Below are 56,251 nucleotides of genomic sequence, written 5' to 3'. Positions count from 1 at the left end.
CCTGGTCCTGGCGCTGAGCGCGCCGCCCGGCGCCGCTGTCGCCCAGGACGGCGACGTCAAGACCCTGATGGACCGAGTGACCCGGCTGCAGACCGAGCTGACCACGCTGCAGCGCTACATCTATCAAGGCAAGGAACCACCGGCTGAGCTGGCGCCCGGCGGCGGATCCGAGACCCAAGCGGCCCGGCTCGAGGTACGCCTTGCGCAGCTCGAGACCGAGCTGCGCAGCCTGACGGGCCAGATCGAGGAGCAGAACTTCAAGATCCTGCAGTTCGGCAAGAGGCTCGACAAACTGGTGGCCGATATCGACGTACGCTTGCAGCGTCTCGAAGGCGGCGCTGTCGCGCCCGCAGAGCAGGGCGCCAGCGCAGCCGGCGAGGCGCCTGCTCCGGCCTCGGCCGCACAGGGCGCCGCCGCCCAGGGCGAGACACGCCAGGTCGCCAAGCTCGACTCGGGGGCGACTCCGGAAGAGCAGTACGAGTACGCGTTCGGCCTGCTCAGCCGCAACGACTACGACGGCGCAGAGCGGGTATTGAGCGCCTTTCTGGAGCAGTACCCGGCCGACAAGCTGGCGGGCAACGCGAAGTACTGGCTCGGTGAGACGTACTACGTACGGGGCCGCTACACCGAGGCCGCGATTACCTTCGCGGAAGGCTACGAATCCTACCCGGACAGCGTGAAGGCGCCGGACAACCTGCTGAAGCTGGGAAAGTCCCTGGCCGCACTCGGCCAGACCGAGGACGCCTGCGGCACCTTTGCCGAGCTCCACGCGCGCTACGGCTCGGCCTCCTCGACCATCCTCCAGCAAGCCAAGAACGAGCAGAAGAAGCTGTCCTGCCCGTGACCGCGGGCGCGTGTTGCGGCGCCGTGGCGGCGCAGCCGGCCCCCGTCTCGTGACCGGGACGGCGACAGGCGCGCTCTCGGCGGCCGAGGTGGAGCGGCTGATGGCGGCCTTCGCGCCCTTCGAGCCGCGGCCTCTGATCGCCGCCGCGGTCTCCGGCGGCGCCGACAGCATGGCGCTGGCGGTCCTCTTGCAGGCCTGGGCCCTGGAGCGGGATGGCCGCATCCTGGGGCTGGTGGTTGACCACGGGCTGCGCCCCGGCTCCGCTGAAGAGGCCGCGGAGGTCCAGACCCGGCTGGAAGGACTCGGCCTCGAGGCCCGGGTTCTGACCGCGACCGGGCCGGCCGCCGAGTCGAACCGCCAGGCCTCGGCCCGCGAGGCGCGCTACCGGCTCCTGCTCGGCGAATGCAGACAGCGGGGAATCCTGCACCTCGCGCTTGCCCACCACCGCGAGGATCAATCCGAGACGATGCTGCTCCGGCTCGCGCGGGGCAGCGGACTCGACGGCCTCGCGGCCATGCCGGCGCTGCGCGAGACACCCGAAGCCCGCCTGATCCGTCCCTTTCTGGCCGTGCCGCGGGCCCGCCTGCGCGCCACCCTCGAGCTGCACGGCGTCACCTGGATCGAGGATCCCTCGAACCGGGACGAGAGCTTCGACCGCGTCCGCCTGCGCCGGCTCGGGCCGGACCTCGCCGCCGCCGGCCTCGACGCCGGGCGCCTGGCCGGCGCGGCCTGCAACCTCGGGCGGGCGCGCGGCGCGCTGGAGCGCACGACACACCGGCTGCTGGCGGAAGCCGTGACCCTGGACCCGGCGGGCTTCGCGTGGCTCCGGCCCGAGATCTTCGGCGCGGCCTCGGAAGAAGCGGCTCGGCGCGCCCTGGGACGCATCCTCGCCGTGCTGGGGGGATCGGTCTATCCGCCGCGGGGCGCGTCTCTGGACCGCCTGCTGGCCGCCCTGCGGGGCGGCACGGCGAAGGGCGCGACCCTGGCCGGCTGCCGGGTTGCTCAGCGCCGTGGCAAGCTGCTGGTCGCGCGGGAGACCCGAACGCTGCCCAGCCGGCCGATCCGTCCCGGCGAGCGCCTGCGTTGGGACGGCCGCTTCGAGATCGGGCTGCGCGGCGGGGCGGCGCCAGGCCTCCCGGGTCTGCACGTCGGTCCCCTGGGCCGCGACGGCTGGCAGGAGATCTCCCGGAGCGTGGGCCGGACGGAAGCTGCGCGCATCCCGCCGCTGGCCAGACCAGGGTTGCCGGCGCTGCGAGACGGGCGTGGCGTCCTGGCCGTTCCCCATGTTAGATTTGAGAGGTCGGGCGCGGCGGCCGGCGGCGCTTCTCTGGATTGCCGCTTCGCGCCTGATTTGGCCTTGACTCAGGTCCATTTTACAGTTGCTTAGGTGGCGCGGCCGCTTATCTCTAAGAGGAGCCCTGGGGTAGGGTTAAGATACAGGACGGCAGACAGCGGCGCGGCGCGGACAAGGTGGAAGGGACGATATCGTGAATTTCAGTCGCAATGCAGTGCTCTGGATCTTCATCGTTCTGCTTTTGTTTCTGCTGTTCAATCTGTTCCAAGGCACCTCGACGCGGGGGCCGGCGACGCCCCTCAAGTTCTCTGATTTCGTCCAGGATACCCGCAACGGCCAGATCCGCGATGTAACCATACAGGGCCAGCACATCACCGGTCATTTCTCCGACGGCCGCCAGTTCCAGACCGAAGCGCCCCTGGACCACGATCTCGTGCCGACGCTCCTCGAGAATGGCGTGGCGATCACCGTGTCGCCGGAAGACGACGTCAACCCGCTGCTCTCGATCCTGATCTCCTGGTTCCCGATGCTGCTCTTGATCGGCGTCTGGATCTTCTTCATGCGCCAGATGCAGTCGGGCGGTGGCAAGGCCATGGGTTTCGGCAAGAGCCGCGCGCGGCTGCTGACCGAGAAGCTGGGACGCGTCACCTTCGACGACGTGGCCGGCATCGACGAGGCCAAGACTGAGCTGGAGGAGATCGTCGAGTACCTGCGCGATCCCCAGAAGTTCCAGCGCCTGGGCGGCAAGATCCCCAAGGGCTGTCTCCTGGTCGGCCCGCCGGGCACCGGCAAGACGCTGCTCGCGAGGGCGATCGCCGGCGAGGCGAACGTGCCGTTCTTCACCATTTCCGGCTCGGACTTCGTCGAGATGTTCGTCGGCGTCGGCGCCAGCCGCGTGCGTGACATGTTCGAGCAGGGCAAGAAGAACGCGCCCTGCATCATCTTCATCGACGAAATCGACGCGGTCGGCCGCCACCGCGGCGCCGGCCTGGGCGGCGGCAACGACGAGCGCGAGCAGACGCTGAACCAGCTGCTGGTCGAGATGGACGGCTTCGAGGCCAACGAGGGCGTGATCCTGATCGCCGCGACCAACCGGCCCGACGTGCTCGACCCGGCCCTGCTGCGCCCCGGCCGCTTCGACCGCCAGGTCGTCGTGCCGAACCCGGACATCCTCGGCCGCGAGCGCATTCTGAAGGTTCACATGCGCAAGGTGCCGCTGGCGCCCGACGTCGAAGCGCGGACCATCGCCCGCGGCACGCCGGGCTTCTCCGGCGCCGACCTGGCCAACCTGGTCAACGAGGCCGCCCTGCTCGCGGCCCGCGCGGGCAAGCGGGTGGTCACCATGGCCGACTTCGAGGCGGCCAAGGACAAGGTGCTGATGGGCTCCGAGCGGCGCTCCATGGTGATGTCCGAGGAGGAGAAGGCGCTGACCGCCTATCACGAGGCCGGGCACGCCCTGGTCGGTCTCCACGTCCCGGGCAACGATCCCCTGCACAAGGTGACGATCATCCCGCGCGGCAGGGCGCTCGGCGTCACCATGAACCTGCCGGAGAAGGACCGCTACGGCTGGAAGCACGCCGAACTGACCGCCAAGCTGGCGATGATGTACGGCGGCCGAATCGCCGAGGAGCTGATCTACGGCAAAGAGAACGTCACCACCGGCGCCAGCAACGACATCCAGCAGGCGACCAACATGGCGCGCGCCATGGTCACCGAGTGGGGCATGAGCGACAAGCTCGGCCGCCTGCGCTACGTCGACAACCAGGAAGAGATCTTCCTCGGCCACTCGGTGGCGCGCAGCCAGACGATCTCCAGCGAGACCCTGGAGATGATCGACCAGGAGATCCGGCGCATCATCGAAGAGGCCGAGACCACGGCGCGCAAGGTCCTGACCGACAACATCGACGACCTGCACAAGCTGGCCAAGGGCCTGTTAGAGTACGAGACCCTGAGCGGCCCCGAGGTCGACGCGATCCTCAACGACGAGCCGATCGACCGCTCGGACCAGACCGGCACGACGGGCGAGAGTGGCCGCCGCTCCTCGGTCCCCTCGAGCGGCAAGCCCGCCCGCGGAGAGGGCAAGGAAGGCCCGGGCGGCCTGGAACCGGAGCCGCAGCCCGAGAGCTAGCGCGGCAACCGGATTGGCGGACGACAAGGAGGCCCCGCCCTCGAGCGGGGCCTCGTACTTTCCTGCAACGCAGGCTTTTCAGCCCCCGGACGGGGGCGGATTGTCAATCCGAGGCCAGCAGGGCATGAACGAACCGCGCCCTCCGCGTCAGGCGTCCCTCTACATCAGACCCATGAGCCCGGACTGCGCATTGGTTGGACAACCCGGCGCGGCCATGCTGGCCGGCGGTCCGCTAGGCTTCGCTCTTTGCGAGCTGGTCCAGCGGGACGGCGCTGCGGCAACAGCGAAAGAGGTTCTAGCGCTCGACGGGATCGCCGCGCGGCTGGCCGACCTCGACGCTGAAAAAGCCGCGGCAGGTCGGGCCTGGCTCAAGAACCTGAGCGGGCCCCGTCCCGACTTCGCCGGCCTGGCCATGACCGAGCCGCAGATCATGGGGGTGATCAACGTCACCCCGGACAGCTTCTCCGACGGCGGCGACCGCTTCGATGGCGGGCGCGCGGTCGAGGATGGCCTCGCCATGATGGCGGCCGGCGCCACGATCCTCGACGTCGGCGGCGAGTCGACCCGACCCGGCGCCGAGCCTGTGACCGAGGCCGAGGAGCTGCGCCGCGTGGTGCCGGTCGTCCGGGCTCTTGCCGACCAGGGCGCGCGGGTCTCGATCGACACCCGCCATCCCGCCGTCATGGCCGAGGCGCTCGGCGCAGGAGCGGCCATCGTCAACGACGTCACCGCGCTGACCGGACACCCCGACAGCCTGGACCTGGTGGCCGAGGCCGGTGTCCCGGTGGTCCTGATGCACATGCAGGGCGAGCCGCAGACCATGCAGGCGAGCCCACGCTATGACCATGCGGCGCTCGACGTCTTCGACTACCTGGCAGCCCGCGTGGCGGCCTGCGAGGAAGCCGGCGTCGCGCGGGCGCGGATCGCGGTCGATCCTGGTATCGGGTTCGGCAAGACCCTGGCGCACAACCTGGAGATCCTCTCCCACCTTTCCATGTTCCACGGACTCGGCTGCCCGATGCTGCTCGGCGTCAGCCGCAAGAGCTTCATCGCCAAGATCGCCGGCGATCTGGCGCCGAAGGAGCGGCTACCCGGCTCCCTCGCGGCGGCACTTGCCGGCGTGAAACAGGGCGTCCAACTGCTGCGGGTCCACGACGTGGCCGAGACAGTCCAGGCTCTCGCGGTGTGGCGGGCGGTCGAGAAAGCGGCACCGTGATCCGCCGAGGGGGATCCCGTGTGAGCGCCTTAGCCTTATTGTAAGTCCTGTGAGAGACGATCGATGGATTGGCTGAATGCTTTCGAGGGGATCGCCCCTCGATGCCCGCCCCCCGACAGAGCGCCTTCTTTCGGGCAAACTCGGGCGCTATGCAACGATAAGCCTTGGAACCGCGCGGCGGATCGACTAAGCGTCAGGTGCCGCCCGGGCGTTCGCCACGGCGCGCACTTCAGGAAAGCGGATTGAGCGGCCCATGACACGACGGCTTTTCGGGACGGACGGGATTCGGGGACAGGCCAACAGCGAGCCGATCACCCCGGAGACGGTCCTCAAGGTCGCCATGGCTGCCGGTACGGAGTTCCTCCGCGGACAGCACCGGCACCTGGTGGTGATCGGCAAGGACACGCGGCTCTCGGGCTACATGCTGGAGCCTGCGCTGGCCGCCGGCTTCACCGCGGTCGGCATGGACGTGGTCTTGCTCGGCCCACTGCCCGCGCCTGCGGTCGGCATGCTGACGCGGTCGCTGAGAGCCGATCTGGGTGTCATGATCTCGGCCTCGCACAACCCCTACTATGACAACGGGATCAAGCTGTTCGGCCCGGACGGCTACAAGCTCTCCGACGAGGTGGAGCAGCGGATAGAGGCCCGCATGGCGGACGGCGTGTCGCAGCACCTCGCCGCCGCCGACCGCCTGGGCCGGGCCCAGCGGATGGAAGACGGCGTGGGCCGCTACATCGAGTTCGTCAAGAGCGCCTTTCCCCGCCACCTGCGCCTGGAAGGCCTGAAGATCGTCGTCGACTGCGCCAACGGCGCCGCCTACCGCGTGGCCCCGACCGTGCTCTACGAACTGGGCGCCGAGGTGGTACCCCTGGCGGTCGACCCGGACGGCTTCAACATCAACCACGACTGCGGCGCCACCGCGCCGCAGCGCATGCAGGAAGCCGTGGTTGAGAACGGCGCCCACCTCGGCCTGGCCCTCGACGGCGACGCCGACCGCCTGATCGTGGCGGACGAGCGCGGCCAACTGATCGACGGCGACCAGTTGCTGGCCCTGATCGCCGGCTCCTGGCAGGACCAGGAGCGGCTGACGGGCGGCGGGATCGTCGGCACCGTAATGTCCAACCTCGGGCTGGAACGGTTCCTCACGAGCCGGGGGCTCGCCCTCGTGCGGACGCCGGTCGGCGACCGCTACGTCGTCGAGACGATGCGGCGCGACGGCTACAACCTGGGCGGCGAGCAGTCCGGCCACATCATCATGTCCGACTATTCGACCACCGGGGACGGCATGATCGCGGCGCTCCAGATGCTGGCGGTCCTGGTCGGCGCCGAACGCAGCGCCGGCGAGGTGATGCAGGTCTTCGAACCGCTGCCCCAGCTTCTGCGCAACGTGCGCGTCGCCGACGCCGCTGCCCTGCTTCAGGACCCCGGCGTCAAGGCCGCGATCGCCAAAGGCGAATCCGGACTCGGCGGCAACGGCCGGCTGCTCATCCGCAAGTCAGGCACCGAGCCGGTGATCCGCATCATGGCGGAAGGCGAGGACCAGGATCTGATCGGCCGGGTCGTCGAGGAGATTGCCCGGACAATCTCTCAAGCGAGCGCCCAATCTGGCGACGACCGCCAGGCCGCGGTCGCCCAGGGCGCCAGTCGGCGATGATGGCGCGCGTCCTGATCGTAGCCGGCTCGGATTCGGGCGGCGGCGCCGGCATTCAGGCCGACATCAAGACCGTTACCGCGCTGGGCGGCTACGCGGCGACCGCCGTGACCGCCCTGACCGCACAGAACACCCGGGGGGTGACCGGCGTTCTGCCGGTCGAGCCCGCCTTCATCCGCGAACAGATGGAGCGGGTCATCGAGGATATCGGGGTCGACGCGGTCAAGACCGGCATGCTGCACGACTCGCCGGTCATCGAGGCGGTCGCCGACGTGCTGGCGCCTCTGGCCGACCAGGTGCCCATCGTCGTCGATCCCGTCATGGTGGCGCAGAGCGGAGACAGCCTGATCACCCCGGAGGCGGTGGCGACCCTGAAGCGCTGCCTGCCCGTGATCGCGACCCTGCTGACACCCAACATCCCCGAGGCCGAGCGCCTTACCGGCCTGGAGATCAAGACCGTCGACGATATGCGAAAAGCGGCCGAGATGCTGCTCACCACGGGCTGCCGCAACGTCCTTCTCAAGGGCGGCCACCTCGAAGGCGATACCGTGGTCGATGTCCTGGCAACGGAAGACGGCCTCAAGCTGTTCGAAGACGCGCGGATCGAGACCACCAGCCTCCACGGCACGGGTTGCACGCTGGCATCCGCAACCGCCACCGGGCTGGCCCAGCAGCTCCCACTGCGCCGCGCCGTGATGCGCGCCCGGGCCTACCTGCGCGAGGCGATCAGGACCGCGCCGGGTCTGGGCGGCGGGAGCGGCCCGCTCAACCACGGGCACACCGTGCAGCCCTTTACGGTCTAGCCCTCGACAGGCCGTGCCTCAGTGCCAGGAGCGCCGGCAGCACGATCAGAACAGACAGCATGGTCAGGCCGATCGAAATGGTCAGCAGCTCGCCCATGCTGGCCATGCCCTTGTGGCTCGAGGTCGCCAGGGCGCAGAAGGAGCCGATCGTCGTAAGCGCGCTGAACAGGACTGCGCGCGGCGTCGAGGTGTACATCAGCGCCCGCCCACTCGCGGCCCCACGCGCCTCGTCGCGGCTCCGGGCGACCATGTGAATTCCACCCGCCACGCCGAGGCCGAACAGCAGCGGCAGGACGATCACGTTGGCGAAGTTGAACGGCCGCCCGAGGACGACCGTCGCGGCGATGGTCAGGAGTGCGGCCAGGGTAAGCGGCGCCAGCACCAACAGGCTGTCGCGCAGGTTCCTCAGTCGCCAGAGCAGGAGCAGCGTGATCAGCAGCAGTGCGGTCCCGGCGGCCTGCAGGAAGGCGTCGACGACCGCCCTGCCGGCCGCCGTGATGATCATGGGCGCACCGGTCGCCTGCGGGGCGACGGCGCTCACCACGTCGACGAAACGCGTCCGCTCGTCCCGCTCGCGCAGGTTCTCGGCCGGGAACACCTCGAGCAGGCTGCGCCCGTCGGCCGTCAGCTTTCGGGCCTTGAGGGCCTCCGGCAGCGCGTCCACGTCGACGGGTTCAGCGGTGATGGCCTCGGCGAGCGCCGTCAAGCGCCCGGGCAGGTAACCGAGCAGCAGGGTCTCGAGCCGCGCCAGGTTCGCCGGGGTCGGGTCCAATCGGCTCAGGGCGTCGGCGAGCCGCGTCGCCGCCGGCAGGTCGGGCAGGCCGGCGAGCCCCGTCACGGCGGCCTTGAGCGCCTCGAAATCCGCGCGCCGCGCGCTCGGCTCCTTGTCGCCGACCGGAGCGCCCGCGCCGGCCAGCGCGCCGCCCAGGAAGAAGGCCATCTCGTCGATCACGGCGAGCTTGTCGTCCTGCTGCTCCGGGACGAAGTTGAGCAGGGTCTCCGTGCGCCCGACCTCGGGTAGCGTCGCCAGCTCTCCGGCGAGCGCGACCGAGGACTCCAGGTTCTCGGTCAGGATCTTCACGGCATAGGGCTCGATGCGGGGGTCGTCCAGCGTCTCCAGGAGCGTCCGCACCGAGGGACTGTCGGGATCGCGCAGGTTGAGCGGATCGTCGTCGAAGCGGGCGAAAGGGACCGCCAGCAACGCCACAATGCCCAGAAGAAGCGCAACGCCGACGATGACCTTGGCGCGGCGCTCGAGCACGACCTGCAGATGGATGCCGACGCGGCTCGGCTTGTGCGCCGCCGCGAGGCGGGGCGGAAAAAGCGCGAAGAGCGCCGGCAGCACGGTGAGGTTGGCGAACAGCGCAATGAACATTCCCGCCCCTGAGATCAGGCCCAGCTCCGACAGGCCCCGATAGGTCGTCGGCAGGAAGGACAGGAAGCTGATCGCCGCCGCCAGCGCGGTCAGGGCGAGAGGCCCGCCGACTGTGCCCGCGGCCGCCTTCAGCGCCGCCGGCACGTCGGCGCCGTGCAGCATCTCCTCTTCGACCCGGAGCGCGAAGTGAATGCCGAAATCGACACTGAGCCCGATGAACAGCACGGCGAAGGCCACGGAGATCAGGTTCAGCTCCCCGACCGCCACCGCGGCGAAGAGCGCGGTCCAGCAGAGACCGATCAGCAGCGTCGTCAGCGTGACCCCGACGAGCCGCAGGGAGCGCAGGCCGATGCCGAGAAGAATCGTCACCAGGACCAGGGAGAGCAGGCCGACCAGGCCGATGCCTTCCTGCACGGTCTTCAGCTCGTCCTGCAGCATGACCGGGTCTCCGGTGATCCGCACCCGCAGATCCGGCTGGGAAACGAGGTCGAGCTCGGCGACCAGCGCGCGAATGCCCCCGATGGCCGCGCGGGCCGGCTCCAGCGTGGAAAAATCGAGCACCGGAGAAACCACGATCAGGCGCCGGTTGGCGGGGACCGCCGGGCTCTCCTCGGACAGCAGCGCCTGCCAGGAGAGCGGCCGCAGGCGGCCCTTTGCGAGGCCTTCGGCGCTGTCGGCCATGGCGGCCAGCGCGGGCCCCAGTTCGGCGCCGATCTCGTCGGCCGCCTCCCCGCCCGCCCCCTCCTCCAACGCCAGGCCGAGCACGGCCGCGAGCCCGCCCAGCGACAGGTCCTCGCTCAGCGCGGCCAACAGCGGTTGCGCCTCGGCCAGGCGGTCCGCCAGAGCGTGCAGCGCGTCCAGTTCGAGGTAGAGCAGGCCGTTGCGACGGAAGAACTCCTCGGCCTCGGGATAGAACACCGCCTGAAACAGGTCGGGGCGGGCGGCGAGGCCCTCGGCGAGCGCAGCGGCGGCCTCCTCGGCGCGCTCGGCGATCTCGCCCTCGACGACGATCAGGATCTCCTCGTCGAGCCGCGGAAAGGCCGCCTCCATGGCGTCGAGGTTGCGCCGGAACGGCAGCTCTTCCCAGAGCATGTCCTTGGTCGAGGTGTTGATCGCCAAGGTGTCCGCCGCGAAGAAGAGACCTCCGCCCGCGCTGAGGCAAGCTAGCAGGACGACCGCGAGAGCGGCGCGGTGGGCCAGCCCGACCCAAGCCGTCAAGAACCTGCGAGCCAATGGTTCCCCTTCCTGCGCCACGCTCCGGCTTCCTTCGTCCTCTCGCACCCTCGCAGGCCGCCAGAACCCGCGGTCTCCGCTTAAATCACTTGGCACCCTAGAGCAAGGTCGGGTCAGTTTGTCTTAACCTGAGCCGACTTGGCTCTAAACATCTGATCTAGCGCGGATTCACTCCGATTGGACGGACCTTCGACCGGCTCCCTTCGAACAGAGTCCGTACTTTGGCGGCCGACCGGCGAACACGACCTCGTCAATCCGGGATCCGGGCAGCGCGAACGCCTCTCATGCGCGCGCTATGCGACTCTCATGACGCAGGCTGTAGTAGTTGCCGACGAAGATCAACGCGGCGCCGAGCAGCACCACAGGATCGAAGACTTCATCATAGAGCACGAAACCGGCGGTGGCGACGATCGGCAAGCGAAGAAACTCGAACGGCATGATGAAGCTCGCGTCGGCCGCGGCCAGGGCGCGCGTCAGGCAGTAGTGGGCCGAGAGGCCGGTCACCGCCAGCAGGCAGAGCCACGGCCAGTGGTCCGCGTCGACCGGCGCCCAGACCAGGATCGAGGCCAGCGCGCCGAAGCCGGTCTGCATCAGCACCATGTAGAACACGATCGGCAGGGCCTGCTCGCTGCGGGTCAGCCATTTGGTCGCCGCGTTGGTCGCGCCGAAGCAGAAGGTGCAGGCCAGCATGATCAGGGCCCCGGCGCTGACCACGGAGAGCCCGGGGCGCAGGATCGCCAGGATCCCGGCGACGCCGAGGGCGAAGGCGATCCACCGTCCCCGGTTCATCCGCTCGCCGAGCAGCAGGACCGCGAGCAGGGCGCCCCAGATCGGCGTGGTGAACTCGATGGCCGAAACGGTCGCCAGCGGGAGCAGGGAGATGCCGATGATCCAGAACACCTGGCCGGCGAAGTGGATCACGTTGCGCAGGGTATGGCCCCAGATCCTGGTCGTCTTCAGTTGCGCCCAGTTCGGGCCGCCACCGGAGAACTGCACGATCGCCGCCAGGATCAGGACGCCCAGGGCGCTGCGGATGAACAGCATCTGGAAAGCGTGAAGATCGGCAGAGAGCTCGCGCACCGAGACGGCCATGATCGCGAAGGAGGTGAGAGCGCCCATCATCCAGGCGATCGCTGTGGCCGGATTGCCGCCGTGCTGCATTCTGCTTCCGGGAACGGGGGTCGAATTGGGAGCCGCAAGGTGGCACGCCGGAGGGACCGAAACCAGGGGGTTTCAGGCGGCGCGGGCGGAACTACCGGTCAGGCGCTCTCGCGCAGTTCTTCCGCAGCTTCAAGGTCGACCGACACGAGCTGGCTGACCCCGCGCTCGGCCATGGTCACCCCGTAGAGCCGGTGCATCCGGGCCATGGTGATGCGGTGGTGGGTGATGATCAGGAACCGGGTCTCGGCGCTGCGCGACAGCTCGTTCACCAGATCGCAGAAACGGTCCACGTTGGCGTCGTCGAGCGGCGCGTCGACTTCGTCGAGCACGCAGATCGGCGCGGGGTTGGTCAGGAAGACGGCGAACATCAGCGCCAGCGCGGTCAGCGCCTGCTCGCCGCCGGACAGCAGCGACAGGACCTGTAGCCGCTTACCGGGCGGGCTGGCCATGACTTCCAGCCCCGCGTCCAGGGGGTCTTCCGATTCGGTCAGCTTGAGGTGCGCCTTGCCGCCGCCGAACAGGCGGTGGAACAGTTCCTCGAAATGCCTGTTGACCTGGTCGAAGGCGGCCAGCAGGCGCTGGCGGCCTTCCTTGTTCAGGCTCGCGATGCCTTGGCGCAGTCGGGCGATGGCCGAGATCAGGTCGGCGCGTTCGCGCTGCATGTCGCCGATCTGGGTGTCGAGCTCGGCGGCTTCCTGCTCCGCGCGCAGGTTGACCGGGCCCATGTTCTCCCGTTCCCGCACCAGCCGTTCCAGCTTGGCCTGAACCTCGGCCTGGGCCGGCAGCTCCTGGCCCGGATCGATCCCGGCCTCCTCGAGCAGGCGGTCCAGGCCGCAGTTGAGCCGTTCGGCGGCCTTCTCCTTGACCGCGGTCAGTGCCTGGGTGCACTGCTCGAGACCGGCCTCGGCGCGGATCCGGTCTTCGCGGACGGCGGCGAGATCCTGCTCGACGCTCTTCAATCCGCGGTCGGCCTCCGCCAGGCGGGTCTCGCCCGCCACCAGGGCGTCGTCGGCGGCCTTGCGGCACTGGTCCGCGGCGCCGATCTGCTCGGCCAGCGCCTCGCGCTGCTGGACGATCTCGTCGGGCTTGCCCGACAGTTTCCGCAATTCTTCCTCGGCCTCGGCACGGCGCCCCGCCAGCGCTTCGAGGTGGGCGACCGAGTCGGTCGCGTGGCGCTTCCACGAGGAGGCTTCCGCGTCGATCGCCAGCAGCCGCTCGCCGCGGCTCCGCGCCGCGCGCTTCAGATGCTCGACCTCGGCCTGAGCCTCGGCCAGCTTGGCCCGGAGGCCGGCGAACTCGGCCCGGTCGGTCTCCAGCGCCGCTCTGGCCGCCGCGAGGTCCGGCTGGCCGTCGCGCTCGGTTTCGCAGGCCGCCAGCGCCCGGCGGCCTTCCGCCTGCTCGGCCGTCAGCCGCTCCGCCGTCTCCGCCAGACTCGCCAGGCGCTGGTCCGAGGAGGCCAGCCGACGCGACAGTCCCGCCTCCTCCTCGCGAAGCTTCTCCACCTCGGCGAAAGCCTGGTTGAAGCTCTGCCGCGCGGCACGCTCGGCGACCAGGGCCTGCTCGGCGCCTTCGCGCGCGCCCGCGGCGATCGTCTTCAGCGTCTCGATCTCGCGGTCCTGGGTTGGCAGGGCGGCGCGCAGCTCGGCGAGGCGGTTCAATTGGGCCAGGCGCGTCGCGGTCGTGCTCGGCGCCTCGGCCCGGGCGGCGAAGCCGTCCCAGCGCCACAGGTCACCCGCCTTGGTGACCAGGCGCTGGCCCGGCCGCAGCGCGGCCTGGAGCCGCGCCCCCGTCGCGAGGTCCGGCACCAGGCCGGTCTGCTCGAGGCGACGGGTGAGGACGGCGGAGCCAGAGACCCTGCGCGACAGCGGCTCGGCGCCTTCCGGGAGCGCCGACGGCGCCCCGTAGGGCGGCAGGGAACGCCAGGCGAGCGGCGCCGTCTCGTCGACCGGCGCGTGGAGGTCGTCGCCCAGAACCGCGCCCAGGGCGGTCTCGAAGCCGGCCTCGACCGAGATCGAGTCGAGCAGCGGCGCCCCCGACTCCGTGCGCTCCGGCACCAGCATCGAGGCAAGGGCCGCGCTCTCGGCGTCGAGCTTGGCGCGTTCCGACTCGGCCTTCTGCAGGGATTCACGCGCCGCGGCCTCCTCTTGGCGTGCGGTCGTCAGGGTCTCGGCGGCCTGATCGGCGCTGCCGCGCGCTTCGGCGAGGGCGGCCTCGAGCTCGGCCAGGCGCGACCGCAGCTGGGCGAGCGCCTCGCTCTCGGCCCGCGAGGCTTCCAGCTCGGCCCGCTCCGCCGCGGTCTCGTTGATCTGCCGGTCCAGACGCGTCAGGCGGTCGGTCACGTCCCGGTGCTGCCGTTCGAGCACGGCGGCCTGGGCTTCCTGCACGGCGATGGCGTTGGTCCGTTCCGCGACCCTGGCCTCGCACTCGGCGGCGGCGGTCTCGGCCACCGCCAGAGCGGCGTCGCTCGCCTGCCGCGTCTCGACCTCGTTGGCCTCGGCGTCGCGCAGCGATTGGCCCTCTTCGCTCAGTCGCTCCAGGGCGTCGGCGGCATCGGCCGCGAGGGACTTGGCCCGGGCCTGATCCTGTTCGATTTCGACCAAGTGCTGGCGGGCGCGCTCCTGGGCCTGGCGGACCTGGGACTCCTCCTTCTCCAGGGCCTCCCGCTCCAGGATCAGCTTCTGCAGCGCCGCACCCGCGGCGGCCGCGGCGGCGCGCAGGTCGGGCATTGCGGCGGCCGCCTCGGCCTGAACGGTCGCCGCCCGCCCCGCGTCTCCGGTCCGCGCGGCGACCTTCTCCTCCATCTCCGCCAGGGCTTCCCGCGCCTGTTCCAGCGCTTGTCGCGCCTGCTCCGCCTCCAGATGACAGGCCATCGCCTCGTGCCGCCGGATGTGCCCCGCCAGATTGCGGTAGCGGCTGGCCTGCCGCGCCTGCTTCTTGAGACCGCGCAGCTGGGTTTCGAGGGTCTCGATGACGTCGTCGAGCCGCTCCAGGTTGGTCTCCGCGGCGCGCAGCCGCAGCTCGGCCTCGTGGCGGCGGGAGTAGAGGCCCGTGATCCCGGCCGCCTCTTCGAGGAGCGCGCGCCGGTCGGTCGGCTTGGCGTTGATCAGAGCGCCGATGCGGCCCTGGCTGACCAGCGCCGTCGAGTGGGCCCCGGTCGAGGAGTCGGCGAACAGCAGCTGGACGTCGCGCGCCCGGACGTCGCGGCCGTTGACGCGGTAGTGGGACCCGTGACCCCGTTCGATGCGCCGGGTGACCGCGAGATCGTCCCAGTCGTTCAGGCCCGAGGGGGCGCCGCGGTCGCTGTTGTCGAGGCTGATCTCGACCTCGGCGATGTTGCGGGCCGGGCGCCCGGCGCTGCCCGCGAAGATCACGTCTTCCATCTCACCGCCGCGCATGCGTTTGGCCGAGGTTTCCCCCATGGCCCAGCGCAGCGCCTCGACAAGGTTGGACTTACCGCAGCCGTTCGGCCCGACGATGCCCGTCAGGCCGGTGTCGATAAAGATCTCGGTCGGATCGACGAAGGACTTGAAGCCCGCCAGACGCAACTTGGTGAACTGGACCACCGGCGGTCAGCTCCCCTCAACGCTTTCGACACTGCGGGCAACATCGAAGGTCGTCACGATTGGGTTTCGATCTCCTCTAGCAACGCCTCGAATTTCTTGGTCTCGAGCGAACCGCGAACCTTGCGTCCGTTGATGACGAAACTCGGCGTAGACTGAACGTCGAAGGTTTCCCGCGCCTTAAGCTGCTGCCGGAGGATCCGGTCCATCTCGGCGTTGTTCGAGATGCAACGATTGAAGGTCTGCTGGTCCATGCCGGCCAGGCGCGCGATCTGGGCCAGGGCCAGGGTCGGATCGGCCGCTCGGGCCCAGACCTGCTGGCCCTGGAACAGGGCGTTGAGGAAGCCGAAGTAGGCGTCGCCCTCGAGGCAGGTCGCCAGGGTGGCGGCGCGGAGCGCCAGGCCGTCGAGCGGATAGTCCCGGTAGACCAGGCGGGCCTTGCCGGTGTCGATCCAGTTCTTCTTGATCGTCGGCAGGGTGTCGAGGTGGAAGGTGGCGCAGTGGGGACAGGTCAGCGACGCGTACTCAATGATGGTGATCGGGGCGTCCGGCGCGCCCATGATGCGGTCACTCGGCAGGATTTCCGCGGCATCGGCCGCCGCCGTCAGCACGCCGAAAGGCGATAGAGGCGTCGCGGCGGCGGCGAAGCCCAGACCGCCAACCATCAGGATCTTCCTACGTTTCATCATTTCCCTACCATATGTTGTATGCTAGTTGCGAAGAGGGGACGTGACAAGCCTCGCATTCTACGGGCTTGAGCGCGCACTTATCTAACCCATCGCCGGCGCGGGTGCGAGCCGCCGGACGATCACATTTCGGTGCCCGATTGGCCGCCCTTCCGGGCGTTCTCGCCGAGCACCGAGCGCCCCAGGCTCTCCAGGGCCCGGCGCAGGTCGGGATCCTCGACCTGGGCGGTCCTCTGCTCGAGCGCCGACCGCAGAGAATCGCTGAGCGCCGGCGGCTGCGGCCGGCCGGACCCCTTGGGCCGCGGCAGCGGCCCCTGACGCAGCCGCAGGCGGGCGACGGCGGGATAGCCCAGATGAGCATTGATGCGCTCGACGATCAGCGGCTCGAGATGCTGCAGAGTGAGGCCGTGGCCCGACTGCACCCGGAGCGTCAGGGTCCCCTGGGTCCGCTCGCTGCTTCTGCCGAAGGCCAGGCCGCTCGGCAAGCAGATCGACGCGATCTCCGGCCCGACCACGTCGGGCCAGTCGGCGATCAGTCCGCCCTCGGCGAGGCCGCGCCGGCCGAAAGTCTTGCCGGCGACCTTTGCCAGGGTGCCGGCGAGCGGTCTGAGCGCGCCGCCGCGCCGCTCGCTTTTACTCTTGCCCGATCCCCGCCGCGCGGTTGTCATGGCAGCCTCGCCAAGGTCACTTCGATCCCATCCCGGCTCGCTTCGGAGCGCCCAAAGGATCGCCGCGTTATTTGAGGGGCCGATGCCTTCCCTTGCAAGTTCTTCCAGCGACTCCGCGTGGGCCGAAGTGGCACCGGCACTGCTCGCCTGGTACGACCGGCACCGGCGCACGCTGCCCTGGCGCGCGCCGCCCGGGGAACGGCCCGATCCCTACCTCGTCTGGCTCAGCGAGATCATGCTGCAGCAGACCACAGTCGCGACGGTGGGGCCCTATTTCCGGGACTTCCTCGCGCGCTGGCCCGGCGTGGAGCAGTTGGCGGCCGCCGAAAGGGACGAGGTTCTGACAGCCTGGGCCGGGCTCGGTTACTACGCCCGCGCGCGCAACCTGCACCGCTGCGCCCAGGTCGTGGTCGCCGAGCACGGCGGCCGCTTTCCCGACCGGGAAGCGGAGCTGCGCCGCCTGCCGGGGATCGGTGACTACACGGCCGCGGCGGTCGCGGCGATCGCCTTCGATCGCCCCGCCACGGTCGTGGACGGCAACGTCGAGCGCGTGATCGCGCGGCTCCACGCGGTGGACACACCGCTGCCCCGGTCCAAGACCGAGCTGAAACGGCTCGCGGCCGCGCTGACGCCCCAGGCGAGGCCCGGCGACTACGCCCAGGCCATGATGGACCTGGGCGCCACGGTCTGCACGCCGCGCCGGCCGCGCTGCATGGTCTGCCCCCTCGCCGGACCCTGTCGGGCACGGGCCGCGAACCGACAGGAAGAGCTGCCGCGCAAGGAGGCCAAGACGCCGCGGCCGACCCGTCGCGCCGTCGCCTTCTGGACCGTCAACCGCGGCGGCGAGATCCTGCTGCGCCGCCGACCCGATTCGGGGCTGCTCGGCGGCATGATGGAGGTCCCCTCGACCGAGTGGCGGGAAACCCCCTGGACCCGGGACGAGGCGATGACGCAGGCCCCGGCGGCCTCGGCCTGGCGCGAACTTTCCGGCCTGGTGCGCCACACCTTCACCCATTTCCATTTCGAGGTGACGGTCTGGGTCGGCGAGGTCGACGGCATCCGGCTCGCGGAGAACGCCCTCTGGTGCCCCCTGGAAGGGCTAGCGGATCAGGCTCTGCCGAGCGTCATGCGCAAGATCGTCGACCACGCCGTGCGGAACGAGGCGACTTAAAGTATCGTTACCGGCGGTCGAGCGCGTCCTCCAGAGCGGATCATGTTTTGACGGAAGCGCTTCGCGGTTCCGGCAAAGACATGTGAATCCGCTCGATATCAATTTGTTAGAGCAGATTCACCGGGTTCGATGGATCGCCTCCGGCGATTCAGTCAAACCCGGATCTGCTCTAGGCGCGGCAGCGCCTCGGCCAGCCACGCGGCGAGCCGGGCTCCCCATTCCCTCTGGCCCTCCAGCGTCTCGATCAGGTCGTGGCGGATCTCGAACTCGATGTGGGGAATGCCCCGCTGCTCGCCGTGCACGGGGATGCCGTAGTCGGTCTCGTCGCTGATCGCGTAGGGCTCGTTGTCGCCCAGGCAGAGCCCGGGGACCTCGGCGATAAGGGCCTTCAGGATCGCCGCCAGGCGCTCGTCCCGATTGTACAGCAGGCCCAGGTGCCAGGGGCGCTGCCGCCCGTGGAAGACCGGCGTGAAGCTGTGCATGGCGATCAGGATATTGGCCCGGCCCTCGCCGTCACGGCGGTCCAGCGATTCGGCAATGGCCTCGTGATAGGGCTCGAAGACTTCCCTGATCCGCGCCGAGCGCTGGGCCGGGTGGAGCCCGTGGTTGCCGGGGATCTCGGTGGCCTCGCTCCGGGTCGGCATGGCGTCGGGCCGATCCGGGGTGCGGTTGCAGTCGATCACCAGGCGCGAATAGGACTGCAGTGCCAACGGCGCGTCGAGCCGCTCCGCCATGTAGCGCGCAACCGAAGCCGCGCCTACGTCCCAGGCGATGTGGCGCGACAGGTCGGCCTCGTCCAGCCCCAGATCGCCCAGGCGCTCCGGGATCCTGTTGCTCGCGTGGTCGCAGGTCAGGAAAAAGGTCGAACCGCCGCCCGGGTTCTCGAGCGCGACCGCCGCCGGCTCGTCCTCGCCGAGGAGCTGGTATTCGGGGTCTAACATGCTTCTCCCTTGTGGCCGCCCGAATGGACCGCTCGACCATAGCCGAGGCGCGGCAAAACTGCGATATTGAGCTTCCGGTTCCATCCCCTCCAGGAGACGCAAACGATGGCCGCACCGCTGTCGCGGGACGTGCCGCTGAAGCCGGGCGAATCGGCGCTCTTGATCATCGACGTGCAGAACTACTGCGCCCACCGCGACGCCGAGGCTTTCGCCAAGACCGCGACGGGGGCGCCCGCGGACGGCTTCGGCTATTACTTCGAGCAACTCGAAGAGACCGTCATCCCCAACATCCAGCGGCTTCAATCTGCCTTCCGGGCGAGCCGGCAGGAGGTTCTCTTCACGGTGATCGAGAGCCTGACCCGGAACGGACGCGACCGGAGCCTCGACTACAAGATCACCGGCTTCAACGTGCCCAAGGGCTCGTGGGACGCCCAGGTGATCGATCCGATCGCGCCCGAGGGCGACGAGATCGTCATCCCCAAGACCTCGTCGAGCGTCTTCATCTCGACCAACATGGACTACGTGCTGCGCAACCTGGGGATCCGCTCGCTCGTCCTGGCCGGCGTACTGACCGATCAATGCGTCGAATCGGCGGTGCGCGACGCCTGCGACCTCGGCTATCTGGTGACTCTGGTCACCGACGCCTGCGCGACCTACAGCGCGGAGCGCCAGGTGAACAGCCTCGGGGCCATTCGCGGGTACTGCCGGCAGAGGACCGCGGCCGAGCTGCTGCCGGAGATCGCGCCCGTGGCGGCCGCGCAGGCCCCGGGCCGCTAGTGCCCGCCGCGCGGCCGCACGGTCTTCGGCGGTGAGGACGCTCCTGCCGGTCGCGGCGGGGGGCGCGCTCGGCGCCGTGGCCCGCCACCTCGTCTACCTGGCAGCGGCGGCCCATCCGGGCGGCGGGTTCCCCGTCGCCACGCTGACCGTCAACGTTCTGGGCTCTTTCGCCATGGGCGTCTTGGTGACCGGCGCGGCCTTGCTCTGGACACTCGGCCCGCGGCTTCGGTCCTTCCTCGTCGTCGGCTTCCTGGGCGGCTTCACGACCTTCTCTGCTTTCGCCCACGACGTGGTGACCCTCCACCAATCCGGCTCGCCCCTATCCTTGTCTCTCTACATTGCGGCTTCGGTAGCCTGCTCGATCGCGGGGCTCTATCTCGGCATGTGGACGGTCCGGCGCGCCGCCGGCGCGCGCGCGAAACAGTGATGAGGATTTTCGGGTGAGGACCCCCATATGCAGGTCTGGGTCGGAGCGATGAGCGGAGCGACAAAAGGATCGTGACTCTATGAGCAAGACGCGCGAGTTGGGAACTCTCGACGGGCCGGTGCTTCTGTTCGGCGGACCCTACGGCAATCTCCAGGCGACACGAGCCCTCCTCAAGGCGGCCCGCGCGTGGCGCATTCCGCCCGCCAGGATCATTTGCACCGGCGATCTCGTCGCCTACTGCGCCGATCCGCGGCCGACGGTCGATCTGATCCGCGAGGCGGGGATTCCCGTGGTGATGGGCAACTGCGAGGAATCTCTCGGCCAGGATTCCGAGGACTGCGGCTGCGGCTTCGAGGAAGGCAGCGCCTGCGATCTCCTGGCGGTCCGCTGGTACGCCCACGCGCGCGCCGAACTGGACCCGGACGCCAAGGCCTGGATGCGAGGCCTGCCGCGCCGCATCACTTTCACCCTGGGCGGCCGGCGCCTGGCGGTCGTCCACGGCGGCGTCGCCTCGATCAATCGTTTCCTCTTCCCCGGCAGTCCCGACGCGGACCTGCACGAGGAGATGGCGCTGGCCGGCACGGACGGCGTGATCGCCGGCCACTCGGGTCTGCCCTTCACCCGCTATCTGGGCGGCCGCCTCTGGATAAACGCCGGGGTCATCGGCCTGCCGGCGAACGACGGCACGCCCCGAGTCTGGTGCGCCCTCATGACGCCCACGGCCGATCATCTCGTGATCACGCACCACGCCCTGTTCTACGACCACGAGGCCGCCGCCCAGGCAATCCGCGACGCCGGCCTGCCCGAGGACTACGCCGAGGCGCTCCAGAGCGGTCTCTGGCCCGACGACGGCATCATGCCGCGCGCCGACCGCGCCCGGCGCGGCCAGGCCCTCGACCCCACGCCCTTCCTATGGCCCTACAGGGAGCCGCTCGCAGAGAGCGCGTGACCGGGCAAAAAGTCCCCGGTTCACCGGGACAACGGCGATGAGCAAGCCACACATCAGCCTGATCGGTCACGCTGGCACCGGCGTGATCATCGAGCATCCGACCGGTGTGATCTACTCCAACCAGGCGGGCGGCACTGCCTGTCTCCATCCCGAAATAGAAGGAACTTTCGTTCCCTTCGGCAACGACGTGCTAATCGAGCAGGGCCGCCGCTTACTGTCTCCTCAAGACGACCTTGAGAGCTACTTCGAAGGCCCGAAACACCGCGGGACCGGCGCGACCAACGGACTGGACGCAGAAGATGCCGACTTCATCGACGGCGTTCTGCAAAGGGCGCATGTGCGCCAGTGGATCGAGGTGGACCGGGATCGTCTGAAGGAGTCCTGTGAAGCCTGGGTCTTCGTCACTGTCCTCGGCGACGAGGCATCGCCATTCCCTATCTGCTCCGGCTTCGGGCCCTACCCGAAAAGGGGCGTCCTTACCTGGGTCAACTCCGACTAGCCGCCGTGCGGGCGCGCAGGCGCTTTCTGGCCTGCGGCGTGCCGTCGTGGAAGCTGCCGAACCACTTGTCCCAGGGCATCTCCGCCGTGCCGAAGTTGCACTCGAAATAGCGGTGGTGAAGCTGGTGGAAGAAGTCGCCCAGCTCCACGCGCTTCCTGCCGCCGACCATCAGCCCGTCGAATCCCGAATGGCTGGCCGCCGGATTCAGCGCCTGCACGTGCATGTGGAAGAAGACGTGCACCGGGTGGGAGGCGACGACGAAGTGGATTAGCGTCGAGGAGAAATAGAGCAGGTGCTCGATCGGGTGCATGGAGATCCCCGACCAGGGGCCGATCACGACGTTCTTGTGATGCAGGGCGTGCGCCAGACGGTAGAGCGGCGGCCAGTGCAGGGCGCGGTGAATCCAGTAGAAGTGGCAGGACGACCAGATCGGGATCAGCAGGAACCAGGCGACGAACCAGACCGGCGAGCCGGTGAAGCTGGTGGTCGGGACGTGGCCGTTGGCGAGCGCCCAGACGTAGAGCACCTCGAAGCCGGTCCAGACCGTGACGCCGCTGGCGCAGGTCCAGAACATGTTGTCGCGCACCTGGTCGCCCCAGAGGAAGGCCTTCTTGCCCCTGGCCAGGCCGCGCGCCTCGAAGCGCCGCCGGTCGCCCTGGCGCCGCAGGATGTAGAAGTAGAGGTGCAGCCCGCCGGCGACCAGGAAGACCAGCGCCAGGTTGCGCAGGTACATGAGCGCGATCCAGTCGAAGGCGAGCGTTGCGGTCCGCTCCAACGGCGGCTGGAGCAGAGCCCAGACCAGGCTGGCGGTAATGACTTCCAGTACCAGCATGGAAAGAGCCAGCCAGGAGCGCGCCACCCAACTGAGCGCCGCGGCCGGGCGCGGCGGCCAGGCGAAGAGCGGCGAGGTCGGGATCGGCAGGTCAGGATGCCAATGCCACTCGCCGGACCGGCCCGCGCGGGCGGCGGCGTGTTCGGCGACGGAGGTGTCGGCCATGGCGAAGCGCTCCTACTCGCGCGGCCCTGTTTCGTGAAATTCTGACACCGGCCAGCGCCGCCCCGTCAAGCGGAATGCGTTGGTGTGGAGCTTCTGGCGGCCCACCTCGCATCCGGGTTGCATCGCAGGCGACTAGCCGAGCAGCTCGACCCTATCGCCGCTGGAGACCAGGCCTTCGGCGAGAACGGCGCCATAGATCCCGGCCATGCCGCCGTGCTCCCGTCCGACCTTCTGCAGGACCCGCAGGTCCGTCTCCGCGGTTTCCGGATCGATGGTGATCATCCGGCAACGCGGGTCGCGCTCGACGATGGTGATCCGGACCTTGGGGCCGATCCGAAGCGTCCGTCCGACGAGATCGTCTTCGGCGAAACCACGAGCGTCGACCAGATCGAGATAGAGATTGGCCCTGAAGCGCCGCGGGTCCACGGCCTCTCCGATCTCGGCGCCGAGCTGTCGGATCGTCTGGGACGAGATCAGCGACACCGGACGGCAGTCGGTCAGGGCGCGTTCCGAACGCAGGAGGCTGAGCTCCCGGGCCTCTTCCGAGCCCCGGTTGAGCGCCTCCGCCAGGCGGGGATCGCCGATCTCCAGGGTCTCGCCGTCCGGCGTCACCACCTCCATGGCCAGGTTTGCCGGGTCGTCGAAACAGGGGTTGAGGCCGGGGGACTCGCTCTCCGCTTCCGCCAGGAACTCCGGTTTCGTCGCGCGCGCCGGGTGCTTGAACCGCGGCGTGAAGAGCAGCATGCGCGCCTGCTCTCGGCCCGTGAGATAGGGGAAACCCTTTTCGCCGGCCGCGCTCTTGAAGGCGTAGAGACGGTCTCCGTAGACGCCGGAATAGCCGACGAACGCCTCCGCCATCTCTTCGCCGCGCATCGACTTCACGGGATAGCGCCAGAGACTCTCGACCCTGCCGATGTCGGTCATGCCCGCAACACCTTGCGCCCCCTCACTTGCCGGCGGCGAGCAGGGACAGCAGGCCAGGGAAGGCCGGCTCGGGATGGGTCACCAGCAAGGTGGGAACGGCGGCGAGGTAGGCCTGGAAACGGCCCTTGGCCTCGAAGCGGCGGCGGAAATCCGAGGCGGCCAGGGCTTCTTCGATGCGCGGAAGGATGCCGCCCGCCAGGTAGACTCCGCCCCGGGCGCCCAGCAGCAGCGCCGCGTTCCCCGCCACCGTGCCCAGCAGGGCGCAGAACATGGCGAGCGCGGCCCGGCTGGCGGTGCAACCGGTCTCGGCGGCTTCGGTGATCTCGGCGGCCGAGCGCGGCGGTGCGGCCCCGCCCTCGAGTTCGTCCAACGTCCGATAGAGCCGCTCGAGGCCGTCGCCGCAGAGCAGGCGCTCGGCCGACACGTGGCCGTGGCGCTCGCGCAGGCGGGCTATCACCGCCGCCTCGCGCGCGTCCGACGCGGGCAGGGTCGCGTGGCCGCCTTCGCCGACGATCACCGCCGGACCGACGGGCGGCGGCAGGTAGGTGGCGATCCCCAGCCCAGTTCCCGGCCCGAGCACGATCGAAGGCGCGTCGGCCTGCGCGCTGCCCCCGCCGAGCGGCTTTACGCCGCCCGCGCCCAGCGCGGGCAGGGCCCAGGCGAGGGCCTCGAAGTCGTTGACCAGGCGAACATCGGAGAAACCGAAGCGCTCGGCCAAGGCCACGGCCTCGATCCGCCAGGTGCCGTTGGTCAGGGTGACGGCCCCCTCCTCGACCGGCCCGGCGCAAGCGAGCGCGGCGCCCGCCGGGCGCTGTTCCTTGCCCAGGGTGTCCAGAAAGGAGGAGACGGCAGCCCCGACATCGGCGAAGTCGGCGACGCCGAGGGCGCTCCGCCGCTCGATCCGGCCGCCGACGGCGAGCGCGAAGCGCGCGTTGGTGCCGCCGATGTCGCCGAGCAGGACCGGAGCCCGATGCATGTCACTAAACGGAAACGGGCGCCGGAGAGCAGGGAGCGGCCTCGAGCCCTCTCAGGTAGTTCTCCAACCAGTACCTCAGGTCGAAGCGGCTGAGATGCTCGTACATCTGGGACCAGCGCTCGCGCCGCTCGCCGAGCGGCATGGCGAGCGCCCGCGCCAGCGCGTCGGCGACGTGCTCGACGTCGTAGGGATTGACCAGCAGGGCGGCGCCGAGCTCCTGGGCGGCGCCGGCGAAGCGGGACAGCACCAGGACCCCCGGGTCCTCGGGCGACTGGGCGGCGACGTACTCCTTGGCCACCAGGTTCATGCCGTCGCGCAGCGGGGTCACCAGGCCGACGTCACTGACGCGCAGGAAGCCCATGAGGGTCTGGCGCGGGTAGCCCCGATTCAGGTAGCGCACCGGCGACCAGTCGAAGTCGGCGAAGGACCCGTTGATGTGACCGGCGATCGTCTCGGTCCGGCGGCGAATGTTCTGGTAGTCGGCGAGGTCGGTGCGCGACGGCGGCGCGATCTGCAGCAGGGTGACCTCGCCCCGGAAGTTCGGCCTCGTGTTGAGGAGGTGCTGATAGGCCTCCAGGCGCTGCAGCAGACCCTTGGTGTAGTCGAGCCGGTCCACGCCGATGATCAGCTGCCGCCCTCTCAGGCTGCTGACCAGGCGGCGCGACTCCGCGTTGGTCCCCGCCTGGCGCCCGAGCGCGGCGACGTCCTCGGTCTCGATGCTGATCGGGAAGGCCTTGGCGAAGCAGGTCGTATCGTAGACCTTGATCCGCCCCTCGGGCAGCACCTCGCCGCCCGCCGTCTCGCGGATGTACTGCCGGAAGGAGTTCAGATCGTGTTGGGTCTGGAACCCGATCAGGTCGTAGGTGCAGAGCTGACGGACCAGGCCCTCGTGGTCGGAGAGCGCCGGCAGCAGCTCCATGGGCGGCCAGGGCGTGTGCAGGAAGAACCCGATTTTGTGCTCGGACCCGGACTTCCGCAGGTAGGCGCCGAGCGGAATGAAGTGGTAGTCGTGGATCCAGATCACGTCGTCGTCCTGCAGGAGGGGCTGCAGGCGGCTCGCGAACATGGCGTTGACGTGGTGGTAGCCGGCCATGTCCCGCCGGCTGAAGTCGGTCAGGTCGAGCCGGTTGTGGAACAGCGGCCACAGCATCGAGTTGGCGAAGCCGGTGTAGTACTCTTCGTAGTCCTTCTGGCTGAGGTCCACGGTCGCGTAGGTGACGTTGCCGACCTCGACGGTCTTGGCCTCGCCCGGCTCGCCGGTCGTGGTTTCGCCACTCCAGCCGAACCAGACGCCACCGCGGTCCTTGAGCGCGCCCTGCAGTGCGACCGCGAGGCCGCCCTCTGCGCCGGTGCCGCCGCCGCGGCGGACCGGCGCGACCCGGTTCGAAACCACCACCAGCCGGCTCAAAATGCCTCCTCCCAGGACTTCGACAGGCGCATGGCGCAGTGGATCAACCCGACCATGGAGTAGGTCTGGGGAAAGTTGCCCCACAGCTCGCCGCTGGCCGGGTCGATGTCCTCGGACAGCAGGCCGGCCGGATTGCGCGCCGCCAGCATGCCTTCGAACAGCCGCCGCGCCTCGGCGGTGCGGCCGAGCGACGCCAGGGCCTCAATGTACCAGAAAGTGCAGACGTTGAATGCGGTGGACGGCGTGCCGAAGTCGTCCTTCTCGGCGTAGCGGAACATGTGGTCGCCCCGGCGCAGCACCTTCTCGATCCTGGCGACCGTCTTGCCGTAGCGCGCGTCGTCGACCGGGATGAAGCCGAGCTGGGGCAGGAGCAGCAGGACGCCGTCGACGGTCTCGCCGTCGAAGGTGGAGACGAAGCTCTCGAGCCGCGGGTTCCAGGCGCGCTTCAGCACCTCGTCGCGGATCTTGGCGGCCTGGTTCGACCAATAGAGCGAGCGGTCGTCGAGCGCGAGATGCCGGGCGATCTTGGACAGGCGATCGCAGGCGGCCCAGCACATCACGGCGGAATAGGTGTGCACCGCTTCCTGGGTGCGGAACTCCCAGATCCCGGAGTCGGGCAGGTTCCAGCGGGCCGCCGCCTCCTCGCCCAGATGCTCCAGCCGGTGGAACAGCGCGGCGTCGCCGGGGCTCTCCAGGCGGCGGTCGAAGAAGGCCTGGGCCGAGGCCAGCACCACCGCGCCGTAGCCGTCGTTCTGGATCTGCCTGTAGGCGTCGTTGCCCACGCGTACCGGCCCCATGCCGCGGTAGCCGGCGAGGGAGTGGACCTCGCTCTCGTCGAGGTTCTTGTCGAGTGCGATGCCGAACACGGGCTGGAGATAGCCCTCTCCCGAGGCGGCCACGATGTTGGTGATGTAGTTGAGATACTCCTCCATGGTCCGGGTGGCGCCGAGCGCGTTGAGCGCGTGCACCACGAAGAAGGAATCCCGCAGCCAGCAGTAACGGTAGTCCCAGTTCCGCCGGCTGTCCGCGGCCTCGGGGACCGAGGTCGTCGGCGCCGCGATGATGGCGCCGGTCTCCTCGAAGCTGCAGAGCTTCAGTGTGATGGCCGCGCGGATCACCGCATCCTGCCACTCGAAGGGCAGGGTCAGGCTGCGTACCCAGCCGCGCCAGTAGGCGTCGGTGCTCTCCAGGAAGTCGCGGCAGGTCTCCGCGACCGGCTCGGTGAAGCTCTCGTCGGGGCCGAGCAGCAGGGAGATCGGCCGGTCGAGCACGAAGGGCACCTCGTCCTGGATGAAGGTGACCGAGCCGTCCGTGGTCAGGCGCAGGGTCAGATCCGGCATGACGTAGCGGACGTGGTTCGAGCCGCGGGTCGTCTCCGCCCGTCCCTCGCCGTAACCGTAGCTCGGGCGCACCCGGATGCGAATGCGCGGCGTGCCGGCCAGCGGTCGGATCTGGCGGATCAGCGTGAGCGGCCGGAACATGCGCCCGAACTGGCGAAAACGGGGCGCGAAATCGGTAATCTCGACGGCGCCGCCGTTCTTGTCCCTCAGCACGGTGTCGACCACGGCGGAATTGTGCCGGTAGGCCTGTTCCGACTCCTTCAGGTCGAGCAGCTCCACGTCGTAGAAGCCGAGCTCTCCGTCGCGATGATCGTTCAGCAGCGCGCAGAAGCGCGGGTCGCTGTCGAAGCGCGGCAGGCAGCTCCAGACGATCCGGCCGCGCCGGTCGAGCAGGGCGCTGTAGTTCCCGTTGCCGATGATCGAGAGGTCGAGGCTGCTCACGCCGTAACCGCTTTCGTTTCCAAGGAGACCTGCATCCCTACTCCCCTACCCTGACGGCCGCCGCGTTTCAATCAGATGAAGGAATCCGGGAGGATCTGCCAAGCCGTGGCGAGCGGGGCTTTCGGGCCGCGCGCCCGGGGCCGATGCCCGATTCGCCGGCGCCTGGACCCCGGGGGTTGCAGCTGCTCGGAGAGCGACAGCATACTTGAGGGAGTCCTGCCTTCTCGATCGCGCCTTGGACCCCGACCGGTGCAGAATATCTTCGAGCAGTTCGTCGTTCTCTGGGTGGTGATCGACCCGATCGGGACCATACCCGTCTTCGTCGCCGTAACGGCCGCGCTCCAGGCGGCCGAGCGCCGAGCGGTCGCCCTTCAGGCCGCCGCTATCGCGGCCGGCGTTCTCCTGTTCTTCCTGGTCGCCGGGCAGTTCCTGCTCGAAGCACTGAAGATAAGCCTGCCTGCCTTTCAGATCGCGGGCGGCCTCGTGCTGTTCCTCTTCGCGTTGACCATGATCTTCGGCGAGTCCAAGCCTGAGGCGGAAACCGAGAGCCTGGAGGGCTCGAAGCAGCAGTCGCCGGCGGTCTTTCCGCTCGCCGTGCCGTCGCTGGCGTCACCCGGCGCGATGCTGGCCATCGTACTCTTGACCGACAACAACCGCTTCAGCATCTCCGAGCAGGCCATCACCGCAGGCACCATGCTGGCGGTCATCGCGGCTGCTTATCTCCTGATGCTGGCCGCCGGGCCGATCCTTAGGGTCATCCGCACCAGCGGCGCGGCGATCGTCAGCCGGGTCATGGGCATGATCCTCGCGGCGGTCGCCGTCGACAACGTGATCAACGCGATCTTCGAGCTGGTCGCCAACTACAAGGCCTGAGCCCGGCCAGGCCATCGAGGCGCCTTTCGGGTCTTTGGTGCGGGTGGAGGGACTTGAACCCCCACTTCCTTGCGGAAACCAGATTTTGAGTCTGGCGCGTCTACCAGTTCCGCCACACCCGCGCCTGTAAAAATCAACCTTGGGGCGCCCAGCACCCGAGGCGCCGCATCATAGTCGAGCCGCCCGGCTTGGCAACCAACCTGGTCGGGTTCTGGAGCTTGTCTCGCCCGCGAGGCCGACTACCTTAAAGCCATCCAGGAGACACGGGCAGCGAGGCCGGCACGGCATGAGGATTCAGAACAGCATCACCGAGAAGCTCAGCCAGGCGCTGGGCCCGGCGCACCTCGACGTGGTCAACGAGAGCCACATGCACAACGTGCCGCCGGGCTCGGAATCCCATTTCAAGGTGGTCGTGGTCTCGGAGCGCTTCCAGGGCCTGCCCCTGGTCCGGCGCCACATGGAGATCAACCGGATCCTCGCCGACGAGCTCAAGGCCGGGGTCCACGCGCTCTCCATGGAGACACTGACCGAGGCGGAATGGCGCGAGCGCGGCGGTGAAACGCTCGACTCGCCGCAGTGCCGGGGCGGCAGCAAGGCCGACCGCTGAGGCGGTCCGGCGCGCCGGGCTACTGGATCGCCGTCTCTCCGTGCGGCTCCTCGGCCAACTCGGTCGAGGGCAGGTCGCAGGGCCCCGCCTGGTGGTGGATGATGCGCCAGTCGCCGTCTTCCTTGTGGAACATGTTGGTCGACACCAGCACGCCGCCGCCGATTACCTCGTAGCAGATGACAAAGGCGGTCTCGCCCGACAGGAAGGCTTTCGCGCCCCGGCAGGACACGTCGGGCACGCCGTCGCTGGCCAGGATGTCGCGCCAGCTCTCCATGACCTCGTCGCGGGTCGTGAGCGCCCGCCATCCGGGATGGATGCAGGCGACCGGCGAGTTCCGCGCCCAGAGTTTCTCCATGGTGTCCATGTCGCGGGACTTGAAGGCCTCGTAGAACGACTGGTTGACGAACAGCACGGCCGCGAGCTCGTTCATGGACGGTTTCCTTTCCTGCGGCTGTGATCTTACTCCGAACACCTGGGTTCTACTCCTGTCCTAGCACAAAAGCGTCTGAATCTCTGAGGTTTTCACCTAAAGCACCGCCGTCAGCCTAGCCCTCAAACGTGGAGTTAAGCTTAACCCGGGCGGCGCCCTTCCCGCCGTTGCCCGCCGCGCGGCCACCTGCTAAAGGCTGCCGCACCTGAAGACAGACCGGGGCTCCGGCGGTGTTGCGATCTCTCTACGATTGGACCATGGGGATGGCGGGCCACCGTCATTCGCTGGCCTTCCTGGCCGCCATCGCCTTCATCGAGAGCTCGGTCTTCCCGATCCCGCCGGACATCCTGATCATTCCCATGGTCCTGGCGGCCCGCGAGCGGGCCTGGCGGATCGCCGCCGTGGCGACCGTGGCCTCGGTGCTCGGCGGCCTCCTGGGCTACTTCATCGGCGCGGTTCTGTTCGATGTGCTGGGGCGGCCGGTCCTCGAGTTCTACAACGCCCTCGAGAAGTTCGAGGGCTTCCGCGAGGCCTACCAGGAATGGGGCGCCTGGATCGTGTTCACCGCCGGGTTCTCGCCCTTTCCCTACAAGGTCATCACCATCGCCAGCGGCGCCGCCGACCTCGACCTCACCGTCTTCAGCGTGGCTTCGGTGATATCCCGCGGGGGCCGCTTCTTCCTCATCGCGGCCCTGCTCTGGTACTTCGGCCCGCCGATCCGACGCTTCATCGAGGAAAACCTGGCGATCCTGACCATCGTCTTCTGCGTATTGCTGCTGGGCGGCTTCGTGGCGATCAGGTACCTGTTGTAGCGCGGCGGCCGAACCGCCACATTTCTGGCCATGATCACCCTAATCCGCGAGCCGCGCGTCGCCTGCCTGCTGATCCTGTCGGTCTCCCTGGCCGCGCTCGGCGCGGCCTACGCCAGCGAGGTCTGGGGCGGCCTAAAGCCCTGCGTGCTCTGCATTTATCAGCGCTACGCCTACGTGCTGGCCGGCGCCCTGGGCCTGGTCGGTCTCGCGCCGGGCCTCGGACAGCGCCAGCGGCGCTGGCTGGTCGGCCTCGGCGGACTGGCGTTTCTCGGCGGCGCGGCCATCGCCTTCTTCCACGCCGGCGTCGAGCAGCACTGGTGGCGCGGCACCGCCGCCTGCCACGCCCCGGTCTTCGATCCGACCCTGTCGCTCGAGGAGCTGCGCGAGCGGATGCTGGCGACCGATTTCGTGCCCTGCGACACCATCCCCTGGTCCCTGTTCGGCCTCTCGATCGCCGGCTACAATGCCATCGCCTCGCTGGCCCTAGGCCTGATCAGCCTCTGGGCCGCGCGGCCGGCAGGAACGGAGCGGACGGCATGAGCGGCCCCACGAAGACCAAGACCAAGACCAGGAACCAGACCGGGACGCGCGCCGGGACCCAGGCCCGGGACCGGCTGCCCGGCGACCCCAGCGCCGAGCAGCGGATCGCCCGCATGATCCGCGTCGACCAGGCCGGCGAGTACGGCGCCCGGCGCATCTACGAGGGGCAGCTCGCGGTGCTCGAGCGCAAGCCGGGCGGAGCCGCGATCCGCCACATGTACGAGCAGGAGCTGGCCCACCTGGAGACCTTCGACCGGCTGATCACAGAGCGCCGGGTCCGGCCGACCGCGCTGCAGCCGGTCTGGCACCTGGCCGGCTTCGCCCTGGGCGCGGCCACCGCCCTGATGGGTGAGAAGGCGGCCATGGCCTGCACCGTGGCGGTCGAGGAGGTGATCGACGAGCACTACGCCGCCCAGGCCGAGGCGCTTGGCGAGGACGAGGCGCCGCTGAAGGAGACCATCGAGCGCTTCCGGGCCGAGGAGCTGGAGCACCGGGACCTGGGCCTGGCGGCGGGCGCCGAAGAGGCCCCCGGTTACCCCATGCTCACCGCCGGCATCAAGCGCGCGTCGCGCCTGGCGATCTGGCTCTCGGAACGGGTCTGAGCCGGGCGCCCCGCCCGCCGGGCCGATGACCTCGAGGCCGCTCGCACACTGGCTGCTGCTGCTCTCCCTGGTCGTGCTCTGGGGCAGCTCGTTCCTGCTCAACAAGATCGCCCTCCAGGCCTTCGCGCCGAGCGCCCTGGTCACGGTACGGCAGGTCCTGGGCACGCTGGTCCTGGCCGCGATCCTCGTCCTGCTGAAGCGGCCCTGGCCCGGGGGCTGGCACCTCTGGCGCTCGCTGATCGCGCTGGCCGTCTTCGGCAACTGCCTGCCGTTCTTCCTGATCTCCTGGGGACAGCAGAGGATCGACAGCGGCCTGGCCGGCATCCTGATGGCGATCATGCCGCTCACCACACTGGTGCTGGCCCACTTCTTCGTCGCCGGGGAGCGGATGACGCCGCGGCGGATCGCCGGCTTCCTGCTCGGCTTCCTCGGCATCGTGGTGCTGACCGGCCCGGAGGCCCTGCTGGAGATCCGGGGCGAGGGCACGGTGCTCTGGTTCCAGCTCGCTGTGCTCGGCGGCGCGGTCTGCTACGCGGTCAACACGATCCTGGCCCGCCGGCGTCCGCCCTGCGAGCCCCTGGCCGCGGCCGCCGGAATCACTCTGGCGTCGGCCGCGATCATGATCCCGCCCGGCGCCGCCAGCCCCTGGCCGGCCCTCGACGCGGTGCCGGCCGACGCGCTCTGGGCCGTCGCGCTGCTCGGCGTCCTGTCGACCGCCCTGGCGACGGTCATCTTCCTGCGCCTGATCAGCATGGCGGGCCCGAGCTTCGTCGCCCTGATCAACTACCTGATCCCGCCCTGGGCGGTCCTGGTCGGCTGGCTGGTCGTGGGCGAGCGCCCGGAGCCGGCCTCGCTCGCGGCCATGGCGCTGATCCTCGGCGGCATCGCGCTCAGCGAGGCCGGCGGGAGAAAGCGGTGAAACGCCGCTCTATTTGAAGCCCAGTCTAGTCTTCGAGCTCGCTATCCCAGTAGAGATAGTCGTTCCAGCTGTGGTGCAGGAAGTTGGGCGGGAAGGCCCGGCCGTTCTCCTGCAGCTGGTAGGTGGTCGGCTGCACCGGAGTCCGCAGCGGCAGCATCTGGCACTCCCGGGGCATGCGGTCGCCCTTGCGCAGGTTGCAGTCCTGGCAGGCGGTGACCACGTTGGCCCATGTCGTCCGGCCGCCGCGCGAGCGCGGGATGACGTGGTCGAAGGTCAGCTCCTCGGAGCCGAAGTTCTGGCCGCAGTACTGGCAGTCGAAGTGGTCGCGCAGAAAGACGTTGAACCGGGTGAAGGCCGGCCGCCGATCCAGGTGGATGTACTCCTTGAGGGAGATCACGCTCGGCAGGCGCATCTCGAAGCTCGGCGAGCGCACGACCTGCTCGTATTCGGAGACGATGTTGACGCGGTCCAGGAATACGGCCTTGACGCTGTCCTGCCAGCACCAGAGCGATAGGGGGAAATAGCTCAACGGCCTGAAATCGGCGTTGAGCACCAGAGCCGGATAGGCTTCAGCCACGGTCATGGCCCATTACTCCACCCTACCTGCGCGGCTCGTCGGCCGCCGATGCCTTCCGAAACCGAAACCTAGATACTGGACAGCCCCGGCAAACACAAGGACTGGTGGTCCGGCCCCGGAAACTTCATGAATTTATCATAGTGTCGTTATCCTAAGTTCCGATTGACCCGCAGCATTGTCGACAAATGCCGTCTTTCTTTACTTGACGGCCTGCTGGGCGTTGCTAGAGCGAATCATGTTTAGATGGAACCACTTCGTGGTCTCCAACTAAACATGTGAATCCGCTCTACATGATTTTAGAGCAGATTCACCGGGTTTGATGGATCGCCTCCGGCGATTCAGTCAAACTCGGATCTGCTCTAGTGTGATGGTTCCGAAGTTCGGCACGTTTCTCGTGTCGAACTTCGGAAGCTGAATCACACTAGAATCATAGGGGTAGTGTCCCCTTGATCTCAAAGTTCGATCGCTCGAACTTCGAGATCGGGACACTAGCGGCGGATTTCGGCCGCCGGGAGATTCATCCGCTCAACACTTCGGCCAGGAACGTCCGTCCCTCGGCGAGTCCCTGGGGGTCGATGCCGTGACCGAGGCCGGGCCGGCGCAGGCCCCGTACCGGCACGGCGTTGGCGGTGAGCGCCTCCAGGGCCATGTCGAGCGCCCCGACCGGCACGATGTCGTCGGCCTCGCCGTGGATCAGCAGCGTCGGCGGCCGGGAGGCCAGCTCGTCGGCCAGCAGCCCGGCCCCGATCAGGGCGCCGGAGTAGCCGAGCACGCCGGCCACCGGTTTCTCGCGGCGCAGCGCGACGTAGAGCGACATCATGGTGCCCTGGGAGAAGCCGACCAGGGCGAGGCGGTCCTCGGCCAAGCCCAGCCGCGCCAGCTCCCGGTCGAGAAAGGCGCCGAGGATCGGCGCTGCCATGCGCACGCCGGCCAGGACCGCTTCGGGCGTGCGGTCCTGGAGGCTGAACCACTGGCGGCCGAACGGCGCCATGTCGCAGGGAAAGGGCGCGTGGGGCGAGACGAAGTACGCCCCCGGCAGGATCGGCGCGAGCTCGGGCGCCAGCCCGATCAGGTCGTTGCCGTCGGCGCCCAGCCCGTGCAGCAGCACGACGAGCGAATCGGCGGCCCCGCCGCCGGCCGGCCCCTGCCGGGGCCCGTCGAGATCGAGCGGATCGGACATCTCCGTGCCTCCCGTTGCATGCGGTTGGTTTCGGGAAAGGGGCGGCCGTCATCCAAGCACGCCGCGCCCGGCGCCGCCAGGATCCTAGAGCAGATCCGGGTTTGACTGAATCGCCGGAGGCGATCCATCAAACCTGGTGAATCTGCTCTAAACCTAGGATGTAGAGCGGATTCACATGTTTAGTTGGAAACCACGAAGTGTTTCCATCTAAACATGATCCGCTCTAGGCGGCCCGCCGGCGCCGTTCTTGAGACCTGGGGTGCTACTCCGCCGCTGCGGCCGCCTGCCTGCGCCGTTCGAGCAGGGTGTCGAGCCACTCGGTGTCCATTTCCGGCACCGAGGACAGCAGCAGCTCGGTGTACTCGTGGTGCGGCGGCTTGAGCACGTCTTCCTTCACGCCCTGCTCGACGATGCGGCCCTGCAGCATGACCACGATCTCGTCGGAGATCGCCTTCACGGTCGCCAGGTCGTGGGTGATGAACATGTAGGAGACGTGGAGGTCGTCCTGCAGGCGCTGCAGGAGCTTGAGGATCTCCTCGGCGACCAGCTGGTCGAGCGCCGAGGTGACCTCGTCGCAGATGATCAGCTCTGGCTCGGCGGCCAGCGCGCGGGCAATGCAGATCCGCTGCTTCTGCCCGCCCGACAGCTCGCCGGGAAAGCGGTCGCGGAACTCAGCGGGATCCAGCTCGATCATCTCCAGGAGCTCGTCGATGCGCGCGTCGCGCGCCTGGCCGTGGAGACCGAGGTAGAAGCTGAGCGGCCGGCCGATGATCTCGCGCACGCGCTGCTTCGGATTGATCGCCGTGTCGGGCATCTGATAGATCATCTGGAGCCGGCGCAGCTGATCCCGGTTGCGCGACTTCACGTTGCGCGGCAGGGGCTCGCCGCGGTAGTAGACCTGCCCTTCCAGCGGTGGCAGCAGGCCGGTGATGGCCCGCGCCAGGGTCGACTTGCCGCTGCCCGACTCGCCGACCACGGCGACCGTCCGCTCCCTGTGGATTTTCAGGTCGATGCTGTCGAGAACCTTGACCGCGCCGCCGTAGGCCGCGTGCACGTTCTCGACCCTGAGCAGCGGCTCCTCCTCGGTGATCTCCGCCATGCCCTCCTTGCGGTAGGTGCGCACCGCCAGCAGCGCCTTGGTGTACTCCTCCTGGGGCTGGGCGATCATCTCGCGCGCATGGCCTTCCTCGACCAGGTTGCCGTAGCGCAGCACCATGATGCGGTCGGCGAGCTGCGCCACCACGGCGAGGTCGTGGGTGATGTAGATCGCCGCGGTCTGGAACTGCTTGACCACGTCCTTGATCGCCGCCAGCACCTCGATCTGGGTGGTGACGTCGAGCGCCGTGGTCGGCTCGTCGAAGATGATCAGGTCGGGCCGGCAGGACATCGCCATGGCGACCATGGCCCGCTGCAGCTGGCCGCCCGAGACCTGGTGCGGGTAGCGGTACCCGATGTTGTCGGGATCGGGCAGCTGCAAGCGCCGGTACAGGTCCTTGGCGTTGCTGTGCGCCTCTTCCTGGCTCATCACGCCGTGCTTGATCGGCCCCTCGGCGAACTGGTCAATCAGCTTGTGAGCCGGATTGAACGAGGCCGCCGCGCTCTGCGCGACATAAGAGATCCGCACGCCGCGCAGGGCGCGGCGCTCGTCTTCGGAGATCTTCATCAGATCGATGCCGTCGAACATGATCTCCCCGCCGGAGATCCGGCAGCCGTCCCGGCTGTAGGCCATGGCGGCCAGGCCGATGGTCGACTTGCCGGCGCCCGACTCGCCGATCAGGCCGAGCACCTCGCCGCGGTTCAGGGTCACGTCGACGCCCTTGACGATCTCGTTCCAGGTTTCGTCCGCCAGGCCCTCGATCTTCAGGCCCTTCATCGTCAGCAGGAGTTCGCCGTTGGCTTTCTGGCCTGCGCTGTCGTTCATGCGCCCCGCCCCCTCTAATCCTTGAGACCGCTGGTCTTGTGCAGGAACCAGTCGACCACGAAGTTGACGCCGACGGTCAGCAGCGCGATGGCGCCGGCCGGCAGCAGCGGCGTGATGTCGCCGTAATTGATCAGCGTCGCGTTGTCGCGAACCATCGAGCCCCAGTCGGCGGTCGGCGGCTGGATGCCGATGCCGAGGAAGCTGAGCGCGCTGATGAACAGGAAGACGAAGCAGAAGCGCAAGCCGAACTCGGCCACCAGGGGCGGCATGGCGTTCGGCAGGATCTCCCGGCGCATGATCCAGCCGATGCCCTCGCCGCGGAGGCGTGCCGCCTCGACGAAGTCGAGCACGACGAGGTTCATCGAGACCGCCCGCGTCAATCGGAACACGCGTGTCGAGTCGAGCACGGCGATGACCACGATCAGCACCGGAATCGAGGTGCCCAGAATGGTCAGGATCAGCAGCCCGAAGATCAGCGGCGGGATGGCCATCAGCACGTCGACGATGCGACCCAGCGCGTTATCGACCCAGCCGCCCAGGACCGACGCCATGAGACCGGCCATGCCGCCGATCGCAAAGGCCAGGCAGGTCGTGACGAAGGCGATCCCGATGGTGTTCCGGGCGCCGTAGATCAGCCGCGTCATCATGTCGCGGCCCAGGTTGTCCGTGCCGAGCACGAATTCGCCGCCGCGCGGCTCGAACTCGGCCCCAACGATCTCGGACTCGCCGTAGGGCGTCAGCATCGGCCCGAAGATCGCGATGAAGACGTAGAACACGATCACCGCCATCCCGAAGCGGGCGCTCCAGGGCGAAGATCTCAGCAGCTTGAGGAAATCCTTCATGATCGGCCCCGGGTCATCGCGGATGGAGGAGTCTGGGATTGCTGACGATCGACAGGATGTCGGCGGTCAGGTTGAGCAGGATGTAGGTCGCGGCGAACACCAGGCAGCAGGCCTGGACCACCGGGATGTCGCGCTTCACCACCGAGTCGACGAAGAGCTGTCCGACGCCCGGGTAGACGAAGACCACCTCGACCACGACCACGCCGACCACCAGGTAGGCCAGGTTCAGGACCACCACGTTGATGATCGGCGAGAGCGCGTTGGGCAGCGCGTGGTGCATGATGATGCGCGACCGGCTCATGCCCTTGAGGTTGGCCATCTCGATGTAGGGGCTGGCCAGCAGGTTGATGATCGCCGCCCGGGTCATGCGCATCATGTGGGCGACCACGACCAGGGTCAGCGTGAAGGCCGGCAGCGCGCAGCGGTAGGCCCGCTCCCAGAGGCTGAGGTCGGCGCTGACGTTGGAGAGGCTCGGGAAGACCTGGTTATCGACCGCCAGGAACAGGATCAGGATGTAGGCGACGAAGAACTCGGGGAAGGAGATCGAGCTCAGGGTGACCACGTTGACCGCGCGGTCGTAGAAGCTGTTGCGGTAGAGCGCGGCGAGCAGCCCGAGGATGAGCGACAGCGGCACGGCAATGACCGCGGCCATCGAGGCGAGAAAGAGCGTGTTCCATAGGCGGGTGCCGATCAGCTCGGAGATCTCGCGCTGGTTGGCCAGCGACCTGCCGAGATCACCCTGCAGGATGCCGAGCAGCCACTCGATGTAACGCTCGTGGGCCGGCAGGTCGAGCCGCAGCTCCTTGCGGAAGGCCGCCACCGTCTCCGGCGTCGCGGCCTGGCCGAGGATCGCCTCCGCCAGGTCGCCCGGCAGCAACTCGACTCCCAGGAAGATGATCAGAGAAACGACGAACAGTGTCAGGAGGCCCAGACTCAAACGTTGGGCCACCATAGTCAGAATTTGCCCCATTGCCTTGCCCACTCCCCCGAAGGCTGATCAGGCGAACCACCACCTCTCGATACACTTGGTCCCGTCCATGTCCCAGTTGCCCTGCAGCGTGCCGTGCTGGACCTTCTTGGACATTGCGAAGACGTAGTTGTTGAACAGAGGCACGACGACGCCGCCTTCGTCGCGAAGGATCAGCTGCATCTCGCCGTACATGTCGCGGCGCTTGGCCTCGTTCAGCTCGGCCCGGGCCTCGACCAGCAGCTTGTTGAAGCGTTCGTGCTTCCAGAAGGTATCGTTCCAGCTGGCGCCCTCGGCGTAGGCGGTCGAGAACATCCAGTCCTCGGTCGGACGGCCGCCCCAGTAGCACATGCACCAGGGCTTGTTCATCCAGACATTGGACCAGTAGCCGTCGTTCGGCTCGCGCACCACCTCGATGTTGATGTTGGCGTCGGCGGCGTGCTCCCTGTAGAGCACGGCGGCGTCGACCGCGCCGGCGAAGGCGGCGTCGGCAGCGTGCAGCGGCACGGTGAGCTCGGTCAGACCCGCCTTCTTCAGGTGGAACTTGGCCTTGTCCGGATCGTAGGTCCGCTGCTCCAGGTCCGAGGCGTGGTAGCGGTTCGAGGTGCTGATCGGGTGGTCGTTGCCGACCGCGCCGTGGCCGCGCAGCACGGTCTGCAGCAGTGCTTCCCGGTCCAGGGCGTGCTTCAGCGCCATGCGTACGTGGTTGTTGTCGAAGGGCCCCTGATCCGTGCGCATCGGGATCGTGTAGTGCGCCGTGCCGGTGGTCTCGGCGATCTTGATGTTCTCGTTGCGCTTCATCAGGGCGAGCGTCTTGATGTCGACCCGGTCCATGGTGTCGATCTCGCCGGTGATCAGCGCGTTGGTGCGCGCCGCCACGTCGGTGACCGAGAGCATCTCGACCTCATCGAAGTGCGCCGCTCCCGCCTTGAAGTAGTTCGGGTTGCGCTTGAAAGAGGCGCGGACGCCGGGCTCGAAGCTCTCCAGTATGTAGCCGCCGGTGCCGACCCCGCTCATCGCGTCGACCTTGCCGTCCTTCGAGGGCAGGATCGCCACGTGGTAGTCGCCGATGACGAAGGGGAAGTCCGCGTTGCCGCCCGAAAGCTCGACCACGACGGTGTCCTTGCCGTCGGCCTTGATGTCGACCACCTGCTCGAGCAGCGGCTTGGCCGCCGATTTCGAGTCCGCGCCCCGGTGGTGGTTGACCGAGGCGACGATGTCGTCGGCGTCGACGGTCTTGCCGTTGTGGAACTCGACGCCCTGGCGGACCTTGAAATACCAGGTCTTGGCGTCGTCCGAGGCCTCCCAGGAAGCGGCCACTTCGGGCACCAGCTCGCCTTCCGAGTTGATCTCGGCGATGTGGTTGTTGATGGCGAAGTTCAAGAGCGCCATGTAGCCGTTCTCGAAGGTCGCCGGATCGAGCGAATCCGTGGTCGAGCCGTGGCCGATGCCGAGGCGCAGCTTGCCGCCCCTCTTCGGCGTCGCGGCCAGCGCCTGGCCGGCGAGCGTGCCCGCTGCGGCCGCGCCCACGCCCAGCGCCGCGGCCCCGGCCAGGAACTGGCGTCGATCGATATGGCCCGCGCGCAGCAGGCGCTCCAAGTCGCCCAGCTTGTTCATGCTTGTCTCCCTGCCTCGGCGCCCGCCCCTGCCTCCCTTTAAGGCTTCTGTTTTTGCGGGCAGATGTTGCCAAGATGATGGACGAATTGGGAAAGGGACGCAAGAACGCCGGCCGGCCGATTAGACAGGCGAGGTGTCCTGCCGTAGGATAAAGCCATGAAATCCCTGCTCGCCGGTCTCGGTTTGCTCGCGCTCCTCGGCCTCTGGCCCGCGACCGCCAAGACCGCCACCTGGGAGGCCGCGGGACTCACCTTCAGCGACGAACTGGGCGGTTTCAAGCTGGTCTCGGTATCCGGGTCCGGGTCGCTCGCCGACCCGATCGTTATCGTCGAGGAGATTGCGACGCTGGAAGCGGCGATCCTGGTGATCCGCGGCCGGCAGCAGCGCAAGACGCCGGATCGCCAGGTGTCGATCCCGACCTTCATCAACCTCGCGATCATCAAGATCGTGATCAACGGGAGCGGCCGGGTCTGGACCGGGTTCGACCTGGAGCTGCAGGAGAAGCTCCGCAGTCCCAGCACCTACGGCGACGGCCTGTCGTTCGACCAGATGCGCAGCTTCGGCGAGGCCGCGCCGGCCTCGGACAGCTTCGCCTTCAGCCAGCAGATCAGCGAACCCTACGACCGGGTCAGGTTCGGCCGGGGCAGCGTCGACCCCGGCGCCACAGTGCGCTTCAACTTCTTCATCACCGACCCCACGCCGCGCGGCGAGTTCTTCCTGGTCCAGGAGCCGAAGCTGCTGCTGTCCCGGAAGCACGGGCCGGCGCCCCAATTGGCGACCACCCCGCCGCGCTGACAGGGCGCAGAAGAAAAAGACCAGCCGCATGAACAGCGCAGGCCGTGGCGCGCACGGTCCGCCATTGGCCGCTCCGACAAAAAACAAAATGACTCACCACAGAGACACAGAGAGCACAGAGAGCACAGAGAAACAAAAAGGGTTGGATAGCGCGCGGAGCGCGCCAAAAAACTTTGGTTTTTCCTCTGTGTTCCCTGTGCCTCTGTGGTGAAGCCTTCTTTTTGGTTTCTCCGCAGCCTGGGCGACCTCATCCGCGCGAACGGTCATCGCGCCTGAAGTACTGGAGACCTTCGGGACCCCGCCCGGTCTTGACCGAGAGAAGCGTGCCGTCGAAGACTTCTTGAACCAGGAGCAAAGGCGAACGCCGTGAAGCTGGTCGGCTACAACATCCAGTATTCTCTCGGCAAGGACGGCCGTTACGACCTTGCACGGATCGCGGACACGGTCGGCGGCGCCGACGTGATCGCCCTGCAGGAGGTCGAGCGGAACTGGCGGCGCAGCGGCATGGCCGACCAGCCGGCCGAGCTCGGCCGGCTCTTGCCCGAGTACTTCTGGGTCTACGGCCCGGCTTACGACATGGACGCCAGCACGCATCGGCCGGACGGCGGCGTGGAGAACCGTCGCAAGCAGTTCGGCACCATGATCCTGAGCCGAACGCCGATCCTGTCGTCGCGCCTGCACCTCCTGCCCAAGATGGCGCCGCTCAGGCATTTCAACACCCAGACCGGCGCCCTGGAGGCCGTCATCGAGGGGGAGAGGGGGCCGTTGCGCGTCTACTCGCTCCACCTGGCCCACTTCCTCGCCGCCGAGCGCCTGGCCCAGATCGAAAGCCTCTGGCGCATCATCCGCGCGGCGCCAGAGGAGGGCGGCTGCTGGAGCGGCGCCGACCCCGACGCCTACGAGCACTGGGAGTGCGGGGCCGAGCCGCCCATGCCCCGGGAGGCGATTCTCCTGGGCGACTTCAACCTGGAGCCCCGCTCGCCGGAGTACGAGGCCCTGGTCGGCCCCCGCAGCGCCTGGGACGACCGGGTCGAGGTGCGCCACCGCCTGGTCGACACCTGGGTCGCCGCCGGGAACGCGGAGGACGAAGGGGTCACCTACCCCGAGAACCCGAACTACCCGACCCTCGGCGATCTCCGGATCGACTACTGCTTCGTGACCGCGGGCCTGGCCGACCGGGTCCACCGCGCCTGGATCGACAACGAGGCCCAGGGCTCCGACCACCAGCCCATCTGGGTCGAGCTCGAGGTCTAGCAATCTGCTAAGTCGGCACCATCACCCTTCGACAAGCTCAGGGTGAGGGCAGAATGCATCAAAGAAGTACCCTCATCCTGAGCTTGTCGAAGGATGAACGTGATCAAGGGCTCGGGAGTTCTTCGCCCCTTACCGAGAATCCTCCGGCAGGGCGAGTTGGCCGCGGACGTGCCAGATCAGGCGCGCCGCGACCGCGCGCCAGGGGCGCCAGGGCGCGACCAGGTCGCGCAGGGTCCGGGCGTCGGGCCGCTCGGCCAGCCGCTTCAGCTTCTGCACGCCGATCATCAGGCCCAGGTCGTCGGCCGGGAAGACGTCGGGGCGGCCGAGCGAGAACAGCAGGTAGACCTCGGCGCTCCAGCGGCCGATGCCCTTGAGCTTGCGGAGCTCGGCGATCGCCGCCTCGTCGTCGAGGCCGGCCAGGGTTTCCAGGTCGACCCGGCCGGACACCAGGTCCTCGGCGATCGCGCGGCCGTAGGCGATTTTCTGCCGGCTGAGGCCGACGGCCTTCATGGCCTCCTCGTCGAGCGCCAGGAAGGCTTCGGGTTGAATCTCACCGAAGGGGTCGCCGCAAGCCTCTCGCAGGCGGCCCCAGATCGCCGAGGCCGAGGCGACCGAGACCTGCTGGCCGACGATGATCCTGAGCAGCGCCCGGTAGCCCGGCTGCTCGGCGCGCAGCGGCGGCGCGCCGAAGTCGCGGTAAGCCGCGCCCAGGTCCGAATCGAGGTGGGCGAGCTGCTCCAGACCCTCACGCAGGGCCGCTTCGCTGTCGATGCTCGTCATCGCGGCACCCTGGCGCGCGCGGGACTTGTGGGCAAGGCCCGCGCCAACCAAGTCTTGCTCTGATGACCCTTTCCGCGCCCGTCACCCGCTTCGCGCCCTCGCCCACCGGGCTGCTGCACCTGGGCCACGCCCACTCCGCCCTCTTCGCCTGGCGGGCGGCGCGGCAGGCCGGCGGCCGCTTCCTGCTGCGCATCGAGGACATCGACCGGGGCCGCTGCCGGCCCGAGTTCGAGGCGGCGATCTTCGAGGACCTGGACTGGCTCGGCCTCTCCTGGGAAGAACCGGTGCGCCGCCAGTCCGAGCATCTCGACGACTACCGCGCCGCGCTCGACCGCCTCGGCGAGCGCGGCCTCGTCTATCCCTGCTTCTGCACCCGGAAGGAGATCCAGGCCGAGATCGCCCGCGCGGGGCGGGCGCCCCACGGCCCCGAGGGCCCGCTCTATCCGGGCCTCTGCCGCGGCCTCCCGGCGGACGAGGGCCACGGCCGGGTCGCCGGCGGCGAGGCCCATGCGCTCAGGCTCGATCTCGCCCGCGCCCTGGAGAGCGTGGGCGACCTTGCCTGGGAGGATCTGGGCGAGGGCTTCATCGAGGCGACGCCCGAGATCCTCGGCGACGTGGTCCTGGCCCGCAAGGACGTGCCGACCAGCTACCACTTGGCGGTGACCTTGGACGACGCGCTCCAGGGCGTCACCCTGGTCACCCGCGGCGCCGACCTGCTGCCGGCGACCCACGTCCACCGCCTGCTCCAGGCGCTGCTCGGCCTGCCGACGCCGACCTGGCACCACCACGCCCTGGTCGAGGACGAGAGCGGCAAGCGCCTTGCCAAGCGCCACGACGCGCTCTCGATCCGCGCCCTGCGCGCCGCGGGCAAGAGCCCGGCCGAGGTGCGCGCGCTGGCCGGCTTTCCGGACTGAGGCGCGCGTTCAGCCGGCCGCTGACGAAGTGCACAGTCGGCACCATCACCCTTCGACGAACTCAGGGTGAGGGCGAGGTGATTCAAGAAATGACCCTCATCCTGAGCTTTGTCGAAGGATGACGGCGATCAAGGGTTCCGGACCATATCAGCTGTACGGCGGACCCGCCCTACTCCGGCACGCGCAGGCCGTGCAGGATGTCGAGGTAGTCGGGGTCCGAGGCGGTGACGTAGCCGTGGCGCACCAGGAAATCGATGTTGACCAGGGCGACGTTGAACTTGAAGTCCTCGGTCTCGGCCAGGACCTCCATGACCTGACCGATCGGCCAGAGGTAGAAGGCCTCGACCTCGCCGTCGGTGTTGCGCGGCTCGAAGTCCTCGGGCAGCAGCAGGTCGTAGCAGAACAGCACGTCGTTGCGCAGGCCCTCGTCGCGCTCGGTGATGTAGGAAACCCCGCTCACCGCGATCGCCCGTTCCGCCAGGGCGCGCGGCATGTCGGCCTCCTCGGCGCACTCCTTGACCAGGTTCTCGCGCACGCTGATGCCCGCCGGCTGGCCGCCGGCGACCAGGTTGTCGAGCTTGCCGGCGCCGGTCGGCTTGTGCCGGGAGCGGCGCCCGACCCAGAGGCGCAGGCCGTCCCCGGCCCGGTGGTAGCCGTTGAGATGGACGCCGAAGCCGCGCACCCCGAACATCGGCACCGCCGCTCGTTCGATGGTCATCAGCGGCGCCGCGCCCCAGCGGTTCAGGACCGGGTAGGGCTCGTTGCGCCAATTGGGGAACTCGCCCCGGTCGCGGAAGCGCTCCAGGACCTCGGCCACCGCCTCGGTGCGGGCCTTGACGCTGCCCAGCGCCGGGTGCAGGCGGACAGACTGCTCGCTGATCCGGAACACCCGGTCGTAGGCCGCCAGACGCCGGGCCGTCTCGTGCCGGACCCAGCCGACCTGGTCCGAGCCGACCATGAAGGGCCGGTAGTCGGCCGGCTCCCAGCGCTGGCAGCCGCGGATCCGGTCGAGCAGGCTCAAGTGAGCGCCTTCTGCGAGGTGAGCACGGCGTTGACCGCCTGGATCTGGCCGAGACAGCGGGCGATGTAGGCGGTCAGCTCGGGGGTCAGCCCCTCGACCTGGAGGTCGATGGCCAGCTCGTCCCCGCGTGGGCCGATGCGGTCGCTGACCCAGCGGCTCGGCACCAGGTTGCGCTTGGCGAAGAGCTCGAGGACCCGGGGCATGACCCCGGGCTCGGCCTCGGCCTGAATCGAGAAGCAGGCGACGGTAAGGCCCTGGTCCCGGCGGCGGCCGGGCGAAGAGGCGAAGAAATCGGGGGAAGAAGCGGAACGACTAGCGGACATGACACGCAAACTCCTGTCTGGCGAAAAACGGTCGAAAAGCTCGGCCCGGCTGCCCCTTGGGCGCCGGGTGGCTAATTCGAATCCGCGTGCCGAACAGGTGTTGCGTCATGGGAGCGAGACTATCGCCCGGAACCCGCGCAGGCAAGGGCGGGCGGAACCATGGAGGCCATGGCGTTTGGCCATTCCGGCAAAAAAAGAAAAGCTGATTCACCACAGAGGACACAGAGAACACAGAGGAAAAACCAAGGTTTCTTTTCGCGCGCTTCGCGCGCAACCAACCCTTTTTGGTTCTCTGTGTTCTCTGTGTCCTCTGTGGTGAATCTTATTTGGTTCTCGGGATTCAGCTCAGCCCCTCCTGCGCCAGGAACTCGTCGACCACGGCGAGGAGGCGGGCGAGCTCGGCTTCGCCGGTCTGGGGGTTGAGCAGGACGGCGCGCAGCCAGCGCCGCCCGCGGTAGAGCGGCAGGGAGAGGAAGATCCCGGCCTCGAGAAGGCAGCGCTGCAGCGCGGCGGTCAGGCGGTCGCCCCGCTCCGGATCGTCCCCAAGGTCGTCCGTGGTGTCGTCCGCGCGGTCGCCCGCGGCGGGCCGGAAGCAGAGCAGGTTGGAGTCGGGCCGGGCGGCCAGCGCCAGCGCCGGCCGCGCCTCGATCTCGGCCAGCAGGCGCCGGGTCAGCGCCAGGTTCTCCTCGACGATCTCGCCGAGCCCCTCGAGCCCCAGGTGCTGCAGGGTGAGCCAGAGCTTGAGCACCTCGGCCGCCCGGGTGCCCTGGAGTCCGAGCTCGCCCAGGTTGGTGAAGCCGCCGGTCGCGGCCATGTAGGGCGCGTCGATCCGGAAGTGCCGCTCCAGCGTCGCCGGCGCGCGGAACAGGCAGCAGGCGCAGGCCTTGGCGACGTAGAGCCACTTCTGCGGGTTGAAGGTGATCGAGTCGGCGCGCTCGATCCCGGCCAGCTTGCCGCGTCCGGCCTCGCTCAGGATCATGGCGCCGCCGTAGGCCGCATCGACGTGGAACCAGAGGCCCTTGTCGGCGGCGATCCCGGCCAGGGCCTCCAGGGGATCAAAGCTCCCGGTCACCGTGGTGCCGGCGGTCGCCACGACGGCGAAGGGGGCGCCGCCGCCCTGTTCCGCCTCGTCGATCGCCCGCGCCAGCGCCGAAGGCACCATGCGGCCGTCGGAGTCGGTCGCGACCGGGACCACCGCCTTGGAGCCCAGGCCGAGCACCATGGCGGCCTTCTTGAGCGAGGTGTGGGCCGCCTCGGAGGCGAAGACCAGGGGCCGCCGGGCGAGCCCGGCGAGGCCGTCCTCGGCGACGGGAAAGGCCCGGTTGCGGGCGACCGCGAGGGCGTGGATGTTGGCCAGCGATCCGCCGCTCGCCATGACCCCGCCGCAGCCCTCGGGCAGGCCGAACAGCCGGCCCAGCTCGGTCATCAGCCCCGCCTCCAGCCGCGAAAAGGCGGGCGACATCTCGAGCGACAGCAGGTTGTTGTTGACCGCCGCCCCGGCCAGCGCGCCGACCAGCGAGGCGGTCGCCGGCGCCGGGTCCATGTGCCCCATCCAGCCGGGGCTGTGGGGGTTCATCGAGGCCTCGAGCAGCGCTTTCAGGCCGTCCAGGATCTCCGCCTCGTCGAGGGGCGCGCGCGGCAGCCGAAGCGCCGTCGGCCCCGGCTCGGGCGGCAGCGGCGGCCGCCCACCGGCGCTCGCCATGTGGTCGAGTACAAGGTCGAGCGCGCGGCCGAGCAGCGCGCCGACCGCCTCCCGGTTCGCGCCGTCCGGCGCGGCGAAGGCGGCGGATGGTCGGCTCGCTTCGGACATGAATCAGGCACCCGGGTCGAGGATGTTGGAACTGGCGCCGACACTCTGTCATTGCCGGGCTCGACCCGGCAATCCGGGAACCGCACCTGCCCTTCTTTGTCATGGCCGGACTTGATCCGGCCATCCAGGGCAACCGCTCATCACTTGCATGGTTTGCTGGATGCCCGGTTCAAGCCCGGGCATGACGAGACGTGTGGCCACGACCCAAAACGGCCCCGTCCCTTTTTGTCATGGCCGGGCCCCGACCCGGCCATCCAAGGCGGCTTCATAGCGCGACTGCCAACAGACCCTGGATGCCCGGATCAAGTCCGGGCATGACAGAAGGGAACGCTTACCAAAAAAGATTCCACCACAGAGGCACAGAGAACACAGAGGAAAAACCAAGGTTCTTTTCGCGCGCTTCGCGCGCAACCAGATCCTTTTTGGTTCTCTGTGTTCTCTGTGTCTCTGTGGTGAAAATCAGTTGGTTTAGGTTGGGGCGAATGCTCGCTGCGGTCACTCCGCCGGGCGGGTGGCGCGGATGTCGATGAAGATGCGCACCTCGTCGGCGACCACCGAGGTGTCCTGCCACATGCCCTGGCCGACGCCGTAGTCGAGGCGGGAGATCTCCAGCTCGCCCTTGGCCTGGGCCAGCAGCGCCCCGTCGCGCTCGGGGTGCGGCGCGATCGCGAGCGTGAAGGGCAGCACCACCGGACGGGTCTGGTCGCGCAGAGTCAGGCGGCCGCGCGCCTCGTAGAGGTCGCCGCCCTTGTGCGCGAACTCGGCCGCCTCGAAGCGCGCGGTCGGCCAGGTGATCGCGTTGAACAGACCCTTGCCCTTGATCGCGTCGTCGCGCTCGCGGCTCTGGCTGTTGACGCTGGCGATCTCGATGGTCACGGCGACCCGGCTGGCGGCGAGGTCCTCGGGGGCGAAGGCGATCTCGGCGTCGAACACCTCGAAGACGCCGTCGACCTCGGCGCCGGACTGCTTGGCGATGTAGCCGACCCGGCTGCCGACCTCCACGGTCCAGGCCGGCGGCTGAGCGGCGGCGGGCAGGCAGAGGATGCAGAGAAGGAAGAGCAGGAAGACCAGGAAAGCGCGGATCACGGCCTGCCTCCGCCGCCCGGCAGCATGCGGGCGAGCACCTCGTCCTTCAGCCAGAAGCGGTGGCGCAGGGCCGCGCCGATGTGGACCAGGACCAGGCCCGCCAGGGCCCAGCCCAGGACGAAATGGGTCAGGCCGAGCGTCTCTTTCAGGGCCTCGTCGGGCCCGGTCAGGTTGGGCAGGACGAAGAGCCCGAAGACCACGACCGGGAAGTTGGCGGCCCAGGAGTGCACGATGCCGACGGCCGGCTGTGCCAGCAGCAGGGCGTAGAGCAGGAAGTGGCTCGCCCGGGCCGCCCCGACCTCCCAGGCGGCCATGCCCGGCGGCAGCGGCGGCGGCGGCGCCACCTGGCGCCAGGCGAGGCGCAGCAGGGTGAGCGCCAGCACCGTCACGCCGATCGACTTGTGGATGTTGTAGACCTCGATCTTCTCGGGCCCGAGCGGCAGCGTATCCATGTAGAGCGCGATGCCGATCAGGGCGAAGACCAGGACCGCCGTGACCCAGTGGAACAGCTGGGCCGGCCAGCCGAAGCGGCCGCCCGCGCCCACGCCCTGCGTCTCGGCAAGGTTCGTCATGGTGAGGCCTCTCTATCCTCGCGCGCCGGACGGCGCGCATGACGTCTCGCTGCGCTGCCATGGAGCTTCCGGCCGCCCCCGCCCGCATGATCCGGGCAGCCGTCGCCTGCATTTCCGGGCCCGCCGCTTCGGGCTTGGCGCCCACCCGTCCGGCTCTTGCCGTCCGGGATTGCTTGGCGGTCATACTAAACCCGGCCCCCGCGCGCTGAAAAGATGCGGACGGCCCCGCGTCGAGACGGCTGCCTGGACAAACGGGCCGCGCTATGCTGTTCAGGTCCTGAACGATGGCGCAGAGCGAGAACGAAGTACGCGCCGATGGAAACACGAGTGTCGGAACCGATGAGCAGAGTGAGAGCCGCGCGCTATATCGCGCTGGGACTGGTCGCGGCGGCACTGACCGGTTGCTACACGAGCGAACGCAGGCAGGATCAACTGGCGGTGGGCTGCGCGGTTCGTGAATGCGTGTGCACGCCCGAGCGCCTCTCGATGGATCGCGAGCGGCTGAGGAATCGGCCCGTGCAGTTCCACGAGAACGGCAACGCCTACTGCCCCGAGGGCTTCAGGCTGCGCTTCAGGGAAAAGCCCCGGGGCAGCTTCAAGCGTTACTACGGGGGCTGATTCTCTAGAGCGGATCATGTTCAGTTGGAACCACCTCGTGGTTCCAACTGAACATGTGAATCCGCTCTACATCTGAGGTTTAGAGCAGATTCACCCGGTTGATGGATCGCCTGTGGCGATTCCATCAAACCGGATCTGCTCTAGGGGCTGGCCCGCCCCGTCAGACCTGCCGCGTCAGACCGCCCCGCTGGCGCGCAGCAGCGCGGCGACGGCCTCGGCGAGGCGGCGGTAGCCGGCCGCGTTGGGGTGGATCTGGTCGCTCTTGAGGCCCGGGCTCTTCAGGATGTAGGCCAGGATCTCGCCCTCGTAGGGGAGGCGGTGGGCCTCGGCGAGGCGGGCGTAGAGCTCGGCCCCCTCGGAGAGCCAGAGGCCTGGCTCGGGCACGCCGATCAGCACGACCGCGACGCCGAGACCCCGGGCCAGGCCGATCATGGCGTCCAGGTTGGCCTCGGTGGCCGCCCGGTCGTGGCGGCGCAGGAAGTCGTTGCCGCCGTGGCAAAGGATCAGCAGGTCCGGCTGATGGCGCCGCAGCGCCCCTTCCAGCCGCCGCAGCCCCGCGCCCGAGACCTCGCCCGGCACGCCGTCGCGCAGCACCTGCCGCCCGATCAGCCGCTCCAGCACCGCCGGATAGCTCTCCGCCGCCGACGCCCCGGTTCCGTAGGTCAGGCTGTCCCCGAAGGCGAGCACAACGGCATCCTTCGGCAGCGGCGGGATCTGCGGGGTGCTGGGCCCGCACGCCGTAAGGGCGAGGAGGAGGGTTAGGAGGAGGGTGCGGTTGAGCTGGCGCAAGACGAACACCGGTTCACATGGCGCTTTCATATCGCCACCGCGACCCGGAACAAGAGGGACGGGTTATTGCTAACCCACAACCCTCACCCCGGCCCTCTCCCGGCGGGAGAGGGCCGGGGTGAGGGCTAGTTGGTTCCTTTGAACGCGGCCCCGGCATGATCGGGGTCACGCCGCCTCCCGCGCCCCCCGTTCCACGATCTCCGCGATGTCCGCCAGGATCGCCGCCAAGTCGTAGTCCTTCGGCGTGTAGACCGCGGCGACGCCGTCGCCCTTCAGCGCCTCGGCGTCTTCCGGGGGGATGATGCCGCCGACGATGAGCGGGGTGTCGGCCAGGCCCTGGTCGGCCAGGCGGGCCTGGGTCTCGCGGGCCAAGGCGACGTGGGAGCCGGAGAGGATCGAGAGGCCGACCAGGTCGACGCCCTCCTCCAGCGCCGCGCCGGCGATCTGGGACGGGGTCAGGCGGATGCCCTCGTAGACCACCTCGAAGCCGGCGTCCCGGGCCCGCAGGGCGATCTGCTCGGCGCCGTTGGAGTGGCCGTCGAGGCCCGGCTTGCCGAGCAGGATCTTGGGCCGGCGGCCGAGCCGGGAAGCGAGCGCTTCCACCCGTTGCTGGACGGCGGCGATGCGCTCCTCCTCGCGCGCGAGGCCGCGCACCGTGGCGCCGGCCACGCCCGTGGGGGCGCGGTACTCGCCGTAGACCCGGCGCAGGGCGTCGGCCCACTCGCCAGTGGTGACCCCGGCGTGGGCGCAGGCGATCGAGGGCTCCATGACGTTGGCGCCGCCCTTCGCCGCTGTTTCGAGCTCCTTCAAGGCGGCGGCGGCCGCGTCGCCGTCGCGCCGGGCGCGCCACGCCGCGAGGCGCTCGAGCTGGTCTTTCTCGGCGTCGGGATCGGGCGTGAAGAAGCCGCCGTCGGTCCCCTCGGTGAGCGGCGAGGGCGCGGATTCCGTGTAGGCGTTGACGCCGATCACGGTCTGGGCCCCACTCTCGATCGCGGCGACCCGCTTGGCGTTGCTCTCGACCAGGGCGGTCTTCATGTAGGCGCTGTCGATCGCGGCGACCGCGCCGCCCAGGTCCTCGATGCGCGCCAGCTCGGCCTCGGCCTCGGCGACCAGCTCGGCCACCTTGGCCTCGATCGCCTTCGAGCCGGTGAAGATGTCGTCGAACTCCAGCAGGTCGGTCTCGAAGGCGACGATCTGCTGCAGGCGCAGCGACCACTGCTGGTCCCAGGGCCGGGGCAGGCCGAGCGCCTCGTTCCAGGCCGGCAGCTGCACGGCGCGGGCCCGGGCGTCCTTGGAGAGGACCACGGCCAGCATCTCCAGGAGGATGCGGTAGACGTTGTTCTCGGGCTGCTGCTCGGTCAGGCCGAGCGAGTTGACCTGCACGCCGTAGCGGAAGCGCCGGTACTTGGGGTCTTCGACCCCGTAGCGCTCTTGGCAGATCCTGTCCCACAGCGCGACGAAGGCGCGCATCTTGCAGACCTCGGTGACGAAGCGCAGGCCCGCGTTGACGAAGAAGGAGATGCGGCCGACCGCCTTGGGGAACTCGTCCTCCGGCACCTGTCCGGTCGCCTTCAGGGCGTCGAGGACCGCTATGGCGTTGGCCAGGGCGAAGGCGATCTCCTGCACCGGCGTCGCGCCGGCCTCCTGCAGGTGGTAGGAGCAGACGTTGATCGGGTTCCAGCGGGGCACCTCGCGCGTGGTGAAGGCGGTCACGTCGGTGATCAGCTTCATCGAGGGCGCCGGCGGGAAGATGTAGGTGCCGCGCGAGAGGTACTCCTTCAGGACGTCGTTCTGGGTCGTGCCCGACAGCGCGGTCCGCGCCACGCCCTGCTTCTCCGCCGCCGCGATATAGAGCGCCATCAGCCAGGCCGCCGTGGCGTTGATCGTCATGGAGGAGTTCATGCGGTCCAGCGGGATGCCGTCGAGCAGGGTCTCCATGTCGCCCAGGTGGCAGATCGGCACGCCGACCTTGCCGACCTCGCCCTTCGCCAGCTCGTGGTCGGAGTCGTAGCCGGTCTGGGTCGGCAGGTCGAAGGCGACGGACAGACCGGTCTGGCCGCGCGCCAGGTTGGTGCGGAACAGCGCGTTCGAGGCGGCGGCCGTGGAGTGCCCCGCATAGGTGCGGAACAGCCACGGCCTGTCCCTTTGCGGCGCAGCATCGGCGCCCCGATTCTCCTGATCCCGCTGCCTCTCGGCCATGGTCTCTACCCCCGCATGGTCATGATATTACTGACAAGACCGGTTGTTCGCACGAAAATTACCCGTTGACACTCAACAACGAAAGATCTTGTCGTATTGTGCATTGCAAAAAGCCTATCCGCGAAGTAAGAGTCAAGCAAGCGGCAAGGTCGTTCCGTCACAATCCTAGCACGGGCGGCCTTCCGGAGCCTTGCGAGGGGGAGTTTCGGCCATGCCGGCGACGCAGCCGGATGCCGGGGGAACTTGAAGGAGAGCAACGAGCATGAGCCCAGTGACCGAGAGCGGCGTGGCGGACGCCGGCGCCGAGCAGCCGACGGTGCCGACCAAGGACCTCTACGAAGTCGGCGAGATCCCGCCGCTCGGCCACGTGCCCAAGCAGATGTACGCCTGGCTGATCCGGCGCGAGCGCCACGGCGAGCCGGAGAAGGCCATGCAGGTCGAGGTGGTCGACATCCCGGAGCTGGACAGCCACGACGTGCTGGTCCTCGTGCTCGCCGCGGGGGTCAACTACAACGGCGTCTGGGCCGGCCTCGGCGTGCCGATCTCGCCCTTCGACGTGCACAAGGCGGAATTCCACATCGCCGGTTCGGACGCCTCGGGCGTGGTCTACGCGGTCGGCTCCAAGGTCAAGCGCTGGAAGGTCGGCGACGAGGTCGTGGTGCACTGCAACCAGGACGACGGCGACGACGAGGAGTGTAACGGCGGCGACCCCATGTACTCGCCTTCGCAGCGGATCTGGGGCTACGAGACGCCGGACGGCTCCTTCGCCCAGTTCTGCCGGGTGCAGGACCGCCAGCTCATGCCCCGGCCGCGCCACCTGACCTGGGAGGAGAGCGCCTGCTACACCCTGACCCTGGCGACCGCCTACCGCATGCTGTTCGGCCACCGGCCGCACATCCTGCGGCCGGGCCACAACGTCCTGGTCTGGGGCGCCTCGGGCGGCCTCGGCTCCATGGCGGTCCAGCTGATCGCGACCGCCGGCGCCAACGCGATCGGCGTGATCTCCGACGACGACAAGCGCGACTTCGTCATGCAGCTCGGCGCCAAGGGCGTGATCAACCGCAACGAGTTCGACTGCTGGGGCCGCCTGCCCGAGGTGAAGGACGTCGACGGCTACCGCGACTACATGAAGAAGTGCCGCGAGTTCGGCAAGGCGATCTGGTCGATCACCGGCAAGGGCAACGACGTCGATTTCGTCTTCGAGCACCCGGGCGAGATGACCTTCCCGGTCTCCTGCTTCGTGGTCAAGCGCGGCGGCATGGTGGTGTTCTGCGCCGGCACCACGGGCTACAACCTGACCATGGACGCGCGCTTCGTCTGGATGCGCCAGAAGCGCATCCAGGGCAGCCACTTCGCCAACCTGCTGCAGGCCTCCCAGGCCAACACCCTGGTGGTCGAGCGGCGCATCGACCCCTGCATGTCCGAGGTCTTCTCCTGGCACGACATCCCGCGCGCCCACACCAAGATGATGAACAACCAGCACAAGCCCGGGAACATGGCCGTGCTGGTCTCGGCCAAGCGCCCCGGTATGCGCACCATCGAGGACGCGATGGAGGCGTGACGGGCGCGGACGAGGTGCTCAGTCGGCACCTCAACCTTCGGCAGGCGCGCAGCCCAGTGCGACGCGCGGGTGAGGGTAAGCTATCTCAATGATTTGACCTCATCCTGAGCTTGTCGAAGGATGACCGTGATCAAGCGCTCCTCGTGGGCGTGGCGTAAAGGGTAGCGAGAGCATGAGACAGGACACCGCCGTCACCGCATCCCGGCGCATCGACGCGCCGCAGGAGTCGCTGCTGGAGGGCTGCCGCGAGGCGCTCGCCGCCGCCGAACGCTTCATCGCCTCGGCCAAGGCCGCGGTCGCCGCGAAGGTCGCGCCCGAGGGCCGGGTCGAGGCCGCCCGCCTCGAAGCCGAGCAGTTCGCCGCCCACGGCTACGCCTGGCTCGCGACCTACGGCGCGGCCCTCAAGGAGATGCTGCAGTGGGCCGAGCGGCTGGAGGCCGAGGGCGCGCTCGGCGAGCTGGAGAGCCTCATGCTGCGCGCGGCCTTCGGCGAGTATCTCGACCAGATGGCCGGCGGCATCGCGCTCAGCCAGGTCGAGGTGGTGCGCCCGGCCGACCTCGGCGTCTCGCAGGTCGAGATGGCCGGCTTCCTCAACGACCCGGCCGTACGCACGCTGCGCGAAGGCGGCAACACGACGGCCGTACGCGCCCGCATCGCGGCGCTGATCGCCGACGGCGATTTCGGCCGGGCCGCCCTGGGCGACGAGACGCTGGACATGATCCGCGACCAGTTCCGAAAGTTCGCCGACGACCACGCGGAGGCGGCCCACGCCTGGCACCTGAAGGACGACCTGATCCCCATGGAAGTGGTCGAGGCCCTGGCCGAGCTGGGCGTCTTCGGCCTGACCGCGCCCGAGGAATACGGCGGCCTCGGCATGGGCAAGATGGCCATGTGCGTGGTCACCGAGGAGCTGTCGCGCGGCTACATCGGCCTCGGCTCGCTCGGCACCCGCTCCGAGATCGCCGCCGAGCTGATCCGCCTGGGCGGCACCGAGGCGCAGAAGCAGGCCTGGCTGCCGCGCATCTCCTCGGGCGAGATCCTGCCGACCGCGGTCTTCACCGAGCCGGGCACCGGCTCCGACCTGGGCGCCTTGCGTACGCGCGCGGTGCGCGACGGTGACACCTACAGGATCACCGGCAACAAGACCTGGATCACCCACGCGGCACGTACGGATGTCATGACCCTGCTGGCCCGCACCAACCCGGAGGAGAAGGGCTACAAGGGCCTCTCCATGTTCCTGGCGGAGAAGCCCCGGGGCACCGACGAGGCGCCCTTCCCGGCGCCGGGCATGACCGGCGGCGAGATCGGCGTGCTCGGCTACCGCGGCATGAAGGAGTACGAGCTCGGCTTCGACGGCTTCGAGGTCAAGGCCGAGAACCTCCTGGGCGAGGTCGAGGGCGAGGGCTTCAAGCAGCTCATGGCGACCTTCGAGTCGGCGCGCATCCAGACCGCGGCCCGCGCCGTCGGCGTGGCCCAGAACGCCCTCGAGCTGGGCCTGGTCTACGCCCGCGAGCGTCAGCAGTTCGGCAAGGCGATCCTCGAGTTCCCGCGCGTCGCCGGCAAGCTCGCCTGGATGGCGGTCGAGACCATGGTGGTGCGGCAGCTGACCTACGCCGCCGCGCGGGAGAAGGATTCCGACCGGCGCTGCGACATCGAGGCCGGCATGGCCAAGCTGCTGGCTGCCCGGGTCGCCTGGGCCAACGCCGACAACGCGCTCCAGGTCCACGGTGGCAACGGCTACGCCGAGGAGTACAAGATCAGCCGGGTGCTCTGCGACGCCCGGATCCTCAACATCTTCGAGGGCGCCGCCGAGATCCAGGCCCAGGTCATCGCCCGCGGCCTGCTGACGCCGGGCCGGAACTGAAAACAAGAACAAAAGGTCTCACCACAGAGACACAGAGGTCACAGAGGTCACAGAGGAAAAACAAATTGTTAGCGCGCGAGCGCGCAGACCGATCCACTCATGTTTTTGGTTCTCTGTGTCCTCTGTGTCTCTGTGGTGAACGGTTTCTGGTTTCGCGTTTCAGTGCCTACAGTCGATAGCCCTCGACCAGATACCGCTCCCTGAAGTTCCGCGTGACCCCAGCCAAGCGCTCGTCCAGGCGGGCAAAGACTTCCGATTCGATTTCCGCCGGCAGACCCTCATAGAAAGCCTCGGCAATCGCGCCCGCCACGGCGGCCTGGGTATCGGCGTCGCCGCCCAGGGAGACCGCGCGCCGGACGGCGTCGAGGAAGTCGGAAGACTCGAGAAACGCGATGATGGCCTCGGGGACCGAGCCCGGGCAGGTCGCGTCGAAGCTGTAGCTCGGCCGGATCTCCTCGATGCTGCGATCCAGATCGTAGGCGAAGGTCGCGGCCACGTAGGCCTTGATTTCCGCCTTCCCGGCGCCGCTGCGCGCGAGGAAGATCGCCGCCGCCACGGCCTTGGCCCCGGCGACGCCCTCGGGGTGATCGTGGGTGACCGTCGCGCTGGCCTCGGCTTCGGCCAGGACCGCGTCCAGGCTGTCGTGGGCATAGGCGACCGGACTGACCCGCATTGCGGAGCCGTTGCCGAAGCTGTTGTAAGGCCCGAGATCGTCGGAGCGGCCCCACCTGCTGAACAGGTAGCCGTAGCCCGCGTTCGGGTAGAAGCGATAGAACTTCCGCAGGTTCTCGTCGTAGGCGCGGTCGTGGAGCAGACAATCCGCGACCGCCGCGGTCAGCACGGAATCGTCGGTGAAGGTCGCGCCCTCGGGGAAGAGCGGAAAGTCCGTCACCTTGACGTGGCTGCGCTCGTAGACCGAGCCGATGATATCTCCGGCGATTGCGCCCAGCACGTCAGCCGCCGCTCACGATCTCCGGCTCGCAGCGCACCGGGAAGTTGACCGAGTTGGCGATGAAGCACTCGGCGTGCGCCCGCTCATGGAGCTGGCGGGCCCGCTCCGCGTCGCTCTCGGCCGTGATGGTGACTTCGGGGCGCAGGATCACCTCGGTGAAGCGGCCTTTGCGCGGCTCTTCCAGCATGGTGCCCTCCGCGGCGTCCCGGTAGGCCGTGACCACCACGCCCTTCACGGCGCAGAGGTGCAGGTACCAGAGCATGTGGCAGGCCGAGAGCGCGGCGACCAGCAGGTCCTCGGGGTTGTGCCGCGCCGGGTCGCCCAGGAAGGCCGGGTCCGAGGAGCCCTCGATCGGCG

Annotated in this window: 51 protein-coding genes and 1 tRNA gene (1 of these 52 cut by a window edge); 23 read left to right on the top strand and 29 right to left on the bottom strand. The window is 68.8% G+C overall.

All coding sequences use genetic code 11. The features are described from left to right. The 6 genes from ybgF to thiD form a co-directional block, all read left to right on the top strand. Positions 1–844, top strand: the 3' portion of a protein-coding gene (gene ybgF / locus QNJ67_12005) for a tol-pal system protein YbgF (protein ID MDJ0609690.1). The gene continues 83 nt to the left of window position 1, outside the view; the window shows 844 of its 927 coding nt (coding positions 84–927); the start codon falls outside the window, past its left edge; it ends in the stop codon at positions 842–844. 49 nt (positions 845–893) lie between these two features. Beyond that, positions 894–2,231, top strand: coding sequence for a tRNA lysidine(34) synthetase TilS (gene tilS / locus QNJ67_12000; GenBank protein MDJ0609689.1), 1,338 nt, complete (start codon positions 894–896; stop codon positions 2,229–2,231). 97 nt (positions 2,232–2,328) lie between these two features. After that, positions 2,329–4,266, top strand: coding sequence for an ATP-dependent zinc metalloprotease FtsH (gene ftsH, locus QNJ67_11995; protein ID MDJ0609688.1), 1,938 nt, complete (start codon positions 2,329–2,331; stop codon positions 4,264–4,266). A gap of 124 nt (positions 4,267–4,390) precedes the next feature. Next, positions 4,391–5,482, top strand: a complete 1,092-nt coding sequence (folP, locus tag QNJ67_11990) for a dihydropteroate synthase (GenBank protein MDJ0609687.1) — start codon at positions 4,391–4,393, stop codon at positions 5,480–5,482. Between the two features lie 253 nt (positions 5,483–5,735). After that, a complete protein-coding gene (glmM, locus tag QNJ67_11985) occupies positions 5,736–7,136 on the top strand; it encodes a phosphoglucosamine mutase (protein MDJ0609686.1) in 1,401 nt (466 codons plus the stop codon). Beyond that, positions 7,133–7,936 carry a bifunctional hydroxymethylpyrimidine kinase/phosphomethylpyrimidine kinase gene (thiD, locus tag QNJ67_11980; protein ID MDJ0609685.1) on the top strand — a complete coding sequence of 268 codons (804 nt, stop codon included), beginning with the start codon at positions 7,133–7,135 and terminating at the stop codon, positions 7,934–7,936. The genes glmM and thiD overlap by 4 nt, the downstream gene beginning before the upstream one ends. Here thiD and QNJ67_11975 read toward each other — a convergent pair. The 5 genes from QNJ67_11975 to QNJ67_11955 form a co-directional block, all read right to left on the bottom strand. Continuing rightward, positions 7,926–10,544, bottom strand: coding sequence for an MMPL family transporter (locus QNJ67_11975; GenBank protein MDJ0609684.1), 2,619 nt, complete (start codon positions 10,542–10,544; stop codon positions 7,926–7,928). The genes thiD and QNJ67_11975 overlap by 11 nt on opposite strands. 282 nt (positions 10,545–10,826) lie before the next feature. Further along, a complete protein-coding gene (locus QNJ67_11970; GenBank protein ID MDJ0609683.1) occupies positions 10,827–11,705 on the bottom strand; it encodes a DMT family transporter in 879 nt (292 codons plus the stop codon). Between the two features lie 98 nt (positions 11,706–11,803). Then, the gene (smc, locus tag QNJ67_11965) at positions 11,804–15,268 is read right to left on the bottom strand and encodes a chromosome segregation protein SMC (protein MDJ0609682.1); all 3,465 of its coding nucleotides are present in this window, start codon (positions 15,266–15,268) and stop codon (positions 11,804–11,806) included. Positions 15,269–15,321: 53 nt separating this feature from the next. Then, complete coding sequence (locus QNJ67_11960) at positions 15,322–15,951, bottom strand: DsbA family protein (GenBank protein MDJ0609681.1); 630 nt, start codon at positions 15,949–15,951, stop codon at positions 15,322–15,324. A 122-nt stretch (positions 15,952–16,073) separates the two neighbouring features. After that, positions 16,074–16,619 carry a DciA family protein gene (locus QNJ67_11955; protein MDJ0609680.1) on the bottom strand — a complete coding sequence of 182 codons (546 nt, stop codon included), beginning with the start codon at positions 16,617–16,619 and terminating at the stop codon, positions 16,074–16,076. An 82-nt stretch (positions 16,620–16,701) separates the two neighbouring features. On the opposite strand from QNJ67_11955, the gene mutY reads away from it, so the two are divergent. Then, complete coding sequence (gene mutY, locus QNJ67_11950; protein ID MDJ0609679.1) at positions 16,702–17,790, top strand: A/G-specific adenine glycosylase; 1,089 nt, start codon at positions 16,702–16,704, stop codon at positions 17,788–17,790. A gap of 152 nt (positions 17,791–17,942) precedes the next feature. Here mutY and QNJ67_11945 read toward each other — a convergent pair whose 3' ends face one another. Further along, on the bottom strand, positions 17,943–18,731 hold the full coding sequence (locus QNJ67_11945; protein ID MDJ0609678.1) for an N-formylglutamate amidohydrolase: 789 nt from the start codon (positions 18,729–18,731) through the stop codon (positions 17,943–17,945). Between the two features lie 105 nt (positions 18,732–18,836). On the opposite strand from QNJ67_11945, the gene QNJ67_11940 reads away from it, so the two are divergent. From QNJ67_11940 to QNJ67_11925, 4 genes are all read left to right on the top strand, one after another. Continuing rightward, positions 18,837–19,508 (top strand): isochorismatase family cysteine hydrolase, encoded by a 672-nt coding sequence (locus tag QNJ67_11940; protein ID MDJ0609677.1) that lies wholly within the window; start codon positions 18,837–18,839, stop codon positions 19,506–19,508. A gap of 31 nt (positions 19,509–19,539) precedes the next feature. Beyond that, positions 19,540–19,935, top strand: a complete 396-nt coding sequence (gene crcB / locus QNJ67_11935) for a fluoride efflux transporter CrcB (protein ID MDJ0609676.1) — start codon at positions 19,540–19,542, stop codon at positions 19,933–19,935. 79 nt (positions 19,936–20,014) lie between these two features. Next, on the top strand, positions 20,015–20,884 hold the full coding sequence (locus tag QNJ67_11930) for a metallophosphoesterase family protein (protein ID MDJ0609675.1): 870 nt from the start codon (positions 20,015–20,017) through the stop codon (positions 20,882–20,884). A gap of 37 nt (positions 20,885–20,921) precedes the next feature. Continuing rightward, positions 20,922–21,383, top strand: coding sequence for a DUF6210 family protein (locus tag QNJ67_11925; protein MDJ0609674.1), 462 nt, complete (start codon positions 20,922–20,924; stop codon positions 21,381–21,383). Here the strand turns inward: QNJ67_11925 and QNJ67_11920 are convergent. The 5 genes from QNJ67_11920 to QNJ67_11900 all read right to left on the bottom strand — a co-directional run bounded on the left by QNJ67_11920 (position 21,370) and on the right by QNJ67_11900 (position 27,469). Further along, positions 21,370–22,380 carry a sterol desaturase family protein gene (locus tag QNJ67_11920; GenBank protein ID MDJ0609673.1) on the bottom strand — a complete coding sequence of 337 codons (1,011 nt, stop codon included), beginning with the start codon at positions 22,378–22,380 and terminating at the stop codon, positions 21,370–21,372. The genes QNJ67_11925 and QNJ67_11920 overlap by 14 nt on opposite strands. Positions 22,381–22,512: 132 nt before the next feature. After that, complete coding sequence (locus tag QNJ67_11915) at positions 22,513–23,304, bottom strand: MOSC domain-containing protein (protein ID MDJ0609672.1); 792 nt, start codon at positions 23,302–23,304, stop codon at positions 22,513–22,515. Positions 23,305–23,326: 22 nt separating this feature from the next. After that, a complete protein-coding gene (gene glk, locus QNJ67_11910; protein MDJ0609671.1) occupies positions 23,327–24,280 on the bottom strand; it encodes a glucokinase in 954 nt (317 codons plus the stop codon). Between the two features lie 4 nt (positions 24,281–24,284). Further along, positions 24,285–25,688 (bottom strand): alpha,alpha-trehalose-phosphate synthase (UDP-forming), encoded by a 1,404-nt coding sequence (otsA, locus tag QNJ67_11905; GenBank protein ID MDJ0609670.1) that lies wholly within the window; start codon positions 25,686–25,688, stop codon positions 24,285–24,287. Then, entirely contained in the window at positions 25,685–27,469 is a 1,785-nt protein-coding gene (locus tag QNJ67_11900) for a glycoside hydrolase family 15 protein (protein ID MDJ0609669.1), read from the bottom strand. The genes otsA and QNJ67_11900 overlap by 4 nt, the downstream gene beginning before the upstream one ends. 249 nt (positions 27,470–27,718) lie before the next feature. On the opposite strand from QNJ67_11900, the gene QNJ67_11895 reads away from it, so the two are divergent. Continuing rightward, entirely contained in the window at positions 27,719–28,342 is a 624-nt protein-coding gene (locus tag QNJ67_11895; GenBank protein MDJ0609668.1) for a MarC family protein, read from the top strand. A gap of 35 nt (positions 28,343–28,377) precedes the next feature. On the opposite strand, the gene QNJ67_11890 is transcribed toward QNJ67_11895, so the two are convergent. Beyond that, positions 28,378–28,464 (bottom strand) — tRNA-Leu (locus tag QNJ67_11890). Positions 28,465–28,628: 164 nt separating this feature from the next. Here QNJ67_11890 and QNJ67_11885 point away from each other — a divergent pair. Then, positions 28,629–28,949, top strand: a complete 321-nt coding sequence (locus tag QNJ67_11885; protein MDJ0609667.1) for a BolA/IbaG family iron-sulfur metabolism protein — start codon at positions 28,629–28,631, stop codon at positions 28,947–28,949. Positions 28,950–28,968: 19 nt separating this feature from the next. On the opposite strand, the gene QNJ67_11880 is transcribed toward QNJ67_11885, so the two are convergent. Continuing rightward, positions 28,969–29,379, bottom strand: a complete 411-nt coding sequence (locus QNJ67_11880) for a nuclear transport factor 2 family protein (GenBank protein MDJ0609666.1) — start codon at positions 29,377–29,379, stop codon at positions 28,969–28,971. 230 nt (positions 29,380–29,609) lie between these two features. On the opposite strand from QNJ67_11880, the gene QNJ67_11875 reads away from it, so the two are divergent. The 4 genes from QNJ67_11875 to QNJ67_11860 all read left to right on the top strand — a co-directional run bounded on the left by QNJ67_11875 (position 29,610) and on the right by QNJ67_11860 (position 32,252). Further along, positions 29,610–30,191 (top strand): YqaA family protein, encoded by a 582-nt coding sequence (locus QNJ67_11875; GenBank protein ID MDJ0609665.1) that lies wholly within the window; start codon positions 29,610–29,612, stop codon positions 30,189–30,191. Positions 30,192–30,221: 30 nt separating this feature from the next. Further along, a complete protein-coding gene (locus tag QNJ67_11870) occupies positions 30,222–30,731 on the top strand; it encodes a disulfide bond formation protein B (protein ID MDJ0609664.1) in 510 nt (169 codons plus the stop codon). Between the two features lie 113 nt (positions 30,732–30,844). Further along, positions 30,845–31,333, top strand: coding sequence for a demethoxyubiquinone hydroxylase family protein (locus QNJ67_11865; protein MDJ0609663.1), 489 nt, complete (start codon positions 30,845–30,847; stop codon positions 31,331–31,333). A gap of 25 nt (positions 31,334–31,358) precedes the next feature. Then, positions 31,359–32,252, top strand: a complete 894-nt coding sequence (locus QNJ67_11860; protein MDJ0609662.1) for a DMT family transporter — start codon at positions 31,359–31,361, stop codon at positions 32,250–32,252. A 25-nt stretch (positions 32,253–32,277) separates the two neighbouring features. Here the strand turns inward: QNJ67_11860 and QNJ67_11855 are convergent, their stop codons facing one another. From QNJ67_11855 to QNJ67_11830, 6 genes are all read right to left on the bottom strand, one after another. Continuing rightward, positions 32,278–32,835, bottom strand: coding sequence for an HNH endonuclease (locus QNJ67_11855; GenBank protein MDJ0609661.1), 558 nt, complete (start codon positions 32,833–32,835; stop codon positions 32,278–32,280). A 511-nt stretch (positions 32,836–33,346) separates the two neighbouring features. Next, complete coding sequence (locus tag QNJ67_11850; GenBank protein MDJ0609660.1) at positions 33,347–34,009, bottom strand: dienelactone hydrolase family protein; 663 nt, start codon at positions 34,007–34,009, stop codon at positions 33,347–33,349. Between the two features lie 262 nt (positions 34,010–34,271). After that, positions 34,272–35,930, bottom strand: a complete 1,659-nt coding sequence (locus QNJ67_11845; GenBank protein MDJ0609659.1) for an ABC transporter ATP-binding protein — start codon at positions 35,928–35,930, stop codon at positions 34,272–34,274. Positions 35,931–35,944: 14 nt separating this feature from the next. Beyond that, positions 35,945–36,772: an ABC transporter permease gene (locus QNJ67_11840; protein MDJ0609658.1), complete on the bottom strand. Its 828-nt coding sequence runs from the start codon at positions 36,770–36,772 to the stop codon at positions 35,945–35,947. 13 nt (positions 36,773–36,785) lie between these two features. Then, the gene (locus QNJ67_11835; GenBank protein ID MDJ0609657.1) at positions 36,786–37,724 is read right to left on the bottom strand and encodes an ABC transporter permease; all 939 of its coding nucleotides are present in this window, start codon (positions 37,722–37,724) and stop codon (positions 36,786–36,788) included. A gap of 45 nt (positions 37,725–37,769) precedes the next feature. Further along, entirely contained in the window at positions 37,770–39,356 is a 1,587-nt protein-coding gene (locus QNJ67_11830; protein ID MDJ0609656.1) for an ABC transporter substrate-binding protein, read from the bottom strand. A 156-nt stretch (positions 39,357–39,512) separates the two neighbouring features. Between QNJ67_11830 and QNJ67_11825 the strand changes: the two genes are divergently transcribed. Together QNJ67_11825 and QNJ67_11820 are read left to right on the top strand one after the other, a co-directional pair. Then, complete coding sequence (locus QNJ67_11825; protein MDJ0609655.1) at positions 39,513–40,151, top strand: hypothetical protein; 639 nt, start codon at positions 39,513–39,515, stop codon at positions 40,149–40,151. Between the two features lie 366 nt (positions 40,152–40,517). Continuing rightward, the gene (locus tag QNJ67_11820) at positions 40,518–41,405 is read left to right on the top strand and encodes an endonuclease/exonuclease/phosphatase family protein (protein ID MDJ0609654.1); all 888 of its coding nucleotides are present in this window, start codon (positions 40,518–40,520) and stop codon (positions 41,403–41,405) included. 129 nt (positions 41,406–41,534) lie between these two features. Here QNJ67_11820 and QNJ67_11815 read toward each other — a convergent pair whose 3' ends face one another. Further along, on the bottom strand, positions 41,535–42,185 hold the full coding sequence (locus tag QNJ67_11815) for a DNA-3-methyladenine glycosylase (protein ID MDJ0609653.1): 651 nt from the start codon (positions 42,183–42,185) through the stop codon (positions 41,535–41,537). 62 nt (positions 42,186–42,247) lie between these two features. Here QNJ67_11815 and gluQRS point away from each other — a divergent pair, with 62 nt between their 5' ends. Further along, positions 42,248–43,099, top strand: coding sequence for a tRNA glutamyl-Q(34) synthetase GluQRS (gene gluQRS, locus QNJ67_11810; GenBank protein MDJ0609652.1), 852 nt, complete (start codon positions 42,248–42,250; stop codon positions 43,097–43,099). A 169-nt stretch (positions 43,100–43,268) separates the two neighbouring features. Here the strand turns inward: gluQRS and QNJ67_11805 are convergent, their stop codons facing one another. From QNJ67_11805 to QNJ67_11785, 5 genes are all read right to left on the bottom strand, one after another. Further along, a complete protein-coding gene (locus QNJ67_11805) occupies positions 43,269–44,120 on the bottom strand; it encodes a DUF4743 domain-containing protein (GenBank protein MDJ0609651.1) in 852 nt (283 codons plus the stop codon). Continuing rightward, positions 44,117–44,443 carry a hypothetical protein gene (locus QNJ67_11800; GenBank protein ID MDJ0609650.1) on the bottom strand — a complete coding sequence of 109 codons (327 nt, stop codon included), beginning with the start codon at positions 44,441–44,443 and terminating at the stop codon, positions 44,117–44,119. Before QNJ67_11800 ends, QNJ67_11805 begins: the two co-directional genes overlap by 4 nt. 340 nt (positions 44,444–44,783) lie before the next feature. Next, the gene (locus QNJ67_11795) at positions 44,784–46,253 is read right to left on the bottom strand and encodes a pyridoxal-dependent decarboxylase (protein ID MDJ0609649.1); all 1,470 of its coding nucleotides are present in this window, start codon (positions 46,251–46,253) and stop codon (positions 44,784–44,786) included. Between the two features lie 495 nt (positions 46,254–46,748). Next, positions 46,749–47,339 (bottom strand): YceI family protein, encoded by a 591-nt coding sequence (locus tag QNJ67_11790; protein MDJ0609648.1) that lies wholly within the window; start codon positions 47,337–47,339, stop codon positions 46,749–46,751. Further along, complete coding sequence (locus tag QNJ67_11785) at positions 47,336–47,911, bottom strand: cytochrome b (GenBank protein ID MDJ0609647.1); 576 nt, start codon at positions 47,909–47,911, stop codon at positions 47,336–47,338. The genes QNJ67_11790 and QNJ67_11785 overlap by 4 nt, the downstream gene beginning before the upstream one ends. A 339-nt stretch (positions 47,912–48,250) precedes the next feature. On the opposite strand from QNJ67_11785, the gene QNJ67_11780 reads away from it, so the two are divergent. Next, entirely contained in the window at positions 48,251–48,529 is a 279-nt protein-coding gene (locus QNJ67_11780; protein ID MDJ0609646.1) for a hypothetical protein, read from the top strand. A gap of 174 nt (positions 48,530–48,703) precedes the next feature. On the opposite strand, the gene QNJ67_11775 is transcribed toward QNJ67_11780, so the two are convergent. Both QNJ67_11775 and QNJ67_11770 read right to left on the bottom strand, forming a co-directional pair. Continuing rightward, positions 48,704–49,216, bottom strand: a complete 513-nt coding sequence (locus QNJ67_11775) for an arylesterase (protein ID MDJ0609645.1) — start codon at positions 49,214–49,216, stop codon at positions 48,704–48,706. Between the two features lie 267 nt (positions 49,217–49,483). Beyond that, a complete protein-coding gene (locus QNJ67_11770; protein MDJ0609644.1) occupies positions 49,484–51,517 on the bottom strand; it encodes a protein meaA in 2,034 nt (677 codons plus the stop codon). 262 nt (positions 51,518–51,779) lie between these two features. Between QNJ67_11770 and ccrA the strand changes: the two genes are divergently transcribed. After that, positions 51,780–53,078 (top strand): crotonyl-CoA carboxylase/reductase, encoded by a 1,299-nt coding sequence (gene ccrA / locus QNJ67_11765; protein ID MDJ0609643.1) that lies wholly within the window; start codon positions 51,780–51,782, stop codon positions 53,076–53,078. A gap of 172 nt (positions 53,079–53,250) precedes the next feature. Continuing rightward, positions 53,251–54,942: an acyl-CoA dehydrogenase family protein gene (locus QNJ67_11760; GenBank protein MDJ0609642.1), complete on the top strand. Its 1,692-nt coding sequence runs from the start codon at positions 53,251–53,253 to the stop codon at positions 54,940–54,942. Between the two features lie 166 nt (positions 54,943–55,108). Here the strand turns inward: QNJ67_11760 and QNJ67_11755 are convergent, their stop codons facing one another. Together QNJ67_11755 and QNJ67_11750 are read right to left on the bottom strand one after the other, a co-directional pair. After that, positions 55,109–55,894, bottom strand: coding sequence for an ADP-ribosylglycohydrolase family protein (locus QNJ67_11755; GenBank protein MDJ0609641.1), 786 nt, complete (start codon positions 55,892–55,894; stop codon positions 55,109–55,111). Between the two features lies 1 nt (position 55,895). Continuing rightward, positions 55,896–56,251 (bottom strand): OsmC family protein (locus tag QNJ67_11750; GenBank protein MDJ0609640.1); only part of this gene is annotated, 356 nt, incomplete at its 5' end.

It is taken from the genome of Kiloniellales bacterium (assembly GCA_030064845.1).
In the GTDB taxonomy this organism is placed as follows: domain Bacteria; phylum Pseudomonadota; class Alphaproteobacteria; order Kiloniellales; family JAKSDN01; genus JASJEC01.
The sequence above is the reverse complement of the archived record's forward strand: the minus strand, read 5'-3'. Positions and strand labels throughout refer to the sequence as shown.

What these genes read in the sequence shown, in the direction of transcription:
- folP (MDJ0609687.1), top strand. Translation starts at nt 4,391, where the DNA reads ATGAACGAACCGCGCCCTCCGCGTCAGGCGTCCCTCTACATCAGACCC.
- glmM (MDJ0609686.1), top strand. Translation starts at nt 5,736, where the DNA reads ATGACACGACGGCTTTTCGGGACGGACGGGATTCGGGGACAGGCCAAC.
- thiD (MDJ0609685.1), top strand. Translation starts at nt 7,133, where the DNA reads ATGATGGCGCGCGTCCTGATCGTAGCCGGCTCGGATTCGGGCGGCGGC.
- QNJ67_11970 (MDJ0609683.1), bottom strand. Translation starts at nt 11,705, where the DNA reads ATGCAGCACGGCGGCAATCCGGCCACAGCGATCGCCTGGATGATGGGC.
- QNJ67_11960 (MDJ0609681.1), bottom strand. Translation starts at nt 15,951, where the DNA reads ATGAAACGTAGGAAGATCCTGATGGTTGGCGGTCTGGGCTTCGCCGCC.
- QNJ67_11955 (MDJ0609680.1), bottom strand. Translation starts at nt 16,619, where the DNA reads ATGACAACCGCGCGGCGGGGATCGGGCAAGAGTAAAAGCGAGCGGCGC.
- mutY (MDJ0609679.1), top strand. Translation starts at nt 16,702, where the DNA reads ATGCCTTCCCTTGCAAGTTCTTCCAGCGACTCCGCGTGGGCCGAAGTG.
- QNJ67_11945 (MDJ0609678.1), bottom strand. Translation starts at nt 18,731, where the DNA reads ATGTTAGACCCCGAATACCAGCTCCTCGGCGAGGACGAGCCGGCGGCG.
- QNJ67_11940 (MDJ0609677.1), top strand. Translation starts at nt 18,837, where the DNA reads ATGGCCGCACCGCTGTCGCGGGACGTGCCGCTGAAGCCGGGCGAATCG.
- QNJ67_11930 (MDJ0609675.1), top strand. Translation starts at nt 20,015, where the DNA reads ATGAGCAAGACGCGCGAGTTGGGAACTCTCGACGGGCCGGTGCTTCTG.
- QNJ67_11925 (MDJ0609674.1), top strand. Translation starts at nt 20,922, where the DNA reads ATGAGCAAGCCACACATCAGCCTGATCGGTCACGCTGGCACCGGCGTG.
- QNJ67_11920 (MDJ0609673.1), bottom strand. Translation starts at nt 22,380, where the DNA reads ATGGCCGACACCTCCGTCGCCGAACACGCCGCCGCCCGCGCGGGCCGG.
- QNJ67_11915 (MDJ0609672.1), bottom strand. Translation starts at nt 23,304, where the DNA reads ATGACCGACATCGGCAGGGTCGAGAGTCTCTGGCGCTATCCCGTGAAG.
- glk (MDJ0609671.1), bottom strand. Translation starts at nt 24,280, where the DNA reads ATGCATCGGGCTCCGGTCCTGCTCGGCGACATCGGCGGCACCAACGCG.
- QNJ67_11885 (MDJ0609667.1), top strand. Translation starts at nt 28,629, where the DNA reads ATGAGGATTCAGAACAGCATCACCGAGAAGCTCAGCCAGGCGCTGGGC.
- QNJ67_11880 (MDJ0609666.1), bottom strand. Translation starts at nt 29,379, where the DNA reads ATGAACGAGCTCGCGGCCGTGCTGTTCGTCAACCAGTCGTTCTACGAG.
- QNJ67_11870 (MDJ0609664.1), top strand. Translation starts at nt 30,222, where the DNA reads ATGATCACCCTAATCCGCGAGCCGCGCGTCGCCTGCCTGCTGATCCTG.
- QNJ67_11865 (MDJ0609663.1), top strand. Translation starts at nt 30,845, where the DNA reads ATGATCCGCGTCGACCAGGCCGGCGAGTACGGCGCCCGGCGCATCTAC.
- QNJ67_11860 (MDJ0609662.1), top strand. Translation starts at nt 31,359, where the DNA reads ATGACCTCGAGGCCGCTCGCACACTGGCTGCTGCTGCTCTCCCTGGTC.
- QNJ67_11855 (MDJ0609661.1), bottom strand. Translation starts at nt 32,835, where the DNA reads ATGACCGTGGCTGAAGCCTATCCGGCTCTGGTGCTCAACGCCGATTTC.
- QNJ67_11850 (MDJ0609660.1), bottom strand. Translation starts at nt 34,009, where the DNA reads ATGTCCGATCCGCTCGATCTCGACGGGCCCCGGCAGGGGCCGGCCGGC.
- QNJ67_11845 (MDJ0609659.1), bottom strand. Translation starts at nt 35,930, where the DNA reads ATGAACGACAGCGCAGGCCAGAAAGCCAACGGCGAACTCCTGCTGACG.
- QNJ67_11840 (MDJ0609658.1), bottom strand. Translation starts at nt 36,772, where the DNA reads ATGAAGGATTTCCTCAAGCTGCTGAGATCTTCGCCCTGGAGCGCCCGC.
- QNJ67_11835 (MDJ0609657.1), bottom strand. Translation starts at nt 37,724, where the DNA reads ATGGTGGCCCAACGTTTGAGTCTGGGCCTCCTGACACTGTTCGTCGTT.
- QNJ67_11830 (MDJ0609656.1), bottom strand. Translation starts at nt 39,356, where the DNA reads ATGAACAAGCTGGGCGACTTGGAGCGCCTGCTGCGCGCGGGCCATATC.
- QNJ67_11825 (MDJ0609655.1), top strand. Translation starts at nt 39,513, where the DNA reads ATGAAATCCCTGCTCGCCGGTCTCGGTTTGCTCGCGCTCCTCGGCCTC.
- QNJ67_11815 (MDJ0609653.1), bottom strand. Translation starts at nt 42,185, where the DNA reads ATGACGAGCATCGACAGCGAAGCGGCCCTGCGTGAGGGTCTGGAGCAG.
- gluQRS (MDJ0609652.1), top strand. Translation starts at nt 42,248, where the DNA reads ATGACCCTTTCCGCGCCCGTCACCCGCTTCGCGCCCTCGCCCACCGGG.
- QNJ67_11800 (MDJ0609650.1), bottom strand. Translation starts at nt 44,443, where the DNA reads ATGTCCGCTAGTCGTTCCGCTTCTTCCCCCGATTTCTTCGCCTCTTCG.
- QNJ67_11795 (MDJ0609649.1), bottom strand. Translation starts at nt 46,253, where the DNA reads ATGTCCGAAGCGAGCCGACCATCCGCCGCCTTCGCCGCGCCGGACGGC.
- QNJ67_11785 (MDJ0609647.1), bottom strand. Translation starts at nt 47,911, where the DNA reads ATGACGAACCTTGCCGAGACGCAGGGCGTGGGCGCGGGCGGCCGCTTC.
- QNJ67_11780 (MDJ0609646.1), top strand. Translation starts at nt 48,251, where the DNA reads ATGAGCAGAGTGAGAGCCGCGCGCTATATCGCGCTGGGACTGGTCGCG.
- QNJ67_11770 (MDJ0609644.1), bottom strand. Translation starts at nt 51,517, where the DNA reads ATGGCCGAGAGGCAGCGGGATCAGGAGAATCGGGGCGCCGATGCTGCG.
- ccrA (MDJ0609643.1), top strand. Translation starts at nt 51,780, where the DNA reads ATGAGCCCAGTGACCGAGAGCGGCGTGGCGGACGCCGGCGCCGAGCAG.
- QNJ67_11760 (MDJ0609642.1), top strand. Translation starts at nt 53,251, where the DNA reads ATGAGACAGGACACCGCCGTCACCGCATCCCGGCGCATCGACGCGCCG.